This window comes from Planotetraspora sp. A-T 1434 (assembly GCF_025420585.1).
Lineage (GTDB): Bacteria > Actinomycetota > Actinomycetes > Streptosporangiales > Streptosporangiaceae > JAOEGB01.
On sequence record NZ_JAOEGB010000004.1, the window covers coordinates 114,990 to 172,660 of the forward strand.

Consider the following 57,671-nt stretch of genomic DNA (forward strand, 5'->3'; position numbering starts at 1 on the left):
TGGTCGCGGGGTCTGGCAGCCCAGCCGGGGAGGCCGTCGTCCGGCGGTTCACCGAGTTGGGCGACACCGTCGTCGCGGTGAACAGGTCCGGCACGGACGGCGCCCATGCGGTCGATCTCCTCGACCCGGCGGCCGTACGGGACCTGGCCAAGCGGATCGAGGCCGAGCACGGCAAGGTGGACGGGATCGTCCACCTGGTCGGCGGCTACCGGGGGTCCAAGACCTTCGCCGAGACCTCGCTGGAGGACTGGGACCTCCTGCACGGCCTGCTGATCCGGACCCTGCAGAACGTGACACTCGCCTTTGAACCGCTGCTGCGGGCGAGCGGCGACGGCCGCTTCGTGATCGTGTCGGCGAAGGCGGCCCAGCGTCCCACGAAGGGCAACGCGGCCTACGCCGCGGCCAAGGCGGCCGCGGAGGCATGGACGCTGTCGTTCGCCGACGCCCTGAACGGCACGGCGTCCGCGGCCGCGATCCTGGTGGTCACCGCTCTGGTGCACGATGGGATGCGGGCGGCCAACCCGGACAAGGCGTACACGGGCTTCACCGACGTGAACGACCTCGCGGGAGCGATCGCGGGGCTGTGGGACCAGGATGCGGCCGCCGTCAACGGGCGGCGGATCGACCTCACGGCCTGACGCCTTCCTAACGGACGGATGGAGATTTTCGTGACTACGGATGCCGTGCGGCGGCATGATCCCGCGACCAAGACGTTCGCCAGCGACAACTACGCGGGGGTTCACCCGGAGGTCCTGGAGGCGATAGCCCTGGCAAACGGCGGGCACCAGGTCGCGTACGGCGACGACGTCTACACCGAGGCCGTGCGGGGTGTCTTCCGGCGGCATTTCGGCGACCACGCCGAGGTGTGGCCCGTCTTCAACGGCACGGCCGCCAACGTGATCTCGCTACGCTCGATGTGCGCGCCGTGGGAGGCGGTGGTCTGCCCGGAGAGCGCCCACATCAACACCGACGAGGGTGGCGCCCCCGAGGTGACCGGGGGCCTGAAGCTCCTGCCGGTGCCGACCCCGGACGGCAAGCTCACGCCCGACCTGATCGACCGGCGGGCGTGGGGCTTCGGCGACGTGCACCGGGCGCAGCCGCGGGTCGTCTCCATCTCCAACGCGACCGAGCTCGGCACGCTCTACACGCCCGCCGAGATCAGGGCGATCTGTGACCACGCCCACGAGCTCGGCATGTTCGTCCACCTCGACGGCTCGCGGATCACGAACGCCGCCGCCGCCCTGGACGTGCCCCTCCGCGCGCTCACCACGGACGCGGGGGTCGACGTGCTGTCGTTCGGGGGCACCAAGATCGGGCTGCTGCTGGGGGAGGCCGTCGTCGTCCTCAACCCGTCGGCCGCCAAGGGCCTGCCGTACCTGCGGAAGACCGGCATGCAGCTGGCCTCGAAGATGCGTTTCGTGTCGGTGCAGTTCGAGGCGTTGCTCGGTGGCGACCTGTGGCTGCGCAACGCCCGCCAGGCCAACGCCATGGCCAGGCGTCTCGCGGAAGCCGTACGGAACGTCCCCGGTGTCGCGGTGCCGCGCCCGGTGGAGGCCAACGCGGTCTTCGCGATCCTGCCGGCCGACGCCGCCGACCGGCTGCGCAAGCGGTTCCGGTTCTACAACTGGAACGAGCAGATCGCCGACGGGAAGGTCGAGGTGCGCTGGATGTGTGCCTTCGACACCACCGAAGCCGACGTGGACGCCTTCGCCGGCGCCCTGCGGGAGGAGCTCCGCGCCTGACGGGCGCGGTTCACACCTTCTGGCCGGTCTCCTTCTCGTAGGCGCTGAGCTGCTGCTCCAGGGCTTTCATCAGCTCGAACACCTGGGCGGGAGGGAGCCGGATCCGGCTGACGATCCTGGTTGGCACGCTGACGTACCGCTCCCCGGAGCGGGGGTCGTCGGCGAGCGCCGGAGGCCGCGTGATCACGGCGAAATCCAGGACGAACCCATCCTCGGTGTGCCAGACCGAGGCGAAATTGGCATACTGCCCCGCCTCCACCTCGGCGGAGATGCTCACCTCAAGGCGGCTCTCGGGTTCCTCGTTCACTGTCTCTCCCCTCTGGCCACGGCATTTACATCGTGCCCCGGCCGGAGGGCGGGCGTGCGCCTATCCGGTGGGGCTCTTGAGGATGGACGGCATGGGCTGGGCGCCCCGTTCCGCCAGGAGGCCCGTCATCAGCCTGATCTCGGCCGTCTGGCCGTCGACGATGTGCTGGGCCAGCGACCGCACCTCGGGGCGGTCGGACAGCTTCAGCAGGCCGTCGGCCATCTCCACGCCGCCCTCGTGATGACGGATCATGAGCTGGAGGAAGAGGACCTCGGCGTCCTTGCCCTGCGCCGACCGCAGGCGGTTCATCTCCTCATCCGAGGCCATACCCGGCATACGCCCCGGCATGCCGCCCGGAGTCGCCCCGGAGACGGCCCCGCCGCCGTGGCCGTGACCGGACATCCAGGCCATCGGAGGAAGGCTGGACGCCTGGGTCAGGCCCCACTGCTGGAGCCAGCCCATGAACATCCCCCGCTGGGCGGTCTGCGTCGTGATGATGTCGTACGACAGGGTCCGGAGCGGGCCGTCGGAGGTCTTGTCGCGCACGATGAACGACATCTCCACCGCCTGCGAGTGGTGGATCGCCATGTCCCTGGCGAAGCCGGCCTCGGGAGACGCGTCTCCCGGCGTGTCCGACCTCGTCACGAAGAGCATCAGTACGGCTGCCGCGACCACGACGACGACCAGCCCGGCGATCGGGAGGCCCCTCCGGGGCCGCGGCGTGGTGTCGAGCGGGACGCTCGTCTCGGTGGTCATCGCACCACAGGCTACCCGCCCGCCGTGACAGGGCCGAGCCAAACTCCCATCTATACCCACTATTCTCCATACCGCAGTGGGGGTGTCAGTAAATAAGGCGCGGACGAGGCCGTTGGAGGATGGATGACGAAGGAAAAGGCACAGGCGAGGCGTGACAACCTCGCCCGCATGCGGGCCGAGCAGAAGCGCAAGGAACGGCGTGCGGCCCTCCTGATGTGGGGAATCGGCGGCATCGTCATCGTCCTGATCGTCGGCCTGGTCGGTTTCTACGTCATCAACGACAAGGCGCAGAAGTCGCTGAGCGCGGTCAAGACCTACACGTACAAGGGCTCCGACCACACGTGGAACAAGGTCTCCTACAAGGAGAACCCGCCCGTTGGAGGCCAGCACAACTTCTACTGGCAGAACTGCGGCATCTACGACAAGCCCATCCACAACGAGCACGGCGTCCACTCCCTGGAGCACGGCGCGGTCTGGATCACCTACCGTCCCGACCTGCCCAAGGCCGACGTCGACAAGCTGAAGACCCTGGCCTCCGCCGAGTACATGCTGCTCAGCCCCTACCCCGGCCTTCCGGCCAAGGTGATCGCCAGTTCCTGGAACCACCAGATCGTGCTCGACGGCGCCGGCGATCCCCGGCTGCCCGAGTTCATCAAGACGTACAAGCAGAACCCCAGCTTCACCCCCGAGCCGGGCGCCGCATGCGACCAGGGCGTCGGCACGACGGCCGACCAGCCGCTCCCGCCGGAGCCCTCCCCCTCGGCCAGCCCCACCGCCGGGCAGCCCTCCACGATGCCGAGCGCGTCCCCCAAGGCCTCCTGAACCGGGCCGCCAGCCGGTGATGAGCACGCGGAGCCACGCGCTCCGCGTGCTGCCGGGCCGATCGGGGCCGGTCGGGGCCGGTCGGGGGCGATCGCCCTCCACCCCCCGGTGGCATTCCGGCGGTCGCGTACGGCGCACCGGACGCCGCCAGGTGAGCGTCGGTCAGCCGGGTGGGTGTGCCCTGCGGGGGTGCGGGGTCATGCCGCGGTCTGGGGTCATGCCGGAACCCTGTCGAGGAAACCGAGGACGCGCTTGACGCGCCCGTTCTCCAGCACCGCCACATCGAAGCCGACGACCAGCGGCTCCGCGCCCTCCGGGCCCAGGTGCCAGCTGAAGCGGGCGATGTCGTGGTGGGCGTCGACCTCGCCGCCGAGCGTGAAGACCAGCCCGGGGAACTGCTCCTGGACGGCGGCGATGACGGCGTCGATCTGGTCGCGGCCCGCCACGTCGGCCAGCGGGTCGGTGTAGGCGCCGTCCTCGGCCCACACCTCGCCGATCAGCCTGCGGCGCTCGGCGGCGTCGGTGACGTTCCAGGTCTCGATGTACTTTTTGATGAGTTCCATGGCCCGTACGCTACGGACCTGCGGTTACGGTCGAATCCGCACTGCTTAGGTAATCGTTGCCGGTTCTCGGTCAGGTATCGTCCCACCCATGCTGGTGGGCCGTTCCAGGGAACAGGAGCATCTGTCCGCCCTCCTGGACGCCGCCGGCGGGGGCGCGAGCGCCGCGCTCGTCCTGCGGGGCGAGCCCGGCATCGGCAAGACCGCGCTCCTGGATTGGGCCGCCCAGAACGGCGCCGCCCGGCACGGCACCGTCCTGCGCGGCGGCGGCGTCGAGTTCGAGGCCGAGCTTCCCTTCGCGGGTCTGAGCCAGATCCTCCGCCCGGCACTCCATCTCCTCGACCGGCTCCCCGCCCCGCAGCGCGACGCTCTGTCCCGGGCCTTCGGCCTGGTCGTCCACCCACGCGTGGGCCCTCCGTCCGAGCGCCTTCTGGTGGGCATGGCCGTTCTCTCCCTTCTGGCGGAGCTCGCCGACGACTCCGCCCCGGCCGGCGCGCTCTCTGCCGGTGCTCCCGGCGGCGCCTCTGCTGGTGCTCCCTCTGCCGATGCTGCCGCCCCTGGTGCCTCCTCGGCTGGGCCGCTGCTGGTCCTCGTGGACGACGCCCAGTGGCTGGACGGGGTGTCGGCCGAGGCGCTGCTGTTCGCGGCCCGGCGATTGCACGCCGAGGGCGTCGTGATGGTGTTCGCCGCGCGCGCCGACACGTTCCCCGCGCCGGGCATTCCCGAGCTGCGCCTCGCCGGGCTCGGCCCGGCCGACGCGGCCAAGCTGCTGCCGGAGGGCCTTGACCCGGCGGTCCGTTTCCGGGTGCTCGCCGAGTCCCACGGCAACCCGCTCGCCCTGACCGAGCTGCCCTCCGTGCTGACGGGGCCCTCCGTGCTCACCGGCCCGGTCGTCCCGCTCACCGGGAGGCTTCAGGCGGCGTTCCACAGCCAGGTGTCCGCGCTGCCCCGCCGGACGCGGACCCTGCTTCTCGTCGCGGCCGCCGAGGAGACCGGCGACCTGCCCGTCATCCTGCGGGCCGCCGCGACGTTCGGCGCGGGCCCCGCCGACCTTCCGACCGGCGACGCCCTCATCTCCGTCGACGGTCAGCGCCTGCGGTTCCGCCACCCGCTGGTCCGCGCCGCCGTCTACCAGGACGCGCCCCTCGACGTCCGGCTGTCGGTCCACGCCGCCCTCGCCGCCGCCCTCGCCGCCGCACTGGACGCCCCCGAGCTCGCCGACCGCCGCGCGTGGCACCTCGCCGCAGCCACGATCGACCCTTCGGAAGAGGTCGCCGCGGCGCTCGAGGCGTCCGCCTGGCGGGCCCGCGACCGCAACGGCTACGGGGCCGCCTCGGCCGCCTTCGAACGCGCCGCCCAGCTCACGCCCGTCCCCGCCGACCGGGCGATCCGCCTGCTGCGGGCGGCGGAGACCGGCGCGGAGGCGGGCCAGATGGCGCGCGCGGTCGCCCTCGCCGAGGAGTCCTTCTCTCACACCGGCGACCCCTCCGTGCAGGCCCGCATCGCCCACGTCGAGGCGCTCGCCTGGTTCGACCAGGGCGACTACGCGACCGCCCACGACCTCCTGCTCGCCGGTGCGGCGATCGCCGAGCCCGGCCGGGCGGCCCGGATGCTCTGCCAGGCGTTCCACACCGCCTGGTTCCTCGGCGAACCCCGGCTCGGCGACGTCATCGACCAGCTGGCGGCCCTCGGCGCCCCGCTGGCCCGCATCCTCGTCTCGTCCGTCCGCGGCACACCCCCACCCCTCGGGGAGAGCGCCACGGCCGCCCGCGAGGCTGGCGCGTCCACCCGCGAGCTCACCCTGCTGGCTGGGGCGGGCTTCGTCACCGGGCAGGACGCCGAGGTGCACGCCCTGGCGGCCGCTCTCGCCGCCGAGGCCCGCGCCGCGGGTGCGATCGGCTCACTGCCCCTGATCCTCTGTTTCCAAGCCGAGGCCGAGTTGTTCGCCGGCCGCCTCCGCGACGCCGAGATCAGCGTCGCCGAGGCCGTCCGCGTCGGCCACGACACGGGCGCGCTGCTTCCGGTGAGCCACGCCGGCGCCATCGCCGCCTACGCGGCGGCGCTCACCGGAGACGAGTCCCGCTGCCGCGCGCTCGTCGCCGAGTCCCTCGCGGACTCGGCCCCGGGCCAGGCCCCGGCAGGCCGCCACTGGACCCTGTGGGCGCTCGGCCTCCTCGACCTTGGCCAGGGCCGCCCCGAGCCGGCCCTCAGCCGTCTCGCCGAGCTCCACGACTCCGGCATGCCTCACCATGTCAGCGTCACCCGCTCCGCTCCCGACCTGGTCGAGGCGGCCGTCCGGGCCGGCGATCACGACCGCGCCGCGTCCGCCGCCGCCCGCTTCGCCGACTGGGCGGCCCGCGTCGCCCAGCCGTGGGCCCTCTCCCTCCACCACCGCAACCAGGCGCTGTTGTCGGACATCCCGGAGCCCCACTATCTGGAGGCTCTGGCCCTCCCATCCCGCCCCTTCGACCAGGCCAGAACCCGGCTCCTCTACGGCGAATGGCTCCGTCGCGCCCGGCGCAAGTCCGAAGCCCGCGCTCACCTCACCCGCGCACTCGAAACCTTCGCCGCTTCGGCCGCCGCCCCGTGGTCCCTCCGCGCCCGCACCGAACTGGAGGCCACCGGAACACCCGTCCCCGCTTCTGGCGCGCACACCGCAACCCCCCTCACCCCACAGGAGCTCCAGATAGCCCGGCTCGCCGCCCAGGGCCTGTCGAACAAGGAGATCGCAGCCCAGCTCTTCCTCAGCCCCAAAACGGTCGCCTACCACCTCTACAAGGCCTATCCGAAGCTTGGCGTCACCTCACGAGGCGAACTGGCCGCGCGTTCGCTCTAGACGGCCGCGCGTTCGCTCCAGATGGTCCTCCAAGCCGCCCTCAGCGGCCCTCCAGCAGGCGCTCGGCCGGCACCGCCTCCAGCCCGTGCGCCTCGGCCACGGGAACGCTGGTGAGGTGGCCCTGATGGGTGTTGAGTCCGCGGGCCAGCGCCGGGTCCGCGGACAGGGCCGCTCGCCAGCCCATGTCGGCGATCGCCAGAGCGTACGGCACCGTCACGTTGGTCAGCGCGTACGTCGAGGTGTGCGGCACGGCGCCCGGCATGTTGGCGACGCAGTAGAACACCGAGTCGTGCACCCGGTAGACGGGGTCGTCGTGGGTGGTCGGGCGCGAGTCCTCGAAGCAGCCGCCCTGGTCGATCGCGATGTCGACGAGCACCGAGCCCTTCTTCATCCTCGACACGAGCTCGTTGCCGACGAGCGTGGGCGCCTTGGCGCCGGGCACGAGCACCGCCCCGATCACGAGGTCCGCGTCGAGGACCGCCTTCTCGATCTCGTACGCGTTGGACGCCACTGTCTGGCAGTGCCCCTGGTAGACGAGGTCGGCCTGGCGGAGCCTGTCGATGTTCCGGTCGAGCAGCAGCACCTGGGCCTGCATGCCGAAGGCGATGGCCGCCGCGTTCATGCCGGACACGCCCGCGCCGATCACCACCACCTTGGCCGGGTACACGCCGGCGACGCCGCCCATCAGCACTCCGCGGCCCCCGCCCTGCCGCATGAGGTGGTAGGCGCCGACCTGCGGGGCCAGCCGTCCCGCGACCTCCGACATGGGCGCGAGCAGCGGCAGCGCGCCGTCCGCCGTCTGCACGGTTTCATAGGCGATCCCGGTCACCCCCGAGTCGAGCATGGCCCGCGTTCCCGCCTCCGACGCCGCGAGGTGCAGGTAGGTGAAGAGGACCTGGCCCTTGCGCATCCGGTGATACTCGGCGGGCACCGGCTCCTTGACCTTCAGGATCAGCTCGCCCTCGGCCCAGACGTCGTCGGCCGAGTCGAGGATCACGGCTCCGGCGGCGGCGAAGTCGGCATCGAGGATGGCCGAACCGGTCCCGGCGTCCCTCTCGATGAAGACGTCATGGCCGTGCCGTACGAACTCGTGGGCCCCGGCCGGCGTGAGCGCGACACGGTACTCCTGGGTTTTGATCTCGCGGGGAACTCCGACCTTCATTGCTCCACTGTGTGGGCGCCGTGACCAGTACGGCAGACCGCAACGTACAAGCATTTGTCGGGCATTCATGACAAATTGTCAAAGGCCTCCGAAGCTGGACAGCGCATGGTCATCCGATTACCTGCCGTTGGCATACCTCGGTAGGCTCTCGGAGCGATGGCAGGGATCGAGGTGGGGATGCAGAACGCGCCCGTGCCGGGTGATGAGGAACCCGTGGCCCCAGGCGGAGCCGAGCAGACGCCACCGGGTCGGGTCACGCCTGAAGGCCCTCCGGCGCCGGACGGTCCCCAGGCGACCCGGGGGACGACGGTGGCGCTCGTCGTCGCCCTCGTCCTGGTCGTCGTGATGACGGGCGTCCTGGGCGCGGTCGCCATCCTGATGACCCGCAACCCCGACGCGCCGCCGCTGTCGCAGACGCCGGTTCGCCACCTTCAGGTCCCCATGCACTTCGCGCCGGTCACCGGCGTGACAGGCGCGCCGTGCGCGGGCACCGACGCCATCCCCGACAGCGCCGGCGCCAAGTGCTACCAGCTCGATCCCGGGGTCACGGTGAGCACGGTGCAGAAAATCGAGCCGGTCCCGGAGCGCGACGGCACCTACTCGATCCGCCTGGAGCTCTCCCCGTCCAGCCGCGACCAGATCGCCGAGCTCACCCACGAGACCGTCAAGCAGCAGCTCGCCATCGTCGTGGCGGAGAAGGTGGTGGCCGCTCCCCGCGTCGCCCAGGAGATCACCCAGGGCAGCCTGAGCATCGCGGGCTTTACCAAGGCAGAGGCCGACGCCCTCGTCTCGACACTGACGGGCGCCGTGCCGGGGCAGCAGCCTGCCGTCCCGTCGACCACCCCCTCGCCTCCGGCCGGGCAGCAGCCGACCACCGGCACCGGCATCACCGAGCCGGGCCAGACCCAGTCTGTACAGCCCCAGCCGGGTGTGACCCAGCAAGGCACGGGCCAGCCGGGCACAGGTCAGCCGGGCGCCCTTGGGGCCGGTACGGCACAGCCGACGCCGGGCCAGGCCATCAGGCCGGTCGGGCAGCACACAGCGGGCACGATGCGGTTCGCCACCTGCAAGGAGGCCACCGAACACGGCCAGGGGCCGTTCTTCAAGGGTCGGCACCAGGAGTATTACTGGTACACCGACGTCGATCACGACGGCGTCGCCTGCGACCCCGACGACCTCGTCTGAGAGGTGCCCCGGACCGGGGCCGTCACCGATGCATGATCACGTACGGGCTTCTCCCACGTCAGCCCGCGTCGCCGGGAATTTCTGCATGATCACGACTCGCGTTTGCGCAGGTCGCCTCCGCTTGCCGGGAACCTGTGCATGATCACGCGGGGGGTCAGGAGGGGGCGGCGAGGGCGATGTCCTCGGGCCGGATGGGGACGCGGGGCAGCTCCAGGCCCGTCGCGGCCCGTACGGCGGCCGCCACCGCGGGCGTGGAGGACAGCGTCGGAGGCTCACCCGCGCCGCGCAGGCCGTACGGCGCGTGAGGGTCGGGGTTCTCCAGGATCGACAGCCGCATCGGGGGCATGTCGAGGATCGTGGGGATCAGGTAGTCGGTGAACGACGGGTTGAGCACCCTGCCGTCGCGGACCTGGATCTCCTCCATGAGCGCCAGGCCGAGGCCCTGCGCCGTGCCGCCGTGGATCTGCCCCTCCAGGGCCACGGGGTTGAGGATCCTGCCGACGTCCTGCACGGCGGCCAGCTCGACGACCTTGACCAGGCCGAGCTCGACGTCCACGTCGACGACGGCCCGGTGGACGCACAGCGCGAGCTGGGTGTGCGAGTCGCCCTGACCGGTCACCGGGTCCATGGGGAACGTCGGCCGGTGGCGGTACTCTCGCGTCTCCTCCACGGGGCCGAACCGCTCCAGCAGCTCCACCAGGCCCAGCTCCGGGTCGCCCGCGCGGAGGCTGTCGAGACGCTCCCGTACGGCTTCGCAGGCCGCCTTGACCGCGCCGCCTGTGACGTAGGACTGGCGGGACGCCGACGAGGAGCCGGCGGAGCCGACCGAGGTGTCCGCCGGGGCGACCGTCACCTTGTCGATGCCGAGCTCGGTGCGGGCGATCTGGGCCTTGACCGTGATCAGCCCCTGCCCCACTTCGGCGGCGGCCGTGTGCACGAGCACGTGCGGCTCGCCGCCGAGGAGCTCGACGCGCACCCGTGCGGTGGAGTAGTCGTCGAAGCCCTCGGAGAAGCAGATGTTCTTGATGCCCACGCCGTATCCGACGCCGCGCCGCACGCCCTCGCCGTGGGTGGTCTGCGAGACACCGCCGGGAAGCGACCGCAGGTCCGGAACGGGCTCGGCGCTGGAGGGCTTGGCGCTGGAGGGCTCGGTGATGGAGCGCCTGGTGACTGTGGAGCCGGGCAGCGGCATGGCGGCCAGCTCGCGGAGCATGCCGGCGAGCGGCGCGGGGGAGTCGACGACCTGCCCGGTCGCCAGCCGGGAGCCCTGGGAGACGGCGTTGCGGATCCTGATCTCGACCGGGGACAGCCCGCACGCCTCGGCCAGCCTGTCCATCTGCGACTCGTAGGCGTAGCACGCCTGGACGGCCCCGAAGCCGCGCATCGCCCCGCAGGGCGGGTTGTTCGTGTAGACGCCGTAAGCGTCGATCCGGACGTTGTCCACCTCGTACGGCCCGACGCCCAGCGATGCGGCGTTGCCGACCACGGCGCGAGACGTCGAACAGTAAGCGCCGCCGTCGAGGAGGATCTCGGCCCTGACGTAGACCAGGCGCCCGTCGGCCGTGGCGCCGTGCTCGTAGCGCATCCAGGCCGGGTGGCGGTGGACGTGCCCGAAGAACGACTCTTCCCGGCCGTACACGATCTTGACCGGCCTGCCGGTCCGGAGGGCCAGCATCGAGGCGTGGATCTGCATCGACAGGTCCTCGCGGGCGCCGAACGCGCCGCCCACCCCGGCGAGCGACAGCCGCACCTTCTCCTTGGGCAGACCCAGGCAGGGCGCGACCTGGTCCTGGTCGACGTGCAGCCACTGCGTGGCGATGAACAGGTCCACGCCACCGTCCTCGGCGGGCACGGCCAGGCCGGACTCCGGGCCGAGGAAGGCCTGGTCCTGCATCCCGACCTCGTACTCGCCCGTGACGACCACCTCGGCCTGAAAGCGATCACCCACTCGGACCGGCTGGTGCCGTACGAGGTTGCCGTGGGGATGGACCGGCGGGCAGGACGGGTCGAAGGCGGCCCTGCGGGGATCGACGACCGCCTCGCGCGGCTCGTAGGCCACGATGATGGCGGCCGCCGCGCGGCGGGCCGTCTCCGGATGGTCGGCGGCGACCAGCGCCACCGGCTCGCCCTGGTATCGCACCTGGTCCACGGCCAGCACCGGCTGGTCCCGGTGCTCCAGGCCGTAGAACTTCTCGCCCGGCACGTCCTCATGGGTCAGCACCGCGAACACGCCCGGCATGGCCAGCGCGGGCCCGATGTCGATCGAGCGGATCCACGCGGACGGGTGCGGGCTGCGCAGCGTCGCCCCCCACAGCATGCCGTCCAGCCAGAGATCCGAGGAGTACGCGAACTCGCCCGTCACCTTGAGTGTGCCGTCCGGGCGGGGCACGCTCGCGCCGACGCCGGAGCGCGACCCGGAGCGCGGCTCGGTCTGGATGCTGGTCACGTGGGCAGTACATCAACCCCGGCCGTCCGGGCCCAATGGGCGGCGGCATGAAACCCGGCGGTGGGGCGGGGCGCTGATTGTAGATTTCTCCAAATACGCTAAGTCGTGTGCTCTTGAGGGATCTGCTCGCCGTCGCGGAGCTCCGGCTCGCCCTCCTGACGGGCGACGACCGGCTCGACCGGGAGATCTCCGGCGTCCTCATCACCGACCTGCCCGACCCGGGGCGGTACGTCTCGGGCGGTGAGCTGGTCCTCACCGGCCTGATGTGGCGGCAGGAGCCCGCGGACTCGGAGCGGTTCGTGGACGCCCTGGTCAAGGCGGGCGTGGCGGCGCTGGGGGCGGGCGACGCGCGGCTCGGCCTCGTCCCGGACGATCTCGTGGCCGCCTGCCGGGACAGGGGCCTGCCGCTGCTAGAGGTGCCCGTCGAGGTGCCGTTCGGGGCCGTCACGGAGATCGTCGGGAGGCGGCTGCCGGGTCTGGCGGGCACCCAGGTGGGAGAGTTGCGCAGCGCGCTCGGCCGCCACCGCAGGATCGTCGCCGCCGTCGCCGAGGGTGCGGGGCTCGACGAGCTGTTCTCGCTCATGGCGAGCGAGCTGGGCGTCACCGGAGCCGTGATCTCCGCGTCCGGATCGGTCATCGCGGGCGAGCTCCCGGAGGGCCATGCCGTACGGCTGGCACGGGAGTATCTCGCCGCGGTCCGCCTTCCCGTCGTGGCCGGGGTGGACGGCCCGTTCACGGTCTTCGCGGTCGACCGCTCGGACCGGGCGGCCGGGTGGGCGCTGGCCTGCCGGGGCGAGCTGGACGTGGAGATCGGGTTCGAGCTGGCCTCGTGCGTGGCCATGGAGCGGACCCGGATGGAGGAGGGCCGCCGGGTGGAGCGGCGGCTGGCCGAGCAGCTCATCGCGCTGGCCTGCTCGGGGGCCGCCGACCTCTCCGAGCTGTCGGCCCGGCTCCGGACCTGCGGCATCGACGCGGCCGAGCCGTACGTCGTGGTGACCGCGACGGCGGCGAGGCGGAACGCCACGGAGGGTCCGGACCCCGCCGTGCTGGGCGGCCAGGTGGTAGAGGAACTGCTGGGCCGCCAGGTGGTGGCCGCCGCGGGCGCCGACGGATCGGTCGCGCTCATGCCCCTGCGAGAGCATGGCACGGCTGACGCCCTGGCAGCGCGGCTGCGGGAGCGTACGGCCCTGCTGAGCGCCGGGCTGCCGGGGACGCGGGTGTCGATCGGCGTGAGCGGCGCCCTGACCGGCCCTTCGGCGATCCGGGGCGGGGTCGAGGAGGCCGGCCACGCGAGGCGGCTGGCCGACGCGCGCGGCGGGGGAGTGGTGACGAGCGACGAGATCTACACCCACGTCCTGCTGCTGGCCACCGTGCCCGGCGACGTCCGGCGGTCGTTCGCGGAGCGGCTGCTCGGTCCGCTGTTCGACTACGACCGGCGGCATCAGGCGGAGCTGGTGCGGACGCTCGGCTCGTTCCTCGAGTGCGCGGGTTCGTGGAACGCGTGCGCGGAGCGGCTGCACGTGCACGTCAACACGGTCCGCTACCGGATCCGCCGGGTCGAGGAGCTGACCGGCAAGAACTTGTCGTCGATGGCCGACCGAGTCGATCTGTTCCTCGCTCTGCGCGCCGGCTGACCAGGCTTGCCGGCCAGCGCGGCGTTTATGCGCGCCAGGAGAAGGCTGACTGTCGGCCTCGAAGCACGCGAATCAGTAACAGTTCCCCGAGTGGAAGTAGCGTGCGTCCCGAGCCCGCTGACCAGCGCCTACATTCCGCGATCAAGCCTCATGTGCCCACGAACCGCGGAACCGGGTTTAGCATTGCCACGACCCGGTCCGGGTGCGTGGGGCTACATGCAAGTTGAGTATTGGCTTCAGCCGCGCTGCGAAGGCGGTTTGAGTGATTTGGCAAAGGCGGCGTAGATGGCGGACTGCTCCTTGGCCGCGATTTCGCCCCAGCGTTTGTCGTCGACCGTGCGGGCGATCGCGATTGCGTCCTTGACGCAGCTCAGGGCATTGTCGAGCTCATCGAGCAGGCGAAGGGCGCGGGCCAGGTAACAGAGGCACTTCGGTTTGATGGCGTGGTACTTGATCGTACGAGCGCGGTCCAGTGCGTCCTCCAGGTGAATCTTCGCTGGCAACGGCTCGTTCTGATCGAGACAAATCTCGGCGATGGCTACAAGGCATTCAGATGCTTGGTAGTTGTCCCCTGCATCGCGCGCCTGAACTAGCGCATACTTCAGCGCGGCTGTGGCCGCCGTCAGGTCACCAAGACCACGGCTAGCACGACCGGCCATGAAGAGCGCGTGCCGTTCGCCCACATTCGAGCCGATCTCTCTGGAGATCGCTAACTGCTCCTCTGCGCATCTTAGGGCATCCTCGTATCGCTCCAGATGCACGTAGACGACGCTTAGGTTGCCCAGCGCCCGCATTTCAGCGAATCGGTCTCCCAGGCCACGTTGAAGCGCCAATTCCGTTTCCTGATGGGCTGCGGCCTCGGCCGACTGGCCCATTTGGTGCAATGGCCCGGCGATATTGCCATGAGCACGTGCCTGGATGTGGAGATCGTTGAGGCGTTTCCCCGCGTGCAGGGCTTGCTGATGGATCGCCATGTTGTCCCTTCTCCGACCCTCGTGATGGAGATACCACCAGAGCGAAAAACACAGGGCCACCCCCTGACGGGCGGTGGGCTCGCTCACCGACGTCATTGCTTGCGAAGCGGCGGCGAGGAGATTGGGTCGCTCTTTCTCTAGCCATTCGTGTGCCTCGCTGCCGTCTGCTAGAGGGCACGGTTTTGGCTCAACCTCCGGTCCCGGTGGCTGTACGCGATGCGGGTCCAGGAGCCTTACGGCGAGACGGGTGGTAGCGGTGTAGAGACCAAGCGCTCGATTGAGCGCGGCCCACCGCGCGTCCGGGGTCTCGTGCTCTTCGGATAATTCGAACGCGAACCGCCGTACCAGATCGTGAAGCTGAAACCGGCCGTACGTGCCCGACTCGGCCATGTGGGCATCCACCAGACGCTCAAGCGCCCGTCCAGCAAGATCAACTTCGATGTCGAGGAGGGCCGCGACCACGTCGGCGGTCACATCTGGCACGTGGAGAAGGCCGAGGCGACGCAATGCCTTGGCCGCCGCCCGGTCGAGGGGTCGGTCACTTCGCGAGAGAAGATCGTAACTGAGCCGAAAGCTCGCACGTACCGCGATATCGCCTGACTCGAGTTCGTGAAGCACTTGCCGCTCGTCTCTGAGCCGCGCGACCAGATCCGTGACCTTCCAGCCCGGCCGATCGACAAGGCGGGCCGCCGCAAGGCGCAGGGCAAGCGGTAAACCCCCGCAGAGGTGCACCAACTGTGTCGTCGCCGCGGGATTCGCCGCCACGCGTTCGGCGCCCACCAGCTTGGCGAGCATGGTGACCGCTTCGAAGTGCGGCATCGTGCCGAGACGCAATTGGGCACAGTTGTCAGCCACCGCGAACGATTCCCGGCTTGTCAGGAGGATGGCGTTGCCCTGTGGAACGGACAGGACAGGGCGCACCTGATCCAGAGCTGCCGCGTTGTCCATGACGATGAGGACGCGCCGAGCAGCGAGCCGTTCCCGCAACAAGGCCGCCGCCTCGTCGATGTCCGAGGGAACGGCCTCAGCAGGTACGAGCAGGGCACGGAGGAACCTGCTGAGCATCTCGTGAGGCTCCAACGGTTTCACGCCCGGTGTCGCGCCGTGGAGGTTGACGTAAAGCTGCCCGTCCGGGAAATGCTCGCTTACCGCGTGCGCCGCTTCAATCGCCAGGGCGGACTTCCCGGCCCCAGGCGCTCCAATGATCACAACCACAGGCTGGGGTGGGCTGCCGTCCCATGGCGCGAGTAGTGACCGAAGCCGGACCAGTTCCGCCGCCCGTCCGACGAAACTGAGCACCCTACGTGGGAGCTGACGCGGCACCGGAGCCGGCATCGTCTCTCCGGGGCCAGACGCGGCCGTGACCCAGGACGATGGCAGATCGAGAGCGGGATCCGCGCGGAGAATTTGTTCGTGACATCGGCGAAGGCTCTCGCCGGGGTCCACTCCGAGTTCCTCGACGAGCAGGCGCCGGGCCTCGTCGAAGACGCTCAGCGCGTCAGCCCGGCGGCCGCATCGATAGAGCGCGAGCATCAGGAGTTCACGGGGGCGTTCCCGAAGCGGATTGTCGTGGACCAGGTTCCACAGGTCGGTGACCGCTCCCTGATGGCGTCCCAGCAGCAGCAGAATATCGGCGCGTAGTTCCAGAGATGTGAGACGCAGATCGCTCAGGCGCCGCCGCGCTCTTTCCGCGAAGGGACCGGGCACCCCGCTCATAGCCTGCCCCTGCCACAGGCTCAAGGCCTTCGTCAGCGTCAGTAGGGAGGCTTCGTAGGCTCTTTCATCCCTCAGTTCCCCGGCCTGATCGACATAGCGCTCGAACAGAACCGCGTCGACCTGGTTCTGTTCAAGCCGCAACACATATCCGCCGGACATGGAGACCAGAAGCCGCGAGGGGCCACGCTGCGTGCGGGACGGCTCCAGGGCTCGCCTCAATCCCGCCACATACGTGTAGACGCTCTGTTCGGCGGTGACCGGAGCCTTCTCTCCCCAGACGCCATCGATCAGCTGATCCCGTGAGACCGTCCGTCCGGCCTGGATGGCGAGCATACTGAGGACCGCGCGCTGCCGCGGTGGTCCGAAGTCAAGCTTCTCCTCATCGCGCCGGCCCGTTACGGGACCCAGAACACTGATCTGATAGCCCTCAGCATGCATATCCGCCACATCCACCGGGGGCATCCGACCTCCTGACCTTGATTACCGGCGTTCTTGTGACGGCAGTCATAGTGGCATGGCGAGAGCGACATAGATTGCAGCCTGTTCCGCGACGGCGCACTCGCTCCAGCCTTTGTGTCCTGCGAGGCTGCCAATTGCAATGGCCTCCACCCGGCTCGAGGATTCATTTGAGGGATGAATGTGCGTATAGATGCTCTGTTCAGAGGCCTTGGGGCGTGCTCTCCCCACATCCCGTCGATCAGGTGTTCTTTCGCTAACACCTGTCCCCGGTGGGCGGCCAACGTGCACGGGGCCGCCTCCTGCAAGGGCGGCCCGAGGTCGATCCTCGGGAAGCCACGCCAGGCGACCACCGGACCAAGCATGGCAAGACGGCACGTCTCCGATCGACTCTCCGGTGCCCATCTCTACGCCTTCGCCTACCACCCTCTGCCGAGTCGGGACCTTGCCTCCATGGAGGCTAGATGATCCGGGATACCCTCACAAGCGAAAAGCGGATGGCCCATAACGATTGTTTCGGCGACACGTCCTGCCCGCTCAGTTGAAACATGGCATTGGTGCCTCGCTGGCCCAACGCGTTTAGCAGCTCTCTAGGTGGTATCTAGAGACATAGATCATAGTGGCCTTGCAGAACGTATTGAACGGGGTGTCCAGAACTCGTCTGTCGACTGAGGGAATGCAATGTCACATTGCTTTCGGATCTTGGGGCCGGTGGAGGTACACAGTACAGGAGAGGTCATCTCCATCAGTGGCCGCAAGCAGCGAGTATTTCTCTTGTCGCTGCTTCTCAAAATCAACCGGCCGGTAGCCCTCAACGAGATCGCTGACGTCCTGTGGGACGGTGAACCCCCGGCTTCGGCGTCCTCGAACGTTCGCAATCACGTAGTCGCCCTCCGACGTTCCCTTGCCGCGATGCAGGACGTTGGAGTAGTCGCTGGGGATCGCTCGTACAAGCTTGTCGCTTCACCGGAACGACTAGATCTGACTCGCTTCGAACGGCTGGCCACGGATGGTCGGGTCGCGCTGTTCCGACGTGACTATATGACGGCCGTCGAGCATCTCGACCAGGCGATCGCCTTATGGCGGGGACCCGCAGGAGGGGGTATCTCATGCGGCAAACCGTTGGCCGTACGTCTGCGCATGCTGCATGAGCAGTGGGCGGCTGCGATGGAGGAACGTGCGGAAGCGCAACTTGCTATGGAGCGGAACGTGGAGGCGGCCGCCGGGATGCGCGTCCTGCTTACCGAGGAGCCACTACGAGAGCGAGCCTGGGGGCTGCTGATCCGTGCGCTGTATCTCTCTGGTGATGCGTCCGGTGCTCTGCGCGCCTATTCGGAGGCGAGGTTATGGCTGGTGAGCGAACTTGGCCTTGAGCCCGGAGACGAACTCCGTCAACTCCAACAGGCCATCCTTCGCAGGGACCCTGAACTGCCCCGGCTTTCGTGGAGACCTCAGGGTTTGATTCCAGCGGGTTCGCTGGACTGGTGTTGAGCGTAGTAGAGGGCTTCGTCCTCGCCCTTCGAGCGTCACGTCTGGACCGATGCATGAGCGACCCACGCGGGTGCGGCGTGCCCGGAGCCGATCTTGTGGTCCCCGTGTGCGGCAACGGCGTGCAGGGTCGACTCCCGGTCGGTCTCAGGCTCGAAACCAAAGGCATCTTCAGAGGGCCCGCACTAAGCGAGGCGATCGTTTACGCCTCCGACTCCGCGCTCCGCCGCTTGACAGCCGACCCACCCGAACAATGCCGCACTCTCCGGCTGAGCGACGGGCGAAGCTCCTGGACGACGCGGTACCACCGCATCACGCTGCCCAATCCGCCAACTGGCCAGACCGTGGCGTACCGCCTGGAGGACGAGTCCGGCGCCAACCCGACCACGTGGGTCGCACTGACCCGCGATGGTGACTACCTCATCGAGGTCCGCCTCCTCATGCTGCCTCTCTCCGACGATGTGGCCGGTCAGCAGGCCATGCTCGATGATCTCATCCGTCAGGCCCACGCCATGGCGGCATCGACACTTCGTTGGGTGCGGCCATCCGGAACGTCATCCCCGGGTCAAGGGTCCCCAGGCTGACAGACCCGGGGAGGACTATGTGGGCCTGTCAGAGCCTTCTCGTTGTGAACTCGGCGTTGCTGAATAACGAGTCAGCAGCAGTAGTCGTTCACCAGACTTGTTGATGACTTGGCGGCACTCGCGGCCGTAACATTGCTGGCAGTGGCCAGACTGACCGATACAAGGGCGGTCAGGGCGAACAGCGCGAGGCGACGCATGAGGGTCTCTTTCGTGAGGGTTCGATAGCGGCCTACATCTTCTCAAGGGGTGCGTGTGACCAGTCAAGGTATGGTCGGCGAGCGGATCAAGCTGATCCGCAGGCAGCGTGGTCTGTCCCAGGCACAGCTTGCCCATCCTGAGTTGTCCGATAGCTACGTTTCTCTTATCGAAAGCGGCAAGCGTACCCCTACTCCTGCCGTGCTCGAACTGCTCGCCCAGAAACTCGACTGCTCGCTGACCTACCTCGTCAACGGCGTCACCGCCGAGCAGATGGAGGAGCTGGAGCTGGGGCTTCGCTTCGCCCGGCTGGCCCTGGAGAACGGTGATCTCACCGAGGCCAGGCGACTGTACGCGGAGCTTCTCCAGGAGAACAGCCTGGCAGGCCTCGCGTCGCTCTGGCAGGACGCCCAGTATGGTTACGCGCTCGCGACCGAGGCCTGCGGCGACCTGCCCACGGCGATCGCTCTCCTGACGACCCTCCGCCAGGCGGACACGGAGGCGCAGTCCCCGGAGCGCCGCGTTCAGATCGCCATCGCGCTCTGCCGGTGCTACCGCGACCTCGGCGACTTCCAGGCGGCCGTCCACGCCGGTGAGGACATGGTCGGGCTCGCGACGTCCCGCCCGGACTGGAGCGACGGCCTGGTCGAGCTGGGGTCCACGCTGCTGTCGGTCTACATCGAGCGGGGCGACCTGCTCCGCGCCCGGCAGTTCGCCGGCGAGCTTCTGGCGGCGGCCGAGGTGCTCGGCTCTCCCCGCTCCATCGTCGCGGCGTGCTGGAACGCCGCGATGGCCGCCGACGCGCTCGGGTCCGGCGAGGAGGCGATGTCCCTCATCGAGCGGGCGCTGGCCGTCCACTCGGAGAACGGCGAGCCGCGCAACCTCGCCCGGCTTCGCTCCGCCTACGCCAAGCTGCTGCTGCGGGTGCGGGGAGCTGAGGCCCTCGCCGCCAGGGACCTGTCAGCCCGCGCGCTGCGGGAGCTCAAGGAGTCGTCCGCTGGAACGGCGTCCATCGCCCGCTGCGAGCTGAACATCGCGCGTGCGGAGATGGCGCTGGGCAACCCGGACCAGGCCGCGGAGCACGCACTGACGGCACGGGACATGGCCGCCGACGGCACCAGCGCCGCCCTTCTCGCGGAGGCCCGCCTCGTCCTCGGCCAGGCGTACTGGCTCCAGCGCAGGGACGAGGAGTCCCTGACCGAACTGGCCGGCTCCGCCGCGTCGCTGGAGGGCGTCCCGCAGACGCGGAAGACGGCCGAGAGCTGGCTGGCCGTCGCGGAGGTGCGAGAGCGCATGGGCGAGCGCGGCGAGAGCATCGCCGCGTACGAGCGGGCGCTCGCCTGCGTGGGGCTCTAAAAGCTGCGTGGGGCTCTAGGGACACGACCTGAGCGCCCCGCAGGAGCGGGCGCGCGCCGATGTCTTCCGGCGCGGGGTATGGACCGGACCCCCGCGTCGGTAGCCTTGGTATGCCATGAAGAAACCTCCGATCGCCGCCGTCGTCGCGTTCGTCGTGACTCTCCTGCTCGGTACGGCACTCGCCCTGCCGGCACAGGCGCACACGTCGCTCAAGAGCAGCGACCCGCAGAAGAACGCGCAGGTGGAGACGCTGCGCAAGGTGACCCTCGAGTTCACCGAGTCCGTGCGCTTCCCGGTCGTGATCGTGCGCGGTGCGAACGGCGACCGCTACGAGAGCGGCGACCCGGTGGTCAACGGGCCGAAGGTGAGTGAGGCCGTCGCGGACGGCGTGCCCCCGGGCAGGTACACGATCGCCTGGCGGGTCGTTTCCGAGGACGGCCACCCGGTCGAGGGGGAGATCCCCTTCACCGTCGTCGGGGCGAAGACGTCCTCGCCGAGAGCCACGGCCTCCCCGCCGCCGGCGGCTGAGGCTTCCGCTCCGCCCGCTCCGGCCACCACCGCCGCCGGGGCCGCCAAGGACGCCGACGACGCCGGGGACGACAGCCCGAAGATCCCCGGCTGGCTCTGGGCCGTGGTCTTCGGACTCGCCGGCATCGGCATCGGGATGTTCCTGAGTGTGCGGAAGAAGCCGTGATGCCGTGAACAGGACGCTGCGCCTGACTGTGGCCGCGCTCTGCGCGGCGGCGGGAGCCTTAGTGATCGGGATGGTCGCCGGAGGCGCCGCCACTCCGCGGATCATTCCCGGCCTGCCCGACGAGGGCATGCTCACCCGCTGGGCGCTGCCCTTCTCCAAGCTCGCCGTGGACGTCTCGGGCGTGCTGACCGTGGGCCTGCTGGCGTTCGCCGCCGTCTTCCTGCCCAGTGACAAGGGCCTGCTGGGCAAGCCCGCCCTGGGCTACGTCAAGGCCGCCTCGTGGACCGCGCTGGTCTGGGCCGTCGCGGCCGGCTCCTCGCTGATCTTCAGCCTGTCGGAGGCGCTCGGCCTGCCGGTCGGCGAGATCCTGGGCGGCAACTACCTGACGAGCTACGCCAGCCAGATTCCGCAGGGCATCGCGCTCACGCTCGTCGTCCTGTTCGGTGTCGCCATCGCGCTGTTCGCCCGCGGCGCGATCACCGTCGGAGCGGCCGGCGGGCTCCTGGTCTTCGCGCTCGCGACCCTGCTGCCGCCCGCCCTGACCGGGCACACCTCCACGTCACCCAACCATGGCCTCGCCACCACGTCGGTCGCCTTCCACCTGGTCTTCCTGGCGCTGTGGGTGGGTGGCCTCGGAGTGCTCTGCGTCCATGCCCTGCGCGGAGAGCGCCAGCTCGACGTCGCCGCGGCCCGGTTCTCCACGATGGCGCTCTGGTGCTTCGTGGGCGTCGGACTGTCCGGCGTCGCCAGCGTGCTGGCGCGGCTCGCGTCCGTCAGCGCCCTGTTCACCTCGGCCTACGGGCTGATGCTGCTGGCCAAGACCGCCGCCTTCGTCGTGCTCGGCGTGGTCGGGTACCGGCATCGCGGAAGGACGGTGCCGCGGCTGGCCGAGGGCGAGCCGCACGCGTTCCTCCGCCTCGCCCTCGGCGAGATCGCGCTCATGGCGGCCACCGTCGGCCTCGCCGTGGCCCTGGCGCGGACCGCCCCGCCGGCGGTCAAGGTGCCGCCGGACCGTGCTTTCGAGCTGCTCGGCTACCTGGTCCCGCCCCCGGTCTCGCTGGCCAACCTGCTGACCCTGTGGTGGTTCGACCTGTTCTTCGCCGTCATCGCGGCGACGCTGGCCGGGCTGTACGCCGCGGGGGTCGTGCGGCTCAGGCGCCGCGGCGACAAGTGGCCGTGGGGCCGCACCGTCAACTGGTTCCTCGGCGTGGTCATCCTGGTGCTGGCCACCCAGAGCGGCGTGGCCCGCTACGCCCCGGTGCTGTTCAGCGTGCACATGACCGAGCACATGGTCCTTTCCATGCTTGTCCCGATCTTCCTGGTGCTGGGCGCGCCGATCACCCTCGCGCTGCGCGCGCTGAAGCCCGCCGCCCGGCGGGGTGACCGGGGGCCGCGCGAGTGGATCACGGTGATCCTGCACAGCCGGGCCGCGAAGTTCATCGCCCACCCCGCCATCGCCACGGCGATCTTCGTCACCTCGACGTACGCCCTCTACTTCACGCCGCTGTTCGCGTCCGCCATGGAGGAGCATCTCGGGCACATCGCGATGACGCTGCACTTCCTCCTCAGCGGCTGCCTGTTCTTCTATGTGATCATCGGGGTCGATCCGGGGCCGCAGCGGCTGCCCTACGTCGGTCGCCTGCTGCTGCTCCTGGTCACCATGCCGTTCCACGCGTTCTTCGGGCTGGCGCTGATGAGCATGGGCACGGTCCTCGCGTCGAGGTGGTACGACCAGCTCGGCCGTACGTGGGGGGCGTCCTCGGTGTCCGACCAGCAGACCGGTGGTGGGATCGCCTGGGCCTTCGGTGAGATCCCGACGCTGATCGTGCTGCTCGCGCTCGCCATCCAGTGGTGGCGTGACGACGACCGGGCCGCCCGCCGCGCCGACCGCCGCGCGGACGCCGCGGCGGCGAAGACCGGGGGCACCGGTGACGCCGAGCTGGATGCCTACAACGACTACCTCGCCAAGCTGAACAAGCGGGACGCGGCCGCCGAGTAGAGACCCAGGCCCATCTCGTCCACGGTGATTACCACGCCACCCCCGGGGGTAGCGTGGCGAGTCCGAGAACGGGAATCACTCAATGGAGACGCGGCATCCCAAGCGGGCGGGCCCGTGCGGCGGGTCAGGAGGGTGGGGATTGTCCGAGGAAGTTCGCCTTCGCAAAGGCGAGGGCCTCACCCAGGCACTGGAGGACTACCTCGCTGACTGGACCGAGAGGTCCGGCATCGTGGTGGAGACCTGGGCGCTGCCCGCCGAAACCGTGCCCAGGCGCCTCGCCCAGGCCGTGTTCGCGACGGTCGCCGAGGCGCTGACCAACGTCGAACGGCACAGCGGCGCCACGCACGTCTCCATCGCGGTGACGCTCGGCCGGAGCGGCCTGCGGCTCACGGTGAGCGACGACGGCGCGGGGTTCGAGCTGGACAGGCCCAGCAGGATCGCCGGCAAGGGGCTGGCCGCCATGCGCGCCCATTTCGCCGAGGTGGGCGGCACGCTCAGGATCAACAGCGTCCCCGGGGGCGGCACCACGATCACCGGCGTCATCCCGGCCTGACCCGCGGGGACCGTTTCGGCCGTAGCCGGGGGAGACGCACCGGGAATCCAATGCGTGATCGGCAACCGCTGGATGGCAGGTCCAGCCGTATGGCCGGGAACTCGTGCATGATCACGAACTGGCGAGTGGCAGGTCGAGGCGCTCGGCCGGGACTCCGTGCATGATCACGGCGGGGGGTGAGGGTCAGGGGAGTGTGAGGATCTCGTGACCCGAGTCGGTCACCAGCACCGTGTGCTCGAACTGGGCGGTCCGCTTGCGGTCCTTGGTCACCGCGGTCCAGTGGTCCGGCCAGATCTCGTATTCGATCGTCCCGAGCGTGAGCATCGGCTCAATCGTGAACGTCATGCCCGGCACCAGGGTGACCGAAAGCGACGGGTCGTCGTAATGCGGGACGATCAGGCCGGAATGGAACGACGCCCCGATGCCGTGGCCGGTGAAGTCACGGACCACGCCGTAGCCGAAACGCTTGGCGTACGCTTCGATCACCCGGCCGACGATGTTGAGCTGCCGTCCGGGGGCGACCGCCTTGATGGCCCGCATAGTGGCCTCGTGGGTCCGCTCGACCAGCAGGCGGGACTCCTCGTCGACGTCTCCCACGAGGTAGGTCGCGTCCGTGTCCCCGTGCACGCCGCCGATGTAGGCGGTGATGTCCACGTTGACGATGTCGCCGTCGTTCAGAACCGTGTCGTCGGGGATGCCGTGGCAGATCACCTCGTTGATCGAGGTGCACAGCGACTTCGGATAGCCGCGGTAGCCGAGCGTGGACGGGTAGGCGCCGTGGTCGCAGAGGAACTCGTGGCCTATCCGGTCGAGCTCGTCGGTGGTCACGCCGGGGGCGACGTGCCTGCCGACCTCCTCGAGGGCCTGGGCGGCGATCCGGCCCGCGATCCGCATCTTCTCGATGGTCTCCGGGGTCTGGACGTCGCTGCCGCCCTTCTTCGGTTCGGCCTTCCCCACATACTCCGGGCGCTCGATGTTGGCGGGGACCTTGCGGGTGGGCGAGATTCGCCCGGGCCGGAGCAGCGTCGTCATGCCGACAAGTCTAGTTGGGCTTTCACGGGGCAGGATTAGCGGCGTGAGCGATCAATGGTGGTTCTGCCTCAAGCACATGCGCGTCGAGCCCGAGAAGGGCTGCCCCAACAAGGACCGGCTCGGCCCCTACGAGACGGAGGAGGCGGCGGCCAACGCCCTGCAGACCGCGGCCGAGCGGAACAAGGCCTGGCGGGAGCAGGACAAGAAGTGGGACGACGACTGACCGTTGGTCCGGCAGTCCGGCAGTCCGGCAGTCCGGCCAGCGGCCCGCCCCCACCCCTCCCGCGTGATCATGCACAGGTTCCCGGCGACACGGGACGACGTGGGCGACCACAAGACGTGATCATGCACAGGTTCCGGAAACCGAGGACGACCTGCGCGAACGCCAGACGTGATCATGCGCCTGTTGCGGTCCTTGGGTGACCTTTCAGGCCGCTGGCTTCAGCGGTCCCTCGGTTCGGTCGTCCCGTGTGGCCGCTCCGCCCGGGCCCGCTCCAGCGGTGTCCAGGCCCTCCCTTAAGCCGGTCCTCGTCCCGCGCCCGTCATGACAGGTGCGGAGTCCGGTCCGGCGGCGGGTTCGGTGGCGGAGCCGGCGGTGTGTACGGCATCCGGCTTGGCTGTTGGTCCGGCGTCCGGGCCGTTGACGGGTTCGGTCGCCCCGGCGTGCCGCCGGCCGGCCGCCCGCCGCGCTACGAACCGGCCGACGGTCACGACGCCGATGCCGCTCCACACCATGTTGAGGATCGCGGACGGCCACGCCGCGTGGTAGGCGCTGTTGACCATCAGCGTGGCGGCTCCGCCGAAGTTCAGAAGCTGGTACGGCAGCCCGTTTCCGGACATCTTCCCGGCCGATACCATCGCGTAGCCGTACAGCAGGGCCATGGCCCCGAAGGTGCCAATGATGGTGACAAATGTGGACATTTGGGGTCACTCGCTACCGGGAAGGCTGTTCATGCCTCAATGATCCCGCCGGTCCCGACTGAAGCGCAAGTGAAGAAATCTTAAGCGTCGCGTAAGCTGTCCTGTATGGAGATCGACCCCCGGCGGCTGCGGGTTCTGCACGAGGTCTTTCGCAGGGGTGGAGTCATGAAGGCCGCCGAGGCGCTGCACCTTACGCCGTCCGCGGTCTCCCAGCAGCTCGCGCAGCTGGAGCGGGAGGTCGGCCTGGCGCTCGTCGACCGGTCGCAGCGCCGTGTCACGCTGACTCCGGCCGGGCGGGTGCTCGCGGCCTACGCCGAGCGGATCGAGGAGCAGCTCGTCGAGGCCCGGCAAGAGCTCAACCGCTTCACCGAGCGGCTGTCCGGCCCGGTCACGATCGCGGCGTTCCCCACGGTGATCCGCCACCTCCTCGTGCCCGGGCTTCGCGAGCTCGCCGCACGGCATCCGCGGATCACGCCGGTCATCCGCGAGCTGTTCGGACCGTCGGCCGTGCAGGAGCTCCGCCTGGGCGGCGTCGACCTGGTCGTGACCGAGCGGGACATGAGCCAGCCGGCCTCCTCGCTGCCGTCGATGTCGCGGCATCCGCTGTACGACGACGAATATCGCATCGTCGCCCCACCGGCCTGGGCGGACATTCCCTGCACAGTAAACGACCTGGTAGACCTGCCCTGGGTGGCGGGCGTGCCCGACCAGGCGTGCGGCCAGGCGCTGGAGCGGCTGGCCCAGCTCCAGGGATTCGCGCCGCGCCGGGTGCATGTGATCGCCGAGTTCCCGCCCGTGCTCGGGCTCGTGTCGGCCGGTCACGGGGTGGCCATCGTGCCTTCCCTGGCCCTTCTCGACGTGCCGCCGGGCGAGGTGGTGGTGACCGGCATCCGCGGCGTCGGATCCCGCCGGATCGAGGCGCTGACCCGCGTGAGCCGTACGACGTCGGGGGAGCCGGACCCCGTGCAGGCCGTCGTGATCGAGGTGCTCAGGGAGGCCGCGGACGGGGTCGCCAGGAGAGTCGGCGAGCTGAGCCGTTCCCCGGAGGTCTCCGCCTGATCGTCTCCTCCGCGCACCTGCCATGTGATCATGCACATGTTCCCGTACGCGCCGTCCCACCTGGCGCTTTGGGTATCGTGATCATGCATGACGAGGATGCGCCTGACGGACAGACACGCTGCATGATCACAACGAGTGTCGGCGCTGATCAGACGGCGTGCGGCGGAATCACTGCGTGATCACGACGCGGGAAGCTTCACGTCCCCGGGCTTCCCGGGAAACCCCGCATGATCACGACGCGGGAGGCTCCACGTCGCCTGGCTTCCCGGGAAACCCTGCATGATCACGGCGATGGTTGGATGGCCGGCGCTCTAGTCGGGGACACGGGGGCCGGTCACGCGCTCGGCGAGCCGGGCGAGGCGCTCCCGCAGGCGGAGCCGCCGGACCTCCCCGGCCGCCGTGCTCACGAGGTGCTGCGCCACGTCGAAGCTCACCGGCCCATCGTCGGACGGTACGGCTATCGCGTCGTGCGCCAGCGACTCCAGCTCAGGGTCGCCGCCGTCGAGGGCGAGGATCGTGGCGCCGGTACGGCGGGCGTCGTCCACGCGCTCCAGGAGCGGCACGGGCGCCCGCTGCTCCGCCACGACGAAGAGGGTCTCCCCGCGGCGGGTCTCCTTGAGGCGGTCGAGCCCCACGCGCAGATGCGGCGGCGCGTTCTCGGGAGGCGCCCAGCGCAGGAGTGTGGGGGAGAGCTGGGACAGGCCCGACAGCCTCGCCTCGTCGGCCAGGTGGGCGGTGACGTGCCAGGGCTCGTCCTGGGGCGTGCCGACGACGAGCAGCCCGCCCGAGGAGCGGGTGGTCCGGAGGGCCAGGCCGAGCTCGCGGGTGCGCTCGACCCAGCCGGTCGACGCGAGCACCTCGCGGAGCAGGCTCACCGACGCAGCGTCCATGTGGTCATGGTGCCTGACAAGGCACGGTGAGGTCGCGGCAATTGGGTTCTTGACACGAGGTTACCTCCAGGTAACGATCTGCCCACGGCGCCGTTGTTGGAAACTGATCCAATAGCCGGAGGGCGGCTCAATGAACCATCGCGTTCGTGCCACCATGTCCATGATCCTGTCCACGGTCGGGGCTCTCCTACTGCTGCCCGCGCTGGGCGGCACCGCGCGATCCACTTCGGCCGGCGACGTCGTCGAGGCCCGGCCCACCACCGTCTACCTGGCGCCCGGGAAGCTCCTGGAGGTGCCGGTGAAGACCTGGCACATCCTCTACCGGTCCACCTCGGCGACCGGCGCGTCCAACGTCGTCTCGGGCACCCTGCTCGTCCCCAACTCCCCCTATCCGCTCGGCAGGCGCCCGATCGCCGGCTACGCCGTGGGAACCCACGGGATGGGGGACCAGTGCGCCCCCTCGGCCGCCATGGCGAACGGCACCGAGGCCGAGCTGGCGTTCGTGAGCCTGATGCTGCTCAAGGGCTGGGCCGTCGCCGTCACCGACTACGAGGGCCTCGGGACGCCGGGCGACCACACCTACATGGCCGGGATCTCGCAGGGTCATGCCGTACTCGACGCGATCAGGGCGGCGATCAGGCTGCCGGAGGCGAAGCTGTCCGGGGACGCCCCCGTCGTGGTCATGGGCTACTCCCAGGGCGGCTCCTCGGCGGCGTGGGCCGCGCAGCTCCAGCCGTCGTACGCTCCCGAGCTGCGACTGAAGGGAGTCGCGGCGGGCGGGGTGCCGGCCGACCTCCAGGCGGTGGCCGACCATCTCGACGGCACGGACGACTTCGGACTGGCCGCCGCGGCCGGCGTCGGGCTGGACGCGGCCTATCCGGAGCTCAGGCTGAACAGCTACCTCACGCCGGAGGGGGCGGCCCTCTTCGACGACGCGCGTGACGACTGCGTGGCCGAGCTGAGGTCCAAGCTAGCGGGACGGCACCTGAGCGACCTCACGACCACCGACGTCATGCACCGGCCCGACTGGCAGGCGCGGCTCCGGGAGAACCGTCTCGGCGCGGCCTCCCCGAGGGTGCCGCTGTTCCTCTACCACGCCAAGGGCGACGAGATCATCCCGTACGGCGTGGACAGGACGCTGCGCGACGAATACTGCGCTCGCGGGGTGAAGGTGCTGTGGAAGGGCCTCCCGGCGGGGAGCCACGTCCTCGGCGCCGTGGAGGGTGGCCCGCTGGCCGTCGGCTGGCTGGCCAACCGGGTGCTCGGCCTTCCGGCGCTCACCAACTGCTGAGGTACCGCCCCGCCCCGGGGGACCGTCAACCGGGGCGGGCTGGCATCATCTGTCCCATGGCTGAGCACAACGACCTTCCCGACGTCACCACGCTGTCCATCGGCATCCTGGGTGGAACGGGAGACCAGGGCAAAGGACTGGCCCACCGGTTCGCCCAGGCAGGGCACCCGGTGCTGATCGGCTCCCGCAGCGCCGAACGCGCGCGGGAGGCGGCGGACACCATCGGCGTCCGCGGGGCGGAGAACGCCGCCGTCGCCGCCGAGGCGGACATCGTGATCGTCGCGGTGCCGTGGGAGGGGCACAAGGCACTGCTGGAGTCGCTGCGCGAGCAGCTCGACGGGAAGATCGTCGTGGACTGCGTGAACCCGCTCGGCTTCGACAAGCAGGGCGCCTACGCGCTGCCGGTCGAGGAGGGGAGCGCGGCGCAGCAGGCGGCGGCAGTGCTGCCGGGCAGCCGGGTCGTGGCGGCCTTCCACCACGTGTCGGCCGTGCTCCTGCTCGACCGGGCGGTGGAGAAGATCGACCTGGACGTGCTCGTGCTCGGGGACGACCGGGAGGCCACCGACACCGTGCAGGCGCTCGCGGCGCGCATCCCGGGAGCCCGGGGCGTCTACGCGGGGCGGCTCCGCAACGCCCACCAGGTCGAGGCGCTGACCGCCAACCTGATCTCCATCAACCGCCGCTACAAGGCGCACGCCGGGGTCCGGATCACTGACGTGTAGGCCACTCCGGGTTCATCTGATCGTCACCGCGGAGACGTTCGCGTTCACTACTTTCGGGCGCTGTCCATCGTCTGAAAGGTTCCAAGGTGCTACGTCCCGTCTCCGCCGGTCTGGTGCTCGCCGCGGCAGTCGCTCTCTCGGTCCCCGGTACGGCTGCCGCGGCCCCCGCCCAGGGGCCCGCCGTCGTCTCCGACGTGACCCTCCCCGCTCCCGCGCTGAAGCAGGTGCAGCCCGGCATCGCCGACGACCACGGCATCAGGCTGGGCGGCGTCGGCAGCGGCCTGTTCCCCGCCGAAGAGCCGGGCGAGTTCTGGCTGTTCACCGACCGTGGGCCGAACGGCCAGCCCACGGTGAACGGGGAGAAGCGCCGCACCTTCCCGGTGCCGGAGTTCGACCCGGCCATCGTCAAGGTCGCCCTCAAGCACGGCACGGCCAAGATCAAGAAGTACCTGCCGATCGTCGGCACGTCGGGCAAGGGCGTGACCGGCCTGCCCGACCAGGCGGGCCACGACGAGACCCCCTACACGTGGGACGGGCTTACCGCCCTGCCGTACAACCCGGACGGGCTGGACACCGAGGATCTCGTGCGCACCCGCGAGGGCGACTTCTGGCTGGTGGACGAGTACGGCCCGTCGCTGCTGCACGTGTCGCGGAAGGGCCGGGTGCTGGAGCGATACGTGCCGGGCGGCCTCAACCTGACCGGCACGGACTACCCGGTCAAGGACACGCTGCCCGCGATCCTGGCGAGCCGCCAGCAGAACCGGGGCTTCGAGGGTCTGGCCATCTCCGCCGACCAGCGCACGCTCTTCCTGGCCGTCCAGAGCCCGCTGGCCAACCCGGACAAGAAGACCGCCAAGAAGTCGCGCGTCGGGCGCATCCTCACCTTCGACCTGCGCAGCCGCAAGGTCACCGGGGAGTACGCCTACCAGTTCGAGGCCGTCACGACCTTCGACCCGAAGGTGAACGGCGACCAGAGCGAGATGAAGATCTCCGGGCTCGCCTACGCCGGCCGCGGCCGTCTGCTGGTCGACGAGCGCACGGACAACGTCGCCCGGATCTACCAGATCGATCTGTCCAAGGCGACGAACCTGTTGGGCGGCCCCTTCGACTCCCCGGCGACCACGCCGTCCCTTGAGGCGCTGACCGACCTGTCCGCGATCACCCTCCCGGCCAAGTCGCTGGTCCTGGAGCCGAACACGCTGGTCCCCTCGCTTCCGGGCAAGATCGAGGGCATCGCAGTGGTCGACCCGTGGACCGTCGCGCTCGCCAACGACAACGACTTCGGCCTCGGCGACTTCGACGCGAACGGCAAACTGATCGACAGCGGCGTGTCGAGCCGTGTCGTCATCGTCAAGCTCGCCAAGCCCCTCGGCCGGTAAGAGACAATTCATTGTAAAAAGGTAGGTTTTATGGGTTAAATGGCGATGAGGAGGGACCATGACCGATCTGGATCTCATCGCCGATGTGTTCGTGGCGGGCGGCGGCCCGGCGGCGGCCTGGGCGGCGCTCAAGGCGGCCGAGGCCGGGGCCGACGTGATCGTCGCCGACAAGGGGTACCTCGGGACGAGCGGCGCCACGGCGGCGGCGGGAACCGGCGTCTGGTACGTCCAGCCGGACCCCGCCGCCCGCGAGGAGGCCATGGCGAGCCGTGAGGGCCTGGGCGGCTACCTGGCCGACCGGGGCTGGATGGCCCGGGTGCTCGACCAGACCTACGCCAACATGAACGAGCTGGCCACTCTCGCCCGCTACCCATTCCCCGTCGGGGAGGACGGCCGCCAGATCCGGCGCGGTCTCCAGGGCCCCGAGTACATGCGCCGCATGCGCCTGCGGGTCAGGCGGGCAGGGGTGCGCATCCTCGACCACAGCCCCGTGACGGAGCTCCTCGTCGACGGCGACGGCGCGGTGGCGGGCGCCGCCGGCCACCGCCGCCAGCACGACCAGCCCTACCGGGTCCGGGCGGGCGCCGTGGTGCTGGCCACCGGTGGCTGCGCCTTCCTGAGCAAGGCGCTGGGCTGCGACGTAACACCGGAGACGGAGCGCTGTACGCGGCCGAGGCCGGCGCGGAGATGTCGGGCATGGAGTTCTCCAACGCCTACGCCATCGCGCCGGAGTTCACCTCGGTCACCAAGACGGCCTTCTACTCCTTCGCCACCTTCTACCACGAGGACGGGACAGTCCTTCAGGGCGCGGGGTCGCACAGCCGGTCGGTCATCGCGCGGGCCCTGCTGAAGGAGCGGGTCTTCTGCCGTCTCGACCTGGCCGACGCCGGCGCCAGGGCCGCGATGCGGCTGGCCCAGCCGAACTTCTTCCTGACCTTCGACCGGCTCGGCGTCGACCCCTTCACCCAGCTCTTCCCGATCACGCTGCTCGCCGAGGGGACCGTGCGCGGCACGGGCGGCGTCCGCGTCGCCGGCGACGACTGCTCGACCTCAGTGCCCGGCCTGTACGCCGCGGGGGACGCGGCCACACGAGAGCCGATCTGCGGCGGCTTCACCGGGGGCGGCAGCCACAACGCGGCCTGGGCCATGTCGTCCGGTACGTGGGCCGGGGTCGGGGCCGCCCGCCACGCCCGCTCCCTCGGCGGCCGGGCGGCGAGCCGTACGGTCAGGGGCGCGGGCGGCGCGGGACTGCGGCCGACCGGCACGTCCCCGGCGGACACCCACCGTGAGATCGTCGCGGCGGTCCAGGCGGAGGTCCTGCCGTACGACAAGAACTATCTGCGGCACGGCGACCGGCTGCGTCCCGCGCTGGCGGCCCTCGACGGCGTGTGGGCCGAGGCCAGGCGGTCGCTGCGCGCCGACGGGGCCGACGTGATCAGGGCCCGCTCGGCCGCGGCGATGGTGGCGCACGCGCGCTGGATGTACAACGCCGCCCTCGCGAGGACCGAGACGCGCGGCATGCACAAGCGCGAGGACTTCCCCTCCCAGGATCCGGCGCAGCACCACAGGCTCCTCACCGGCGGCCTGGACGAGGTGTGGACCGCGCCGGAGGCCCCGGCGACCGTGGCGGTGGCGTCGTGATGGAGAGGGCGTCATGATCGAGATCGTTTCCCGCGAGCGGTGCGTGGCCTGCGACAAGTGCGTCGAGGTCTGCCCGACGGACGTCTTCCGGCGGGGCGAGGACGGCATCCCGGTCATCGCCCGGCAGTCCGACTGCCAGACGTGCTTCATGTGCGAGGCGTACTGCCCGGTGGACGCCCTGTTCGTCGCGCCCCAGGCCCATCCACTGCCGGAGCGTCCCGACGAGGCGGACGTGCCGCTGGGAAGTTATCGGAGGCAGATCGGCTGGGGACACGGCCGCAAACCGGGAGCGCTGCTCGCCATCGGCCCGGCCCTGCCCGGAAGCAACGGCCCGCTCATCTCCTGACGACCGGGGGTCACGACGTCCTGAGCGCGTGGACCGGGGTCACGGCGCGGGCACGTCCGCGCGTGTCCCGACATCGGACGTGGGCAACTCCATGACGAGGTGGAAGCGGCCGTCGCCGGTGCGTCGCGTCTCCACGGTCCCGCCGAGCTGGGCCGCCCGCTCGGTGAGACCGGTCACCGCGTTGCCGTACGGCCCGGGTGGCGGCGCGTTGTCGTTGACCAGTTCGAGCCGGACGGCGCTCTTCGACCGTGAGACGGTGATCGAGCAGGTCATGGCGCGGCTGTGCCGTACGACATTGGTGATTTCCTCGCGCACCGCCCACGCGAGGGTCTCGTCGGCGGGCCGGGCCAAGACCGGCGACGTCGCCGCCGTCCATGTGGCCCCGAGTGCGGCCGGCGGTAGTGATTCTGGGGCGCCGGCTGATTGGATCTGACAAATCTGGGCGATATCGGTCATTCTGGTCGGCATGAGTGCTCTTCGTCCGGAGACCCGTGCGGTCCATCTGCCCAAGCCGGAGCTGAACGGCAGCACGCCGATCTCGGTGCCGATCTACCAGACGTCCGGTTTCGTCTTCGACGACCCGGCGGTCTTCGCCGACGGGATGGCCCGGCCCGACGGGGCGTACGTCTACGGGCGGCTGTCGAACCCGACCGTCCGCGCCCTGGAGGAGGCCGTGGCGGACCTGGAGGGCGGCGTCGCGGCGATCGCGACCGGCTCGGGGATGGGCGCGATCAACGCCGTGCTGCTCGGGCTGCTCGGGGCGGGAGACCACCTGATCGCCCAGACGGCCCTGTACGGTGGCACGGCCACCATGCTGGCCGGCCTGGCGGAACGCCACGGTGTCGAGATCACGTATGTGCCCGAGGCGGACCCCGCCGCGGTCCGCGCGGCCGTGCGCCCCTCCACGAAGGCGCTGTACCTGGAGACGATCGCCAACCCGATGACACAGGTCGCCGACCTGCCCGGGATGTCCGCCGCCGGGCGGGAGGCCGGGCTGGTCACCGTGGTGGACAACACGTTCGCGTCGCCGATCCTGTGCCGGCCCATCGAGCACGGCGCCGACGTGGTGGTGCACTCCGCCACGAAGTACCTGTCCGGGCACACCGACGTCCTCGGCGGCGTCGCGGTCTTCGCGTCCTCCGAGCTGCACCGCCGGATCTGGTCGTACTCCCTCGAACTCGGCGCGACGGCCGATCCCTTCGCGGCGTGGCTCACGCTGCGCGGCATCCAGACGCTGCCCCTGCGCATGGAGCGCCACTGCGCGAACGCCCGGCTGCTGGCCACCCGGCTCGCCGGGCATCCCGCCGTGAGCGCCGTGCACTGGCCCGGCCTGCCGTCTCACCCGTCGTACGAGCTGGCCGCCAAGCTCCTGCCCGACTTCGGCGGCGTCTTCTCCTTCGACCTCGCCGGTGGCCGGGCCGCGGGGGAGTCCTTCATGCGTGCCGTACGGCTGGCACTGCTCGCGCCGTCGCTCGGCGGCGTCGAGACGCTGATCCTGCACCCGGCGACGACGTCCCACCGGTCCCTCAGCGCGCCGGAGCTCGCCGCCGCGGGGATCGGCGAGGGGACGGTGCGGGTGGCCGTCGGCATCGAGCACCCCGAGGACCTCTGGGCCGACTTCGAGCAGGCACTCGGCCGCCTCGGCGGATCGGCGGAGTGACCATATGACAGCCGTGACGATCGTGACCCGTGAGGACGTCGAGCGGGCCGCCTCCCGGATCGCCGGGCACGTCCGCCGGACGCCGGTCGCCGAGGTCGAGCCGGGGCTCTTCCTGAAGCTGGAGGGCATGCAGCACTCCGGCTCCTTCAAGGTGCGGGGCGGCTTCAACCGGATCCTGGCCGCCGCGGAGGCCAGGCCGCTCCCGGAGGGCGGCGTCATCGCGGCCAGCGGAGGCAACCACGGGATGGCCGTGGCGTACGCCGCCCGCGCCCTCGGCATCCGGGCGGAGATCTTCGTCCCGGAGGTCTGCGCGCCGGTCAAGGTCGAGGGGCTGCGCAGGCTGGGCGCGCACGTCACGCAGACCGGCGCCGTCTACGCGGACGCGTACGAGGCATCCCAGAAGCGGGCGGCCGAGACGGGAGCCCTGGAGATCCACGCCTACGACCAGCTGGAGGTGGCCGCCGGGCAGGGCAGCGTGGCGATCGAGCTGCTGGAGCAGGCCGGTGACCTCGACACCGTGCTGGTGGCCGTGGGCGGCGGCGGGCTGGTCACCGGAGTGGTCGCCGGCCTGGCGGGACGCGCCAAGGTGGTGGCGGTCGAGCCCGAGCGGATTCCCACGCTCCACCGGGCGCTGGAGGCGGGCGAGCCCGTCCGGGTCGAGGTGAGCGGCGTGGGCGCCGACGCTCTCGGGGCCAGCATGGCCGGGCGGCTGGCGTTCGCCACCGTGTCCGGCCAGGAGGCCGGCCGGTTCTCCAGCGTCCTCGTGACGGACGACGCCATCGTCGAGGCCCGCCGGGCTCTCTGGCGGGACCACCGGGTGGCCGCCGAGCACGCCGGGGCGGCGGCGCTCGCCGCCCTCCGGTCGGGGGTGTACGTCCCGGAGAACGGCGAGCGCGTGGCCGTCATCGTGTGCGGCGCCAACACCGACCCGGCGACCCTGGCCTGAGTGAAGCGGGCCTGAGTGAACCGGGCCTGAGTGAACCGGGCCTGAGTGAACCGGGCCCCGGCCTGGTCAGTGGTAGCTGTGGTCGGCGGTGGGGAACGCGCCGGAGACCACCTCGTCGGCGTAGGCGCGCACCGCCCGGTCCATCTCGCCGGCCAGGTCGAAGTACTTCTTCACGAACTTGGCCGGCCGGGGGGTCAGGCCCATGAGGTCCTGCCACACGAGGACCTGGGCGTCGGTGTCCGCGCCCGCGCCGATGCCGATGGTCGGGATGCTGAGCGACGTGGTCACCCGCTGGGCCAGGTCGCTCGGCACGCACTCCAGCACGACGGCGAAGGCGCCCGCGTGCTCCAGGGCCTTGGCGTCGGCCATGAGCTCGTCGCCCGACTGGCCGCGCCCCTGCACCCGGTAGCCGCCGAGGACGTTGACCGACTGCGGGGTCAGGCCGAGGTGGGCCATGACCGGGATCCCGGCCGACACGAGCAGCTCCACCTGGGGGAGCACCCGGTGGCCGCCCTCCAGCTTGATGGCGTGGGCCCCCGCCTCCTTCATGAAGCGCGCGGCGGTCTCCAGGGCCTGCTGCGGCGAGGCCTGGTAGGACCCGAACGGCAGGTCCGCGACGACCATCGCCCGGGACGAGCCCCGGACCACCGCGGCGGTGAGCGGGAGCAGGTCGTCGACCGTGACGGGCAGCGTCGAGTCGTAGCCGTAGACGACCATGGCGGCCGAGTCGCCGACGAGCATCACGGGGATGCCCGCCTCGTCGAACACCCTGGCGGTCATGGCGTCGTACGCCGTCACCATCGGCCACTTCTCGCGCCGCTCCTTGGCGGCCGCGAGGTCGCGGACGGTCACCCTGCGCCCCGCCTGGCCGCCGTAGAGGGCGGTCGGCCGGCTGGGCGCGGGCGTGCTCGATGCGGCGAGCGTGCTGGAAACAACGGAAACAGAGGACATGGCTACCTCCAGGCCTCGTGGCGCCCCTGTGGCGTCCCCGGACAGTCAGATCATCGCATGCCGTCCCGGGCTATAACACCCCGGGCGCGTGCGCTAATCCGGCGCGCGACACCACGCGGGCGCGCGGGACCAGAACCCGGCGGCGAGGACCGCGCCGGGGAAAACCAGTGGCGGAACTGTCGGAGGCGCAGGGCACAATGCCGTGCGGAGGTAAGCAATCACAATGGCCATCGAACCTTACCGGCGGGTGCTGGCGCTGCCGGGCGTCCGGGCGCTGCTGCTCGTCGGCCTGGTCGCCAGGATCCCCCTGACCGGCACGGGCATCACGCTGACGCTGCACGTCGTCAACAGCCTGGGGCTGGGCTTTCTGCAGGCCGGCCTCGTGGGCGCGGCCAGCATGGCCGGGGCGGCCGTCGGCTCGCCGCTGGCGGGAAGGTTCCTGGACAGGCGCGGGCTTCGGCCGGTGCTCGCCGTCACCACCCTCGTACAGCTCGCCTTCTGGTGCTGCGCTCCCGCCCTGCCGTACCAGGCTCTGGTGGCAGGAGCGGTGATAGCGGGCCTGTTCAGCCAGCCCGTGTTCGGGGCGATCCGGCAATGCCTGGCCGCGATGGTGCCCGCCGAGAGCCACCAGACCGGCTTCGCCCTGGACTCGATGGCCGTGGAGCTGTCGTTCATGGTGGGGCCCGCGCTGGCCGTGGCGAGCGTGACGGCGTTCTCCAGCACCGTGACGATGTACGCGGTGGGCGTGGGCCTGGTCGGCTCAGGGGCGGCGCTGTTCGCGCTCAACCCGCCGACGCGGTCGGCCGAGGAGGCCGCCCAGGAGGACTCGCAGGAGAAGGTCCCCCGGCGGCGATGGCTCGGGCCGGGCCTCCTCACCCTCCTCGGGGTCGCGTCCGCGCTGACGTTCGTGCTCACCGCGACCGAGTTGTCACTGGTCGCCACGCTGAAAGCCGCCGGCGCGACCGGCTGGACCGGCCTGGTGATCGCCATGTGGTGCGCCTACTCCGTGATCGGCGGCTTCGTGTACGGCGGGCTGCCCCGGGGATTCTCGCCCCTGCTACTGATCGGCGCGTTGTCCGCGCTCACGGCGCCGCTGGGATTCGTGGGCGGCGGGTGGTGGTGGCTCTGCCTCGCCCTCGTGCCCGCAGGGGTGCTGTGCGCGCCGTCCCTGTCCGCCACGGTCGACGCGGTCAACCGGCGCGTCCCGGCCGCCGTCCGGGGCGAGGCGATGGGGCTGCACGGCATGGCGCTGACCATCGGCGTCGCCTCGGCCGGGCCGATCGCGGGAGGGATCGTCGACTCCTACGGTCCGAGCTGGGCCTTCGCCGCATCCGGCGCGGTCGGAGTGCTCTTCGTCCTGGCCGCCGTGCCGTTCTGGCGCGACGTCCGCCGGCCCGCGGCCGATCCCGTCACCGCCTGACGGCTGCTCCCGTCCCTGCTTGCCGGCCGATCCCGTCACCGCTGACGGCCGCCTGTCTCCGCTTGCCGGCCGATCCCGTCGACGCCTGACAGCGGTCGCGGCCGGCTCGGGGGAGCCGTGCGCCCACATTATGAAACGATACTGTTGCGTATCGAATCTGCTTGCGCTACGCTCGCGTTGCGAAACTTAAGCGTATCGAATTACTGGGGGGTCCGTGGAAACGCATACCGGTCACCCACGCCGCTGGCAGGTCCTCGGTGTGATGGTGTTCAGCCTGCTGGCCGTCGTTCTCGACAACACGATTCTCAACGTCGCGATCAAGACGATCGCCGACCCGGTTCACGGTCTGGGCGCGACCCAGAGCGAGCTGGAGTGGGCGATGAACTCCTACACGCTCGTCTTCGCGGCGCTGCTGTTCACCTTCGGGGTGCTCGGCGACCGTTACGGGCGCAAGAAGATGCTGCTCGTCGGCATGGTGCTGTTCGGCCTGGCGTCCGTGGCCAGCGCCTACTCGCAGGACCCGATGCAACTCATCATCGCCAGGGCGCTGATGGGCTTCGGCGGAGCGGCCATCATGCCCGCCACCTTGGCGATCATCTCCAATGTCTTCCCGGTCCACGAGCGCGGCAAGGCGATCGGCATCTGGGCGGGCGGCGTCGGCATCGCCGTCGCGATCGGCCCGATCACCGGCGGCATCCTCCTTGAGCACTTCTGGTGGGGCTCGGTCTTCCTGGTCAACGTCCCGATCGTGCTGATCAGCCTCGTCCTGATCGGCATGCTCGTCCCCGACTCCAAGGACCCGAACAAGACCAAGCTCGACCCCGTGGGCGTTCTGCTGTCGATCGTGGGCCTGATCAGCCTCGTCTACGGCATCGTGAAGATCAGCGACCTGGGCACGCTCGCCGACGCCTCGGTCATCGTGCCGTCGCTGGTGGGCATCGCGATCCTCGCGGCGTTCGTCTGGTACGAGCGGCGGATCGACCACCCCGCCTTCGACGTGCGCAACTTCCGCAACGCGGGCTTCTCCACCGCCATCGCCAGCGTGGGCCTGGTCTTCTTCGCCGCGCTGGGCGTCATGTTCTTCATGGCCTTCTACTGGCAGATCGTCCGGGGCTACTCGCCGCTGCAGTCCGGCGCGCTCGTGCTGCCGTTCGCGGCCGCGCAGCTCATCTTCGCGCCGCAGAGCGCGCGGATGGTGCAGAAGTACGGTTCCAAGCTCGTGGGCACGGTGGCGATGGTCGTCATCGCGGGGGCGCTCGCGGCCTACACCCTGGTGACCGCCACCACGCCGATCTGGATCCTGCTCACGCTCGCGTTCATCCAGGGAGTCGCGATGGCCAACATCATGCCGCCCGCGACGACCGTCATCATGAACTCCCTCCCCAGGGAGAAGGCGGGCGTCGGCTCGTCGATGAGCAACGTCGTCCGCCAGGTCGCCGGCACGCTCGGCATCGCCATCCTGGGCGCGGCCCTGTCGGCGAGCTACCGCAACGGCATGGAGGGCAAGGTCACCGCCCTGCCGGAGCAACTCCGTCACGTCGTGACCGAGTCGATCTCCGGGGCGGCGGGTGTCGCAGGGCGGCTGGGCCCGCGTGGCGCGAGCCTGATGGAGACCGCGAACGACGCCTTCGTGAGCGGCATTCACTGGGCGGCCCTCGGGTCGGCTCTCGTCGCCCTCGCCGGAGCGCTCATCGTGGCGCTGTGGATGCCGGGCAAGACGGGGGCGCACGCCAAGGCCGGGGCGCACGGCCGTACCGGCGCGACCGTTCCTGGAGCGGAAGCGGCAGAGCCGGAGAAGGAATCAGCGGTAGTGTGAGCTTGCGATGACTACGCAGCAGACCGAAGGGGTGGCCCGCCCGGCGGGCCGCCCCCGCAGCGAGAAGGCCGAGAAGGCCATCATCGACGCCGCCCTCGACCTTCTCGGCGAGGGCATCGGCGTGCCCGAGTTGTCCATCGAGGCGATCGCGGCCAGGGCGGGCGTCGGCAAGACGACGATCTACCGCCGCTGGTCCAACAAGGAGGACCTGGTCGTCGACGCCCTGGCGTCGCTGAAGCCGCCGATCCCGCCGCTCCACGGCGCGTCCGTGCGGGACGACCTGGTCACCTACCTTCGCGTCGTGGGCGAAGAGTCCCGCCACATGCGCACTCGCTGCATCATGAACATCGCGATGAGCGCGTGGGAGCGCCACCCGCGTCTTGCGGAGAGGTTCCAGGCGATCGCGATCGAGCCGCGCAAGGCGGCCCTGCGTGCCGTCCTCCAGCGCGGCACCGAGAACGGCGAGCTGCGTTCCGATCTCGACATCGAGATGGCCATGGCCATCCTGAGCGGCGCCATGCTGTGGCGGACCAAGTGGTCGGGCGAGAACGCCCAGCTCCCCGGCGACCTCCCGGAGCAGATCGTGGACGAGGCCCTCCGGGGTTTCCGCCCCCGCTGAGCTGCCGGCCGCTGAGCTCCCCGGCCGGAGGGCTCAGCGCAGGCCAGGGAGGCCAAGTCAGGGAAGCCGGGCCGGGGGAGTCAGGCCGGGAATCAGGACAGGGTCTCCCGCCAGCGGTTGGTGATCGGGAGGCGGCGGTCGCGGCCGAAGTTCTTCGGCGTGATCTTCGGGCCCGGCGGATACTGGCGGCGCTTGTACTCGGCGAGGTCCACCAGGCGGATCACCCGCGTGACCAGCTCGGGGTCGTGGCCCGCGGCGATCAGTTCGTCGCGGCCCATGTCCTTCTCCACGTAGTCGCCGAGCAGCCGGTCGAGCACGTCGTACGGCGGGAGCGAGTCGGTGTCGCGCTGATCCGGCCGCAGCTCGGCGCTGGGCTCCTTGGTGATCGAGTTCTCCGGGATGGGCGGCGTGCCCGGCTGGGCGTTGCGCCACTGCGACAGCTTCCAGACCTCGCTCTTCAGCACGTCCTTGATCGGGGCGAAGCCGCCGGCCGAGTCGCCGTAGAGCGTCGAGTATCCGGTCGCCAGCTCGCTCTTGTTGCCGGTGGTCAGCACAAGGTGGCCGTGCTCGTTCGACAGGCTCATCAGCAGCATGCCGCGCACCCGGGCCTGCAGGTTCTCCGCCGCGAGGCCGTGCAGCTCGATCTCCTTCTCGAATGCGGTCACGATGTCCGCGATCGGCGCCACCTGGGCGTTGAGCCCCTGGCGGCGGACCAGCTCCTCGGCGTCGGTGATCGAGTGGTCGGAGGAGTAGCGCGACGGCATCAGCACGACGTGGACCCGTTCCGGCCCGATGGCGTCTGCCGCGATGGTCGCGGTCAGCGCCGAGTCGATGCCGCCCGACAGGCCGAGGATGACCGACTGGAAGCCGTTCTTCCTGACGTAGTCACGCACTCCGAGGACCAGGGCGTTGTAGACCTCGGCCAGGTCGTCGAGCCGTTCGGCGATCACCGGCGGTTCCGGCTCGTACGGCTCGACCGGAGTGGCGGACAGCAGCAGGCGTTCGACCGTGATCACCGTGCCGTCGTGGGCGTCGATCCGGAACTCGCCGAGCTCGCCGGTCGCTTCGGGAAGTTCCAGGTCGGTGACCAGCAGCTCCTCCTGGAACTGCGACGCGCGGGCGACCAGCTCTCCCGACGCGTCCACGACGAGCGAGTCGCCGTCGAAGACGAGCTCGTCCTGCCCGCCGACCATGTTCACGTAGGCCAGGGCGCAGCCCGCCTCCCTGGCGCGGCGCGCGCACAGCTCCAGCCGCACATCGTCCTTGTTCGTCTCGTACGGCGAGCCGTTCGGGACGACGAGCAGCCCGGCGCCCGCCTCGGCCACGGCGGAGACCGGGCCGCCCTCCTGCCAGAGGTCCTCGCAGATCGCGATGGCCACGTCGACGCCGTGCAGCCGGAAGACGGGCAGCCGGTCCCCGCGCACGAAGTAGCGGTATTCGTCGAAGACGCCGTAGTTGGGCAGGTGGTGCTTGGCCGACTTGATGACGACCTCGCCCTGGTAGAGCAGGGCGGCGGCGTCGAGCGGCGCGCCCTTGGGCTGGCCCACCCGCGGCGCGAGGTCGGCCCGGTCGAGGTAGCCGACCACGACGGGCAGGTCTCCAAGCCCGTCCTCGGCGAGTCGTGCGGCCACGGACGACAGCGTCGCGATCGACGCCTCGACGAACGAGGAGCGCAGCACCAGGTCCTCGGCCGGGTAGCCGGTCAGGAACAACTCGGTGAAGACGACGAGATGTGCGTCACGCTCGGCGGCCCGGCGGGTCCACTCGACAAGCGTGTCCGCGTTGGCGGCGATGTCGCCGACGACGGGATTGGTCTGGGCGAGGGCGATACGGAGTTGAGCCACGCCCCCCACCTTAGAAGGTCCGATTTGTTGTCGTCAAAGCGACGATAAGGGGGCCGTCCTTCGCGAGCCGGATGCCGTCATCCCGCCCCCCACGGTGACGCGAGCCACGAAATGAGGTCCCGAGGCATCCTCTCGGCGGGTCCGAACGCAAGGGGGCCGGCGTCCGATCCGCCTTGCCGGCGAGCGATTCCGGCTCCGTCCCCTGACCGGGTGGTGAGCCACCCAGGGCATTCCCCAACGTGACAAACATCGCATCATGGGATGAATGGCAATAAACGGGATTTAAGTGCAGTTGTGCTCCCACGTAACACCAAGCACGTCGGCGTCCGGAGCCACTGGACCAGCGTGTGTAACAAGGAGAAGAGTGCAATGCGCAAGATCACACGGCGTCTCGCCACCACCGCAGCGACCCTCGCGGTCGGCGGAGGCATCATCTTCGCCACCAGCGGTGCGGCTTCCGCGTCCACCGCCCAGGTAGAGCGTCACGGCGTTACTGTCGTCACCCGTCACACGGGGTGGGACGACAACAACCGCTACAAGCACCACTGGAACAACCACCAGTGGAACAACCACGGCTGGTACAACCACGACCACCGCTGGAACAAGCACAACCACCGCTGGAACAAGCAGTACGGCTGGTACGGCTCCAGCTGGAACAACGACTGGAACGACGACTACGACTGGAGCGTCAGCGCCTACGGCTACGGGAACGGCTACACGGTCATCTACGGCCGCTGATCTCGAACCGGACCATCGGGAGCGGGATCCGATGATCGTCCGTCGAGACTGACCACCTGTAAGGCCACGGAAGCCGAGCGGGTGAATGGATGAGGCCCACTGTCGGCACATGCCGACAGTGGGCCTCCTCAATTCATCGTCGCCACGAGGGCGTGGAGCAGAGAAGCGTCATTCGCGCGATGGCGGATCACAAGACCTTCAGGCGTGTCACGGCTCCGGGGAGCCGGGGCTGACCAGACCTCTCTCGTACGCCAGGACCACGAGTTGCGCGCGGTCGACCAGCCCGAGCCGCTTGAGTAGCGCGGTCACCTCGTCGGCCACCTCGCGCTCGGGGACGGCCAGCGTCACGGCGATCTGCCGGTTGGTGAAGCCGCGGGCGACGAGCTTGACAAGGTCCACGTCGGAGTCCGACAGGCCGCTCGGCGCGGCGGGGTCACGCCGCCCGGCGAAGGCGGCGATGAGGTGCGTGGTGACGGCGGGGTCGAGCAGGGCGTCGCCCGCGACCGCCGCCCTGACCGCCGCGATGAGCTGCTCGGGGGCCGAGGTCTTCAGCACGAAGCCGCTGACGCCCGCCCGGAGGGCCGAGTAGAGGTTCTCGTCGGTCCCGAACGTCGTCATCATGATCACCTTGGGCGGTGCCTCGGACGTGAGGATCCGGCGGGCCGCGGCGAGGCCGTCGAGGCGGGGCATCTGGATGTCCATCAGCACCACGTCCGGCCGGGTGGCCTGGACGAGGGCGATCGCCTGCTCGCCGTTCTCGGCCTCGCCCACGAACTCGAGCCCGGGCTCACTGTCGAGGATCACTTTCAGACCCGTCCGGACCAGCGCCTGGTCGTCGGCGATCGCGACGCGCAGCGTCCCGGCGGCCGCCCCCGTGGCGGACGCGGCGGCCTGCCGTACGGCCTGCGACGCGTCGGCGGGCGTGTCCAGATGGGCGGCCTGGTTGAGGATGTCCTGCTCCAGGCGCTGGAGCGTGGGGCCGAGATCGAGGCCCAGCTCGTCGCGCAGCGCCTCCCTGGCCCGGCGCAGCGCGCCCAGCGCGTCTCCCTGCCGCCCCGCGCGGTAGAAGGCCAGGGCGAGCAGCCGCCAGGCCTCCTCCCTCAGCGGGTGCGCGGACGCGTGGCTTTCCAGGTCGGGGATCATCGCGCCGGTACGGCCGAGCCGCAGGGCCGCGTCACCGCGGCGTTCGATGGCGAGGAGGCGCAGCTCGTCGAGCCGCAGCGCCTCGGACTGGGCCCACGGCAGCTCCTGGAACTCGGCCAGCGCGGGACCCCGCCACAGCCCGAGCGCCGTCTCCATGAGCTCCAGGCTCCGCGCGGGGTCGTCGCCGTGGTCGTTCTTGACCACGTTCTCGAACCGCCAGGCGTCGACGTCCTCGATGTCGGCGCGCAGCGCGTAGCCGGGGGGCGCCGAGATCAGGATGCCGGCCTCCTCGCGCGGCGCCCGGCCGGGTTCCAGGGCCCGCCTGAGCCGCGAGACGTAGCCCTGGATCGTCGAGAGCGCCTGCGCGGGCGGCTCTCCCGGCCACAGCTCGTCTATCAGTACGCCGACGGGCACGGCTCGACCGCCGGCCACCAGGAGCCGGGCCAGCACGGCCTGCTGCCGCTGCCCGCCGAGGTCGAGCGTCTCACCATCGGCAACCGCCTCGAAAGGCCCGAGAGCACGAAATATCACCATCGCATCGGTAAGCGTAGAGGCACCGGCGGGTTCGGTGGTGGTGGCCTCCTCTCGGTCGCGTCCGTCCACGGCCCGATCAGGGCCGATACTGTTTGTGATCATGTTCTGTGTGTGTCCGGCGGCGCGCCATCGTCATGCATGATCACGCGGAACAGAGCGCCAGGCAGGGCGGTATGTGCGGGAACATGCGCATGATCACGCCGGAGGGTTGGGGGGTGGGGGTCAGGCGGGGAGGGGGAAGCGGGCCTCGACGACCGTGCCGCCTGTGTCCGGGGAGGTGACCACGCAGCTCCCGCCCAGCTCGGCGGCCCGCTCGCGCATGGATGACATGCCGACCCCCGCCCGCATGCGCGCGGGGATGCCGATCCCGTCGTCCGTGACGCGGACGCGCAGCTCGCCGCCCGATCCGTCCGGTACGGCGGGGCCGCCCCTTTCCAGCACCACGTCGACCCGGGTGGCGCGGGCATGCCGTCTGACGTTGTTGAGCGCCTCCTGGACGATGCGGTAGACGGCGACCTCGACGGCGGCCGGAAGCCCCTCCAGATCGCCCTCGACCCGCACCCGCGTGGTCGCCTCGCCCTCCGGCGCCGACACAGCCGGGGAGGCTGAGGGCGCCGGCGGGGCCGGGGGCACGGTCTCCTCCGCGAGGGCCTGTACGGCTCCCGCCAGCCCGAGGTCGTCCAGCGCCGGGGGCCGCAGGCCGTACACGAGCTCGCGGATGTCGCCCGCGACGGCGTCCATGCCGACGCGCAGGTCCTGCAGGAGGCCGTCGGCGGCGGCGGGGGAGCGGGTCAGGCTCATCCTGGCCATGTTGATCGTCATGGCCATGGCCCCGAGGGTCTGGCCGAGCCCGTCGTGCAGATCGCGGCGGAGGCGGCGGCGCTCCTCCTCCCGCGCGGCGAGGATGCGCTCCCTAGACCGCTGGAGGTCGGCGGCCATCCGCACGGCGTGGGCCACGTCGGCCACGTAAGGGAGCAGCGTGGCGATGACCCGCTCGTCGTGGGCCGCCGCGAACCGCCTGGCCCCCGGCTTGCCGATCAGCAGCCGCCCGACCGGCTCCCCGTGCCAGATCAGCGAGATCTCCCGGGGCGTCGTGCCGACCGTGCCGCTCTCGACGTATCGGGGCCGCCCGTCGGTGATCTCGACCGCGACGCCGTCGACCGCCAGGCCGTCCCGGACGACCGTGACGACCGAGGCCAGCGCGTCGGCCGGGTCGGCCCGGCGCACCTCCTGGGTGAGCCGCTCCGCGAGCAGGGCGGGGTCGCCCACGCTGCCGTACAGCGTCCGGTCCACCACGCGCTGGAGGGCGCGCCGGAGCGGCTGGAAGAACGCCCCGGCGAATAGGGCCGCGGCCAGCCCGGCGACCTGGTGATATCCGGAGACGACGAGGCTCGACACCGCGCCCACGCCGAAATAGACCCCGCTGATCACGGCGAGCAGCCCGGCGGCCACGAAGGCCCTGCTGATCACCGTGTCGATGCCGTAGAGCCGGTAGCGCAGCGCCGAGAAGAGGATGGCGAAGGGGATGACCGCCGTCCACACCGACGCGATCATCCACATCGACTCGCCGAGCACGTAGAACACGACGTAGCCGGTGAAGGCGCTGAGCGGCCACGCGATCTGCCGCCGGGTGGCGGGGTCGGCGTGGCGCAGGCGCAGGACGAGCGAGGCGAGCGCCGCGACCACACAAGCCATGATCACGTACTGCATGGCGTTCCAGGCCGGCAGGTAGTACGGCGCGAGCGCCCTGATCTCCAGCGGGTTGTGGATCACCGTCGGCCACGGGTACGTCGCGGGGTCGGGGTCGGGACGGACCAGGGAGAGCCCGGCCTCGGCGACCGTCGTGACGGCCCCCACCACGACCACCGGCCGCCAGCGGGGCGAGGGGAGCCGCCCAGTGGGCGAGTAGAGCGGCAGCAGGATCGCCAGCAGCAAGCCCGCGACCGCCCAGCACAGGATGTTGAGCCAGCGCGCGGAGGCCGCCGTGACCATGTCGCCGTGGGACGCCGAGGAGAACGACACCGCGGTGAACAGGACGTTCCCCGACGCGAGCAACCCGCCGGCGCACATGAGCCACGCCATGCTGAGCCGGGGCCGCTGGGAGACCAGGAACGCGCCCACGGCGGGGAAGGTGATCGCCGCGCCGAGGTCGGGGGTCAGAGGGTTGCCGGGCTGCCACTCGGCCGGGGTCCGGAGCTGGATCAGCACTCCGACCGGCGTCAGGACCAGTGCGATCGCCGCCATCACCCAGGCGGCCGTCCGCCCCTGTGTGTCTTTCATTCTGGAAAGGGATTATGTCGGGAGTGTGCTGATATCACCACCTTGCGCGTCAGCGTGCCGCGCGGCGGCGGATGGCCGGGCCCAGCGCGAGCTGCCCGGCGGCGGCGAGCAGACCGAGCCCGCCCACCAGGAGCCACAGGACCGCGGGCCCCACGGCCAGCAGGCGCGTCCCGGCCAGCGGCGCCAGCAGGCCCCCGGCCGACCAGGACAGGCCGTACAGGCCGGAGTAGCGCCCGCGCAGGTGGGCGGGGGCGAGTGAGGCGACGATCGACCCGGCGAGGCCCGCGGTGAGGACCTCGCCCAGCGTCCAGACCGCGACGGTCATCGCGTAGCCGGCCGTGGACGTCGCGATGGCGGTGAGCGCGAGCCCGGCTCCGACGACGGCGATCCCGGCCGCCAGCGCCCTGCTCGGGTCGCGCCGGGCCAGCCACCCGTTGGTCACCGGCTGGACGACGACGATCAGCAGTCCGTTGACCGCCATCGCGACGCCGTACGCGCCGGGGGGCAGGCCCTGGCCGGTCATGGCGAGCGGCAGCGTGCTGTACGCCTGGAGATAGACGAACGTGAAGGCCAGGTTGATCAGCACGAAGGCGACCATGAGCCGGTCGCTGAGCACGTCGGTGAAGCGTCCCGGCCGATCCTCCTCCCGGACGGGCCGTGTCTCAGGAATGGCCCGCCACACCAGCAGGCCGAAGATCAGGCAGGTGACGGCGTCCACCCAGAAGAGCACGGTGAAACCCGACTGGGCCAGCCAGCCGCCGGTGACCATAGCGATCGAGAACCCGAGGTTGACCGCCCAGAACAGCAGGCCGTACGCCCGGGGCCGCTCTTCGGCGGAGACCAGGTCGGCGACGAGCGCCTGGGACGCCGGCCGGTAGGCGTCCACGACGACGCCGAGCACGAGCATGGCCGCGACGATGCCGGGGACGCTGGTGGTGTACCCCAGCGCGAGCATCGTGGCGGCCGTCGCGACCATGCCGCCGGTCAGCGTCGCCCGCCGGCCGAAATGATCGGCCGCCCACCCCGCGACCGGCTGCGACAGCAGCGACCCCACGCCGAACGTGGTCATCACCAGCCCGGCCGCGGTCAGCGACATGCCCCGTGCCTGCGTCAGGTAGATGCCGATGAACGGCTCCACCATCGTGCCGAGGCGGTTCACGAGCGTGCCGGCGAACAGCACCCAGAACGCCCGGGGCAGCCCGCCGAGCCGGGAGCGGAGAAAGCCCGGCGTGCCGGTCGCGGCCCGGTGGGCCTCGGTCTCGTCGGTCTCTGGCTTGCCGGGTTTCGGCCTGTCGATCGCGGTGCTCACGCGCTCCACCCTTGGACATCCGCCCGGAGCCGTGCCAATCTTTTAGCCCTCGCTAAATCGTCGGAGGGGGTCCGCGTGCCGGTGGAGTGGCGGTTCGCCGCGGACGACGTGGCGCGGCTGCGGTTCGCGTTCTCCCCCATGTGGGAGCTGGTGACCAGCCTCCGCGTGCTCCGCGCCCCGGCGCGCCACTCGCTGCACCTGCCGTGGCTGCGTGCCGTACGGCCCCGCCTGCGCGATCTCGACCTGGCGGAGCTGTTCGCGCTGCTGCCGCTCACCGGCTACATTCCCGACTTCCTGACACCACCGCCGGACACGCCGCTGCCGGATTTCGCGGCGGAGCTGGAACGCGTCCGGCTCACGCCCCCGGACATGGCGTCCGAGGAGGTGGCCTCGGTGCGGACCGCCGACCCGGAGGCCGTCGCGCGGTTCCGGGACGACCCCGCCAAGGGCGTCCAGCGGGTGGCCGACCGGCTCCAGGACTACTGGACGGTCGCGTTCGAGGAGTTCTGGCCGACGATTCACGGCCTGCTCGACGCCGATGTGATGTGGCGGTCGCGCAGGCTCGCCGCGGGGGGAGTGCGCGAGCTGTTCGCCGACCTCCATGCCTCGGTCGCCTGGCACGGCGACCGGCTCGTCACGGTCAAGGAATGCGACTTCTCCGGCGACATCGGGGGCGACGGCCTGGTCCTCGTGCCCAGCGCCTTCGGCTGGCCGGACGTCTCGATCATGTACGAGCCGTACCGGCCGATGCTCAGCTACCCGGCGCGCGGCATCGGCACCCTGTGGTCGGGTGGCGCCCCCTGCACGCCGAATGCCCTGTCCGCCCTCATCGGCCGCACCCGCGCCCAGATCCTCGTCGCGCTGGAGGACCCCGTCTCCACCACCGCGCTCGCCCGGCGGCTCGACCTCACGCCGGGCGCGGTCAGCCAGCACTTCACCGTCCTGTCCGACGGCGGCCTGGTGACCCGGCAGCGGCTCGGCCGGGAGGTCCTCTACCGTCGCACGTCCGTCGGCGACACGCTCGCCTGCGGCGCGTAGCCGGCCGGCAGGCGCGCGGTCACGGTCGTTCCTTCACCGGGCGCCGAGGTCACCGCGCACGTGCCGCCCAACTCGGCGGCGCGTTCGGCCATGGAGAACAGCCCGACTCCGGCCCTCCGGTCGCGTGGCAGGCCCACGCCGTCGTCGGCGACGACGACCAGCAGTTCGTCGTCCAGGCGCAGGGTGACGCGGACGTGCCGGGCGCGGGCGTGCTTGCGGACGTTGGTCAGCGCCTCCTGGACGATGCGGTAGGCCGCGACCTCCACGGCGGCGGGCAGCCCGTCCAGCTCACGGTGTCCTTCCACGGCGCCGTCTCCCGCCGTCGTGCCCGGCCCCTCTGGTAGCACTGCGGGACCGTGCGCCTCGACCACGATTCCGCCGCCCGATCGGTGAACCGTCCCGTCCTCACCCAGGTCGAGATCGGGGCGCACCTCCTCCGCGAGGGCTCGTATCGCCGCCACGAGACCGAGGTCGTCGAGGGCCGGCGGGCGCAGGCCGTACACGAGCTGCCGGACGTCGGCGGAGACCGCGTCCATGCCGCCGCGCAGGTCCTGGAGCAGGCGGTCGGCCGTCCCGGGGGAGCGTTCCAGGTTGAGCCGCGCCAGGTTGAGCGTCATCGCCATGGCCGAGAGCGTCTGGCCCAGCCCGTCGTGCAGGTCACGGCGCAGGCGGCGGCGCTCCTCCTCCCGCGCCGTGAGGATGCGCTGGCGGGAGCGCCGCAGGTCGTTGGTCAGGCGCATGGTGTGCGCGGCGTCCGCGACGTACGGCGTGAGCACCCCGATGACCCGCTCGTCATGGGCCGCCGGGAAGCGCCGCCTGCCCGGCGGGCCGATGAGCATGCGGCCGACGGGCTCCCCGTGCCAGACGAGCGCGATCTCGCGGGTGACGTGGCCCACCTCGCCCGCGGTCGTGGTGGTGCCCTCGGCCTCCACCGCGATGCCGGTCACGGACAGCCCCTCGCGGAGCGCCTCCAGGGCGGCGAGCAGGCCGTGGGCCGGGTCCGTCTGCTGGAGCCGCCGTCTCAGGCCCGCGGCCAGCGCCATGGGGTCGCCGCGGGAGCCGTACAGGGCACGGTCGACGACGCGCTGCAGGCCGCGCCGGATGGGGTGGAAGAACGCCCCGGCGAACAGCGCCGCGGCCAGCCCGGCGAACCGGTCCACGCCCGACAGGATGAGGCTGGAGCCGGCGGTCACGAGGAGATAGACCGCCGCGATGGCGCTGACCAGGCCGACGCCCACGATGGTCCGGCTGATCAGCGTGTCGATGCCGTAGAGCCGGTAGCGCAGCACGGCGACCGCGATCGCGGCGGGGACGAGCGGGATGGTCAGAGACGCCACCCACCAGAGCGGAGGGCCGATCACCCACGGGGTCACCAGGCCCGCGATCGCCACCAGCGGCCACAGGATCTGCCGGCGCTCCACGGGGCCCGCTTTGCGGAACCGCACGACGAGCGAGAAGAACGCCAGCGCCATCGCCGCGGTCACGACCGTGTTCAGGACGCCACGGGTGCTCTGGAAGTAGGGCGCGAAGGCGGTGATCTCCCACGGGTTGTGCCCCGTGCGGACGCTCGACGGGCCGATCAGCACGCAGACCCAGTCGAGCGCGAGGGCGCTCGCGGCGAACGCCCCCGGGACGCACCAGCGCTTCGACAGGATCCGGCCCGTCGGGTAGAGCAGGGGGAGGAGGATGCCGAGGGCGTAGGTCGTGAGGTTCCACACGCCGTCCGCGAACACCCAAAGGGGGTGCACCGCCGGGTGACCGCCGTTCTGGACGAGCAGCCCCGCGAGGTTCACCGCGAGAATGTTGGCCGCCGAGCCGAGCCCGCCGAGGCAGAGCAGCCATCCGAGCAGCAGCCGCGGCCGGGAGATCACCAGCAGCGCCCCGAAGGCGGGGAAGGCCGTGCCCGCCATGTCCTCCGGGGCGAACGGCAGCGGCGTGTAGTCGGCGGGCGGCAGCTGGGCCGTGACCCAGATGTCGCCGAACTCCAGGCAGACCGCCACGACGGCGATCGTCACGGCGACGGCCGGCCCGAACGCCCGAACGCGGTCGAACGGCTGATCTGCCACGACGAGGGGCTCCTTCGGTTCGGCCGCCGTCGTGTTCGCTGTGGCCACCGGCATGGCCGGGACGCTATCCCGGGCCGTTCGACACCGGATCAACGACGGATCAACAGCATTGACGCGCCGCCGGAGGGAAAGGTTCGAGCCCGGCTCACAGGTCTCGGAAGGCGCACCTCGGGGAGAGGGGCGGCTCACAGACCCTCGTAACGCCTGTGAAACACACAAGAGGCAGACTGGTAGACGACCAGACATGTATTTCCGAGAGGTACGCCTTGGACCGCCAGCAGGAATTCGTCCTTCGCACGCTCGAAGAGCGTGACATCCGGTTCATCCGGCTGTGGTTCACGGACGTGCTCGGGTTCCTGAAGTCCGTGGCGATCGCGCCAGCCGAGCTCGAAGGGGCCTTCGCCGAGGGCATCGGGTTCGACGGCTCGGCGATCGAGGGCTTCTCCCGGGTCTACGAGTCCGACATGCTGGCCAAGCCGGACCCGTCCACGTTCCAGATCCTGCCGTGGCGCAGCGAGTCGCCCGGCGCCGCCCGCATGTTCTGTGACATCCTCATGCCGGACGGCTCGCCGTCGCACGCCGACCCGCGCTGGGTGCTCAAGCGCACGCTGGCCAAGGCCGCCGACATGGGCTTCACCTTCTACACCCACCCCGAGGTGGAGTTCTTCCTGCTCCGCAACAGGCCGGAGAAGGGCCAGCGGCCGGAGCCGATCGACGACGGCGGCTACTTCGACCACACGCCCCACAGCGCGGGGCACGACTTCCGCCGCAACGCGATCATGATGCTGGAGTCCATGGGCATCTCGGTGGAGTTCAGCCACCACGAGGGCGCCCCCGGCCAGCAGGAGATCGACCTGCGCTACGCCGACGCGCTGACGACCGCCGACAACATCATGACCTTCCGCCTGGTCATGAAGGAGGTCGCGCTGGAGCAGGGCGTCTGGGCGTCGTTCATGCCCAAGCCCTTCACGGAGTATCCGGGCTCCGGCATGCACACCCACATGTCGCTGTTCGAGGGTGACCGCAACGCCTTCTACGAGCCGGGCGCCGACTACCAGCTCTCCAAGGTCGGCCGGTCGTTCATCGGCGGGCTGCTGAAGCACGCCGCCGAGATCACGGCCGTCTGCAACCAGTGGGTCAACTCCTACAAGCGGCTGTGGGGCGGCGCCGAGGCCATCGCCGGGGCGGGAGGCGAGGCCCCCTCCTACATCTGCTGGGGCCACAACAACCGGTCCGCGCTCGTCCGGGTGCCGATGTACAAGCCGCACAAGAGCGGCTCGACCCGCATCGAGTTCCGCTCGCTCGACTCCTCGTGCAACCCCTATCTGACCTTCGCCGTGATCCTGGCGGCCGGGCTGAAGGGAATCGAGGAGGGCTACGAGATGCCTCCCGGCGCCGAGGACGACGTGTGGGCGCTCACCAGTGGCGAGCGGCGGGCGCTCGGCATCCAGCCGCTGCCGCAGTCGCTCGACGAGGCGATCTCGGTGATGGAGCACAGCGAGCTGGTCGCCGAGACGCTGGGCGAGCACGTCTTCGACTTCTTCCTCCGCAACAAGCGGTCGGAGTGGCGGGAGTACCGCCGCCAGGTCACCGAGTTCGAGCTCGGCCGCTACCTGCCCGTCCTGTAGCGGATCCGCGTTCTGCCGCTACCTGCCCGTCCTGTGGTGGATCCGTGTTCTGCCGATCCCGAACATCCCGTCCAGGCGTCATCGCGCTGTTACAGACCGCTAACGGCCGCGACACCGCGCCTGTTTACTTTTGTCGAAAGCCGGAAGAGTAAAATCGGCTCACTTGTTACGGGTATGCGGACAGACCGTAATGAGGCATGACGTGGTGAGGGGTGTGGCTAGATGACGGCAGTCGCGGGGTTGCAGACCGTTTTGAGCGTTCCCAACCGCTTCCGGGGGCCTGAGGGCACCGCCAACGGCGGATGGATCGCGGGCACGCTGGCGAGCTCGCTGACCTGCGCGGGTCACGAGTCGGCGGTGGAGGTCACCCTGCACAGACCCGTCCCCCTGGAGACGGAGCTCGCGGTGGAGCACGTCGGCAACACCGTCACCCTTTCCGACGGCGAGCGCCACCTCGTGGAGGCGATCCCCGTCGTGATGGGTTCGGGCGAGACGCTGACGCCCCCTCCTTTCGTGCCGTTCACCGACGCCGCCCGGGCGGAGGCCGGTTTCCCCGGACGGCACGGCCGGGCCATCGCGGGCTGCTTCGCCTGCGGCGTGCGGGAGCCGGGCGACGGGCTGCGGATCTTCCCCGGGCCGGTGGAGGGGACCGACCTCGTGGCCGCCGGATGGCGGGTCCCGATCGGCGTCACCGACGAGAACGGCGTCGTCCCCGACTCGATCATCTGGGCCGCTCTCGACTGCGCCACGGGCTGGGCCCACTACAGCTCCGAGGAGGACGCGCCCCAGCCGGTGGAGTCGGCCCTGCTCGGCCGGCTGACGGGCCAGGTGTTCCGCCGGGTGTACCCGCTCGGCCGATACTCGGTCGTGGCCCGTCCCGTCGGGCGTGAGGGCCGCAAGCTGTTCGGGGTGAGCGCGGTCTACGAGGTCGACGGCACCCTGGTCGCCGCCGCCAAGGCCACCTGGATCACGCCGCGCCCCCAGTGAGGCGGGCGGCGACCGTTTCGACGCAGCGCGGGTCGAACAGGATCGTGTAGTGGTTGCAGTCCTCGACCAGTTCGTCGCGCAGGCCCAGCAGGCGGCCGGCCCAGGCGGCGGCGAGCTGCTCGGGGAGCATCCCGGTGTCCTGGTTCAGCAGGCCGCGAGGGGCGCGGAGCAGGATCAGCGGCGACTCGATCGCTTTCAGGGCCGTGCCGATCGCCTCGTCCTCGGTCAGGAGCCAGCGCCCGTCCTGGCGGACCGCGTCCTCCCGTGCCCGTGACCGGATCGCGGCGCCCTCACCGGTTCCGGCGGCGTCGTAGCGGACGTACTCCTCCACGGCCGGGGACCAGTGGCCGGCGAAGGCGGGATGGGCCCGGAAGAAGTCCAGGTAGGCGTCCACACTCGGGTAGGTCTGGCTGAGCCGCGCGATGGCCGGGCCGAGGGTCAGCTCCAGCACCTCGTCCGGGTCGGCGTCCGGCGGGAGCGGCAGCGGCAGGCCGCCGTCCACCAGCACCACCCGGGCGTAGCGGCGGTCCGCCCCGTGCAGCGCCGCGACGTACGCCCCCATCGAGTGCCCGGTCAGCACGCTCGTCTCGTCCGCGCCCACATGCCGCGCGACGAGTTCGAGGTCCTCGGCATGCCGTGCCAGGCCGTACGGGCCGGGGAGGCCCGCGCTGTGCCCGCGCCCGCGCAGGTCGGCGGCGACCAGCGACCAGCCGGGCGGCAGCGCGTCGCCGACCGCGCGCCAGGCCATCAGCGAGGCGGTGATGCCGTGCGCCGCGATGACGAGGCGCGACCCCTCGCCGAACCTGGCGATGCGCAGTTGTCCGCCGGGGACGGCGACGTGGTCGAATTCCATGGCCGGACTGTACGGCACAACCGTCCCGGGGATGCCGATTAGCGTCATATGTCCGTAAGCTCGGCTCATGCGGGAACGTGTCATCGTCATCGAGCACGAGGCCGAGGCGGGCCTGGGGTTCTTCAAGGGATGGCTGGAGGACGCGGGCGCCGGATGCGAGGTGGTCCGGCCGTACAAGGGGGACGCGGTTCCGGACAGTGCCGACGGGGGACTGCTGGTCCTCGGCGGCGAGGCGTCGGCCTGGGACGACGAGGGGTACGGCTGGCTCCCCGCCACGAGGGCGCTCCTCGCGCGAGCGGTGGAGGAGGGCGTGCCGACGCTGGGCATCTGCCTCGGAGCGCAGCTCATGACCATCGCCTGCGGCGGCACGGTCGAGCGCGGCGCCGCGGGGCTGGAGATCGGCGCGTGCGCGGTGGAGCCGCTGCCCGAGGCCGCCGACGATCTCCTGTTCTCCGCCCTGCCCACGTCGTCGCCCTATCGCGCGGTGCAGTACCACTACGACGCCATGACCGAGCTGCCCCCCGGCGCCGTACGGCTGGCCACGGGCGGGCAGTACCCCAACCAGGCCTACCGGCTGGGGGAGCGTGCCTGGGCCGTGCAGTTCCACCCCGAGGCCACCGCCGGCATCTTCATCTCCTGGACGAGCGGCAGCCGCCTCGCCCCCGACCGGATCGACGAGCTGAACACGCAGGTCAAGGACGCGGAGCCCGAGCTCGTGGAGACCTGGCGGCCCCTGGCGGAGGCGTTCGCGGCCGCGGTCCGCGAACGCCACGCCGGAAGTTCACCGGAGCGTGCCCCGAACATGCCGTAAGAAGACACGAGTGCGCGGGCAATCCGCGTGGTGGCGTGATTACGCTGAGAAACCGCTAAGGACGTCGCACAACGTCACGGGTTACCGTGTGCGCGGCGCCCGTCAGGCCGATCTCTGCGAGGAGGCTCTCATCCCATGGGTAATTTGGCTGGGAAAGCCCGTCGCGGAGGAGCCGACGTCCTCGACGCCGGCGTGGAGGAAGGAACGGTGAACGCCGCGCCCCGCATCCAGACCACAGCAGGACGCCTGGCCGCTCTCGGGTTCGCCGACGGCGCCAGAGCCGAGCGGCTGCTCGACGAGCTCGGCCCGGAAGCGGTCGGCGACTTCGAGCTGCTCGACGACCTCGTCGCGGCCGCCGACCCCGATCTCGCGCTGACCTGCCTCAACCGCCTGGTCGAGCGCGATCCGAGCGTGCTCGGGGCGCTCCGCGCGGATCCCGGCGCGCGTCGCGGGCTGCTCGGCGTCTTCGGCCTGAGCGCCGCCCTGGGCGACCACGTCGTCAGGCATCCCGGCAGCCTGTCACTGCTCCAGGCCCGCGAACGGCTCACCGACCGCGAGCTCCGCGAGGAGCTGCTGCTGGCGGTCGGCGCCGGCCCGGAGGCGGGCGAACCGGTCGCCTGCGAAGTCCCGCCACTCGCCGGCCAGCCCGTCGGCGCGGCGCTCGAAGCGCTGCGCGTGGCCTACCGGGGCAGGCTGCTGCACCTGGCGGCCCGCGACGTCAGGGGCGAGACGACGCTGGCCGAGACCGCCGCCGAGCTGGCCGACCTGGCGGGCGCGGCCCTCGACGCGGCCCTCGCCATCGCGCGGGCCGAGACCGAGGACTCCGGCGACGTACGGCTGGCCGTCGTGGGCATGGGCAAGTGCGGCGCGCGGGAGCTCAACTACATCTCCGACGTCGATGTGATCTTCGTCGCTGAGCCGAAGGACGGGGTCGACGAGACCAAGGCCCTGCGGATCGCGACCAGGCTCGCGCAGGCCACGATGCGGGCCTGTTCGACCAGCACCCCCGAGGGCTCCCTGTGGGAGGTGGACGCCAACCTGCGGCCCGAGGGCAAGATGGGCCCGCTGGTGCGGACCCTCGACAGCCACCTCGCCTACTACCGCCGCTGGGCCAAGACGTGGGAGTTCCAGGCCCTGCTGAAGGCCCGGCCGGTCGCCGGTGACCTCGACCTCGGCCAGGAGTACGTCGCGGCGGTCAACGAGCTCGTGTGGCAGGCCGCGGCGAGGCCGAACTTCGTGGAGGACGTCCAGGCGATGCGGCGCCGCGTCGAGGCGCACATCCGGGCGGGGGAGGCCGACCGGCAGATCAAACTCGGGCCGGGAGGGCTGCGGGACATCGAGTTCGCCGTGCAGCTCCTCCAGCTCGTGCACGGCCGTTCGGACCCGCTGCTCCGCCGCCGGGCCACGCTGTCCGCCCTGGCGGCACTGTCCAGAGGGGGATATGTCGGGCGGGACGACGCCAAGGCGTTCGCGGAGGCATACACCTTCCTCCGCCGGGTCGAGCACATGATCCAGCTCTACCGGCTGCGGCGCACTCACGTGGTGCCCTCCGACCCCGCCGACCTGCGCCGGATCGGCCGGGGGCTCGGGATGACGACCGACCCGGTGGGGGAGTTCACCACGACGTGGAAGCGGCACGCCCGGGAAGCGAGGCGGCTGCACGAGAAGCTGTTCTACCGGCCGCTGCTGCAGGCGGTCGCCCGGCTCCCCGAGTCGGAGTCGCGGCTGTCCACCGCCGCGGCGAAGGCCCGCCTCGAAGCCCTCGGTTACGCCGACCCCGAGGGAGCGCTGCGGCACATCGCCGCTCTGACCAGTGGCGTCTCCCGCCGGGCCGCCATCCAGCGCACCCTGCTGCCGGTCATGCTCGGCTGGTTCGCCGACGCCCCAGACCCGGACGCCGGTCTGCTGGGCTTCCGCCAGGTGAGCGACAAGCTGGGGGCGACGCCGTGGTATCTGCGGCTGCTCCGCGACGAGACCGCCGTCGCCGAGCGCCTCGCCCGGTTGCTCGGCACCAGCCGCTACGCGACCGTCCTGCTGCTCCACGCCCCCGACGCCGTCAACATGCTGGGTTCGCAGGCCGAGCTGGCCGTACGGCCCGCCGAGACGCTGACGACGGAGGCCGCAGCGGCGGTCGGCCGCCACAGACAGGACGCCGAGACCGCCGTCGCCGCCGTCCGCGCCCTGCGCCGCAGGGAGCTGCTGCGTACGGCATGCGCGGATCTGTCGGGGCTGATCGACATCGAGACGGTCGGGCAGGCCCTCTCGTCGCTGAACGACGTGAC

General features: G+C 70.8%; 47 protein-coding genes (2 of these 47 cut by a window edge). 30 read left to right on the top strand and 17 right to left on the bottom strand.

Annotated features, from left to right (window positions below; translation table 11 throughout):
- Both N5079_RS07175 and N5079_RS07180 read left to right on the top strand, forming a co-directional pair.
- On the top strand, positions 1 to 638 hold the 3' portion of the coding sequence (locus N5079_RS07175; RefSeq protein ID WP_261582782.1) for an SDR family NAD(P)-dependent oxidoreductase. 16 nt of this gene lie to the left of the window's left edge; only the last 638 of its 654 coding nucleotides appear in the window; its start codon lies beyond the left edge, outside the window; it ends in the stop codon at positions 636 to 638.
- An 18-nt stretch (positions 639 to 656) separates the two neighbouring features.
- Positions 657 to 1,742 carry a threonine aldolase family protein gene (locus N5079_RS07180; RefSeq protein ID WP_410007754.1) on the top strand — a complete coding sequence of 362 codons (1,086 nt, stop codon included), beginning with the start codon at positions 657 to 659 and terminating at the stop codon, positions 1,740 to 1,742.
- Between the two features lie 10 nt (positions 1,743 to 1,752).
- Here the strand turns inward: N5079_RS07180 and N5079_RS07185 are convergent, their stop codons facing one another.
- Complete coding sequence (locus N5079_RS07185; protein ID WP_261582784.1) at positions 1,753 to 2,049, bottom strand: DUF3467 domain-containing protein; 297 nt, start codon at positions 2,047 to 2,049, stop codon at positions 1,753 to 1,755.
- A 60-nt stretch (positions 2,050 to 2,109) separates the two neighbouring features.
- The gene (locus N5079_RS07190) at positions 2,110 to 2,805 is read right to left on the bottom strand and encodes a DUF305 domain-containing protein (RefSeq protein ID WP_261582785.1); all 696 of its coding nucleotides are present in this window, start codon (positions 2,803 to 2,805) and stop codon (positions 2,110 to 2,112) included.
- 123 nt (positions 2,806 to 2,928) lie between these two features.
- On the opposite strand from N5079_RS07190, the gene N5079_RS07195 reads away from it, so the two are divergent.
- A complete protein-coding gene (locus N5079_RS07195; RefSeq protein WP_261582786.1) occupies positions 2,929 to 3,627 on the top strand; it encodes a DUF3105 domain-containing protein in 699 nt (232 codons plus the stop codon).
- A gap of 215 nt (positions 3,628 to 3,842) precedes the next feature.
- Here N5079_RS07195 and N5079_RS07200 read toward each other — a convergent pair whose 3' ends face one another.
- Positions 3,843 to 4,190, bottom strand: coding sequence for a nuclear transport factor 2 family protein (locus N5079_RS07200; RefSeq protein ID WP_261582787.1), 348 nt, complete (start codon positions 4,188 to 4,190; stop codon positions 3,843 to 3,845).
- Positions 4,191 to 4,278: 88 nt separating this feature from the next.
- Between N5079_RS07200 and N5079_RS07205 the strand changes: the two genes are divergently transcribed.
- A complete protein-coding gene (locus tag N5079_RS07205; protein WP_261582788.1) occupies positions 4,279 to 7,023 on the top strand; it encodes a LuxR family transcriptional regulator in 2,745 nt (914 codons plus the stop codon).
- A 40-nt stretch (positions 7,024 to 7,063) separates the two neighbouring features.
- On the opposite strand, the gene ald is transcribed toward N5079_RS07205, so the two are convergent.
- Positions 7,064 to 8,185, bottom strand: a complete 1,122-nt coding sequence (gene ald / locus N5079_RS07210) for an alanine dehydrogenase (protein ID WP_261582789.1) — start codon at positions 8,183 to 8,185, stop codon at positions 7,064 to 7,066.
- Between the two features lie 156 nt (positions 8,186 to 8,341).
- On the opposite strand from ald, the gene N5079_RS07215 reads away from it, so the two are divergent.
- The gene (locus N5079_RS07215) at positions 8,342 to 9,370 is read left to right on the top strand and encodes a SecDF P1 head subdomain-containing protein (protein ID WP_261582790.1); all 1,029 of its coding nucleotides are present in this window, start codon (positions 8,342 to 8,344) and stop codon (positions 9,368 to 9,370) included.
- 154 nt (positions 9,371 to 9,524) lie between these two features.
- Here N5079_RS07215 and N5079_RS07220 read toward each other — a convergent pair whose 3' ends face one another.
- Positions 9,525 to 11,816, bottom strand: a complete 2,292-nt coding sequence (locus N5079_RS07220; RefSeq protein ID WP_410007755.1) for a molybdopterin cofactor-binding domain-containing protein — start codon at positions 11,814 to 11,816, stop codon at positions 9,525 to 9,527.
- Between the two features lie 107 nt (positions 11,817 to 11,923).
- Between N5079_RS07220 and N5079_RS07225 the strand changes: the two genes are divergently transcribed.
- A complete protein-coding gene (locus tag N5079_RS07225; protein WP_261582791.1) occupies positions 11,924 to 13,450 on the top strand; it encodes a PucR family transcriptional regulator in 1,527 nt (508 codons plus the stop codon).
- A gap of 236 nt (positions 13,451 to 13,686) precedes the next feature.
- On the opposite strand, the gene N5079_RS07230 is transcribed toward N5079_RS07225, so the two are convergent.
- Positions 13,687 to 16,602: a BTAD domain-containing putative transcriptional regulator gene (locus N5079_RS07230; RefSeq protein WP_261582792.1), complete on the bottom strand. Its 2,916-nt coding sequence runs from the start codon at positions 16,600 to 16,602 to the stop codon at positions 13,687 to 13,689.
- A 705-nt stretch (positions 16,603 to 17,307) separates the two neighbouring features.
- Here N5079_RS07230 and N5079_RS07235 point away from each other — a divergent pair.
- The 5 genes from N5079_RS07235 to N5079_RS07255 all read left to right on the top strand — a co-directional run bounded on the left by N5079_RS07235 (position 17,308) and on the right by N5079_RS07255 (position 23,465).
- A complete protein-coding gene (locus N5079_RS07235; RefSeq protein ID WP_261582793.1) occupies positions 17,308 to 18,087 on the top strand; it encodes a BTAD domain-containing putative transcriptional regulator in 780 nt (259 codons plus the stop codon).
- Between the two features lie 833 nt (positions 18,088 to 18,920).
- The gene (locus N5079_RS07240) at positions 18,921 to 20,219 is read left to right on the top strand and encodes a helix-turn-helix domain-containing protein (RefSeq protein WP_261582794.1); all 1,299 of its coding nucleotides are present in this window, start codon (positions 18,921 to 18,923) and stop codon (positions 20,217 to 20,219) included.
- Between the two features lie 115 nt (positions 20,220 to 20,334).
- Positions 20,335 to 20,913: a copper resistance protein CopC gene (locus tag N5079_RS07245; protein WP_261582795.1), complete on the top strand. Its 579-nt coding sequence runs from the start codon at positions 20,335 to 20,337 to the stop codon at positions 20,911 to 20,913.
- Positions 20,914 to 20,917: 4 nt separating this feature from the next.
- Positions 20,918 to 22,912, top strand: coding sequence for a bifunctional copper resistance protein CopD/cytochrome c oxidase assembly protein (locus N5079_RS07250; RefSeq protein WP_261582796.1), 1,995 nt, complete (start codon positions 20,918 to 20,920; stop codon positions 22,910 to 22,912).
- A 139-nt stretch (positions 22,913 to 23,051) separates the two neighbouring features.
- The gene (locus N5079_RS07255) at positions 23,052 to 23,465 is read left to right on the top strand and encodes a sensor histidine kinase (protein ID WP_261582797.1); all 414 of its coding nucleotides are present in this window, start codon (positions 23,052 to 23,054) and stop codon (positions 23,463 to 23,465) included.
- A 183-nt stretch (positions 23,466 to 23,648) separates the two neighbouring features.
- Here N5079_RS07255 and map read toward each other — a convergent pair whose 3' ends face one another.
- Positions 23,649 to 24,497 carry a type I methionyl aminopeptidase gene (gene map, locus N5079_RS07260; RefSeq protein WP_261582798.1) on the bottom strand — a complete coding sequence of 283 codons (849 nt, stop codon included), beginning with the start codon at positions 24,495 to 24,497 and terminating at the stop codon, positions 23,649 to 23,651.
- A 43-nt stretch (positions 24,498 to 24,540) separates the two neighbouring features.
- Here map and N5079_RS07265 point away from each other — a divergent pair, with 43 nt between their 5' ends.
- Complete coding sequence (locus N5079_RS07265; RefSeq protein WP_261582799.1) at positions 24,541 to 24,720, top strand: hypothetical protein; 180 nt, start codon at positions 24,541 to 24,543, stop codon at positions 24,718 to 24,720.
- 293 nt (positions 24,721 to 25,013) lie between these two features.
- On the opposite strand, the gene N5079_RS07270 is transcribed toward N5079_RS07265, so the two are convergent.
- On the bottom strand, positions 25,014 to 25,418 hold the full coding sequence (locus N5079_RS07270; RefSeq protein ID WP_261582800.1) for a CBU_0592 family membrane protein: 405 nt from the start codon (positions 25,416 to 25,418) through the stop codon (positions 25,014 to 25,016).
- A gap of 105 nt (positions 25,419 to 25,523) precedes the next feature.
- Here N5079_RS07270 and N5079_RS07275 point away from each other — a divergent pair, with 105 nt between their 5' ends.
- Positions 25,524 to 26,477 carry a LysR family transcriptional regulator gene (locus N5079_RS07275; protein WP_261582801.1) on the top strand — a complete coding sequence of 318 codons (954 nt, stop codon included), beginning with the start codon at positions 25,524 to 25,526 and terminating at the stop codon, positions 26,475 to 26,477.
- A 311-nt stretch (positions 26,478 to 26,788) separates the two neighbouring features.
- Here the strand turns inward: N5079_RS07275 and N5079_RS07280 are convergent, their stop codons facing one another.
- Entirely contained in the window at positions 26,789 to 27,367 is a 579-nt protein-coding gene (locus N5079_RS07280; protein WP_261582802.1) for a hypothetical protein, read from the bottom strand.
- A 130-nt stretch (positions 27,368 to 27,497) separates the two neighbouring features.
- Here N5079_RS07280 and N5079_RS07285 point away from each other — a divergent pair, with 130 nt between their 5' ends.
- The 6 genes from N5079_RS07285 (at position 27,498) to N5079_RS07310 (ending at position 32,746) form a co-directional block, all read left to right on the top strand.
- Positions 27,498 to 28,658 (top strand): lipase family protein, encoded by a 1,161-nt coding sequence (locus tag N5079_RS07285; RefSeq protein ID WP_261582803.1) that lies wholly within the window; start codon positions 27,498 to 27,500, stop codon positions 28,656 to 28,658.
- 56 nt (positions 28,659 to 28,714) lie between these two features.
- A complete protein-coding gene (gene npdG, locus N5079_RS07290) occupies positions 28,715 to 29,380 on the top strand; it encodes an NADPH-dependent F420 reductase (protein ID WP_261582804.1) in 666 nt (221 codons plus the stop codon).
- Positions 29,381 to 29,466: 86 nt separating this feature from the next.
- On the top strand, positions 29,467 to 30,759 hold the full coding sequence (locus tag N5079_RS07295) for an esterase-like activity of phytase family protein (protein ID WP_261582805.1): 1,293 nt from the start codon (positions 29,467 to 29,469) through the stop codon (positions 30,757 to 30,759).
- 58 nt (positions 30,760 to 30,817) lie between these two features.
- The gene (locus N5079_RS07300) at positions 30,818 to 31,609 is read left to right on the top strand and encodes an FAD-binding protein (RefSeq protein WP_261582806.1); all 792 of its coding nucleotides are present in this window, start codon (positions 30,818 to 30,820) and stop codon (positions 31,607 to 31,609) included.
- 296 nt (positions 31,610 to 31,905) lie between these two features.
- A complete protein-coding gene (locus tag N5079_RS07305) occupies positions 31,906 to 32,400 on the top strand; it encodes a hypothetical protein (protein WP_261582963.1) in 495 nt (164 codons plus the stop codon).
- A gap of 13 nt (positions 32,401 to 32,413) precedes the next feature.
- The gene (locus N5079_RS07310; RefSeq protein ID WP_261582807.1) at positions 32,414 to 32,746 is read left to right on the top strand and encodes a ferredoxin family protein; all 333 of its coding nucleotides are present in this window, start codon (positions 32,414 to 32,416) and stop codon (positions 32,744 to 32,746) included.
- A 39-nt stretch (positions 32,747 to 32,785) separates the two neighbouring features.
- Here N5079_RS07310 and N5079_RS07315 read toward each other — a convergent pair whose 3' ends face one another.
- Positions 32,786 to 33,097, bottom strand: coding sequence for a hypothetical protein (locus N5079_RS07315; RefSeq protein WP_261582808.1), 312 nt, complete (start codon positions 33,095 to 33,097; stop codon positions 32,786 to 32,788).
- 115 nt (positions 33,098 to 33,212) lie between these two features.
- Here N5079_RS07315 and N5079_RS07320 point away from each other — a divergent pair, with 115 nt between their 5' ends.
- Positions 33,213 to 34,406: a trans-sulfuration enzyme family protein gene (locus tag N5079_RS07320; protein WP_261582809.1), complete on the top strand. Its 1,194-nt coding sequence runs from the start codon at positions 33,213 to 33,215 to the stop codon at positions 34,404 to 34,406.
- Between the two features lie 4 nt (positions 34,407 to 34,410).
- A complete protein-coding gene (locus N5079_RS07325; protein ID WP_261582810.1) occupies positions 34,411 to 35,352 on the top strand; it encodes a threonine/serine dehydratase in 942 nt (313 codons plus the stop codon).
- 66 nt (positions 35,353 to 35,418) lie between these two features.
- Here N5079_RS07325 and panB read toward each other — a convergent pair whose 3' ends face one another.
- The gene (gene panB / locus N5079_RS07330; RefSeq protein WP_261582811.1) at positions 35,419 to 36,303 is read right to left on the bottom strand and encodes a 3-methyl-2-oxobutanoate hydroxymethyltransferase; all 885 of its coding nucleotides are present in this window, start codon (positions 36,301 to 36,303) and stop codon (positions 35,419 to 35,421) included.
- A gap of 223 nt (positions 36,304 to 36,526) precedes the next feature.
- Here panB and N5079_RS07335 point away from each other — a divergent pair, with 223 nt between their 5' ends.
- The 3 genes from N5079_RS07335 to N5079_RS07345 all read left to right on the top strand — a co-directional run bounded on the left by N5079_RS07335 (position 36,527) and on the right by N5079_RS07345 (position 40,158).
- The gene (locus tag N5079_RS07335) at positions 36,527 to 37,723 is read left to right on the top strand and encodes an MFS transporter (protein WP_261582812.1); all 1,197 of its coding nucleotides are present in this window, start codon (positions 36,527 to 36,529) and stop codon (positions 37,721 to 37,723) included.
- Between the two features lie 214 nt (positions 37,724 to 37,937).
- Positions 37,938 to 39,539, top strand: coding sequence for an MFS transporter (locus tag N5079_RS07340; protein ID WP_261582813.1), 1,602 nt, complete (start codon positions 37,938 to 37,940; stop codon positions 39,537 to 39,539).
- 7 nt (positions 39,540 to 39,546) lie between these two features.
- Positions 39,547 to 40,158: a TetR/AcrR family transcriptional regulator gene (locus N5079_RS07345; RefSeq protein WP_261582814.1), complete on the top strand. Its 612-nt coding sequence runs from the start codon at positions 39,547 to 39,549 to the stop codon at positions 40,156 to 40,158.
- Positions 40,159 to 40,250: 92 nt separating this feature from the next.
- Here the strand turns inward: N5079_RS07345 and N5079_RS07350 are convergent, their stop codons facing one another.
- Entirely contained in the window at positions 40,251 to 42,002 is a 1,752-nt protein-coding gene (locus N5079_RS07350; protein WP_261582815.1) for an NAD+ synthase, read from the bottom strand.
- 369 nt (positions 42,003 to 42,371) lie between these two features.
- Here N5079_RS07350 and N5079_RS07355 point away from each other — a divergent pair, with 369 nt between their 5' ends.
- Positions 42,372 to 42,740 carry a hypothetical protein gene (locus N5079_RS07355; RefSeq protein ID WP_261582816.1) on the top strand — a complete coding sequence of 123 codons (369 nt, stop codon included), beginning with the start codon at positions 42,372 to 42,374 and terminating at the stop codon, positions 42,738 to 42,740.
- A 207-nt stretch (positions 42,741 to 42,947) separates the two neighbouring features.
- Here N5079_RS07355 and N5079_RS07360 read toward each other — a convergent pair whose 3' ends face one another.
- From N5079_RS07360 to N5079_RS07370, 3 genes are all read right to left on the bottom strand, one after another.
- Positions 42,948 to 44,519, bottom strand: coding sequence for a BTAD domain-containing putative transcriptional regulator (locus N5079_RS07360; protein ID WP_261582817.1), 1,572 nt, complete (start codon positions 44,517 to 44,519; stop codon positions 42,948 to 42,950).
- 120 nt (positions 44,520 to 44,639) lie between these two features.
- Positions 44,640 to 46,697: a sensor histidine kinase gene (locus N5079_RS07365; protein WP_261582818.1), complete on the bottom strand. Its 2,058-nt coding sequence runs from the start codon at positions 46,695 to 46,697 to the stop codon at positions 44,640 to 44,642.
- A 49-nt stretch (positions 46,698 to 46,746) separates the two neighbouring features.
- On the bottom strand, positions 46,747 to 48,006 hold the full coding sequence (locus N5079_RS07370) for an MFS transporter (RefSeq protein WP_315967793.1): 1,260 nt from the start codon (positions 48,004 to 48,006) through the stop codon (positions 46,747 to 46,749).
- Positions 48,007 to 48,081: 75 nt separating this feature from the next.
- On the opposite strand from N5079_RS07370, the gene N5079_RS07375 reads away from it, so the two are divergent.
- On the top strand, positions 48,082 to 49,044 hold the full coding sequence (locus N5079_RS07375; protein WP_261582819.1) for an ArsR/SmtB family transcription factor: 963 nt from the start codon (positions 48,082 to 48,084) through the stop codon (positions 49,042 to 49,044).
- On the opposite strand, the gene N5079_RS07380 is transcribed toward N5079_RS07375, so the two are convergent.
- Positions 48,999 to 51,164: a sensor histidine kinase gene (locus tag N5079_RS07380; RefSeq protein WP_261582820.1), complete on the bottom strand. Its 2,166-nt coding sequence runs from the start codon at positions 51,162 to 51,164 to the stop codon at positions 48,999 to 49,001. The two genes, N5079_RS07375 and N5079_RS07380, sit on opposite strands and share 46 nt — an antisense overlap.
- A 212-nt stretch (positions 51,165 to 51,376) precedes the next feature.
- Between N5079_RS07380 and N5079_RS07385 the strand changes: the two genes are divergently transcribed.
- Positions 51,377 to 52,738, top strand: coding sequence for a glutamine synthetase family protein (locus N5079_RS07385; RefSeq protein ID WP_261582821.1), 1,362 nt, complete (start codon positions 51,377 to 51,379; stop codon positions 52,736 to 52,738).
- A gap of 222 nt (positions 52,739 to 52,960) precedes the next feature.
- A complete protein-coding gene (locus tag N5079_RS07390; protein ID WP_261582822.1) occupies positions 52,961 to 53,725 on the top strand; it encodes a hypothetical protein in 765 nt (254 codons plus the stop codon).
- Here the strand turns inward: N5079_RS07390 and N5079_RS07395 are convergent.
- Entirely contained in the window at positions 53,706 to 54,578 is an 873-nt protein-coding gene (locus tag N5079_RS07395; RefSeq protein WP_261582823.1) for an alpha/beta fold hydrolase, read from the bottom strand. The genes N5079_RS07390 and N5079_RS07395 overlap by 20 nt on opposite strands.
- Before the next feature lie 67 nt (positions 54,579 to 54,645).
- On the opposite strand from N5079_RS07395, the gene N5079_RS07400 reads away from it, so the two are divergent.
- Entirely contained in the window at positions 54,646 to 55,389 is a 744-nt protein-coding gene (locus N5079_RS07400; protein WP_261582824.1) for a type 1 glutamine amidotransferase, read from the top strand.
- Between the two features lie 135 nt (positions 55,390 to 55,524).
- On the top strand, positions 55,525 to 57,671 hold the 5' portion of the coding sequence (locus N5079_RS07405; RefSeq protein WP_261582825.1) for a bifunctional [glutamine synthetase] adenylyltransferase/[glutamine synthetase]-adenylyl-L-tyrosine phosphorylase. 925 nt of this gene lie beyond the right edge of the window; only the first 2,147 of its 3,072 coding nucleotides appear in the window; the start codon lies at positions 55,525 to 55,527; the stop codon falls past the right edge of the window.

Bases quoted from the DNA above. Each gene is read 5' to 3' on its own strand.
- ald (WP_261582789.1), bottom strand. From the start codon at position 8,185: ATGAAGGTCGGAGTTCCCCGCGAGATCAAAACCCAGGAGTACCGTGTC.
- N5079_RS07305 (WP_261582963.1), top strand. From the start codon at position 31,906: ATGTCGTCCGGTACGTGGGCCGGGGTCGGGGCCGCCCGCCACGCCCGC.
- N5079_RS07300 (WP_261582806.1), top strand. From the start codon at position 30,818: ATGACCGATCTGGATCTCATCGCCGATGTGTTCGTGGCGGGCGGCGGC.
- N5079_RS07400 (WP_261582824.1), top strand. From the start codon at position 54,646: ATGCGGGAACGTGTCATCGTCATCGAGCACGAGGCCGAGGCGGGCCTG.
- N5079_RS07285 (WP_261582803.1), top strand. From the start codon at position 27,498: ATGAACCATCGCGTTCGTGCCACCATGTCCATGATCCTGTCCACGGTC.
- N5079_RS07345 (WP_261582814.1), top strand. From the start codon at position 39,547: ATGACTACGCAGCAGACCGAAGGGGTGGCCCGCCCGGCGGGCCGCCCC.
- N5079_RS07205 (WP_261582788.1), top strand. From the start codon at position 4,279: ATGCTGGTGGGCCGTTCCAGGGAACAGGAGCATCTGTCCGCCCTCCTG.
- N5079_RS07245 (WP_261582795.1), top strand. From the start codon at position 20,335: ATGAAGAAACCTCCGATCGCCGCCGTCGTCGCGTTCGTCGTGACTCTC.
- N5079_RS07180 (WP_410007754.1), top strand. From the start codon at position 657: ATGGAGATTTTCGTGACTACGGATGCCGTGCGGCGGCATGATCCCGCG.
- N5079_RS07390 (WP_261582822.1), top strand. From the start codon at position 52,961: ATGACGGCAGTCGCGGGGTTGCAGACCGTTTTGAGCGTTCCCAACCGC.
- N5079_RS07355 (WP_261582816.1), top strand. From the start codon at position 42,372: ATGCGCAAGATCACACGGCGTCTCGCCACCACCGCAGCGACCCTCGCG.
- N5079_RS07270 (WP_261582800.1), bottom strand. From the start codon at position 25,418: ATGTCCACATTTGTCACCATCATTGGCACCTTCGGGGCCATGGCCCTG.
- map (WP_261582798.1), bottom strand. From the start codon at position 24,497: ATGACGACGCTGCTCCGGCCCGGGCGAATCTCGCCCACCCGCAAGGTC.
- N5079_RS07365 (WP_261582818.1), bottom strand. From the start codon at position 46,697: ATGAAAGACACACAGGGGCGGACGGCCGCCTGGGTGATGGCGGCGATC.
- N5079_RS07275 (WP_261582801.1), top strand. From the start codon at position 25,524: ATGGAGATCGACCCCCGGCGGCTGCGGGTTCTGCACGAGGTCTTTCGC.
- npdG (WP_261582804.1), top strand. From the start codon at position 28,715: ATGGCTGAGCACAACGACCTTCCCGACGTCACCACGCTGTCCATCGGC.
- N5079_RS07325 (WP_261582810.1), top strand. From the start codon at position 34,411: ATGACAGCCGTGACGATCGTGACCCGTGAGGACGTCGAGCGGGCCGCC.
- N5079_RS07280 (WP_261582802.1), bottom strand. From the start codon at position 27,367: ATGGACGCTGCGTCGGTGAGCCTGCTCCGCGAGGTGCTCGCGTCGACC.
- N5079_RS07200 (WP_261582787.1), bottom strand. From the start codon at position 4,190: ATGGAACTCATCAAAAAGTACATCGAGACCTGGAACGTCACCGACGCC.
- panB (WP_261582811.1), bottom strand. From the start codon at position 36,303: ATGTCCTCTGTTTCCGTTGTTTCCAGCACGCTCGCCGCATCGAGCACG.
- N5079_RS07380 (WP_261582820.1), bottom strand. From the start codon at position 51,164: ATGCCGGTGGCCACAGCGAACACGACGGCGGCCGAACCGAAGGAGCCC.
- N5079_RS07360 (WP_261582817.1), bottom strand. From the start codon at position 44,519: ATGATCACAAACAGTATCGGCCCTGATCGGGCCGTGGACGGACGCGAC.
- N5079_RS07395 (WP_261582823.1), bottom strand. From the start codon at position 54,578: ATGGAATTCGACCACGTCGCCGTCCCCGGCGGACAACTGCGCATCGCC.
- N5079_RS07320 (WP_261582809.1), top strand. From the start codon at position 33,213: ATGAGTGCTCTTCGTCCGGAGACCCGTGCGGTCCATCTGCCCAAGCCG.
- N5079_RS07215 (WP_261582790.1), top strand. From the start codon at position 8,342: ATGGCAGGGATCGAGGTGGGGATGCAGAACGCGCCCGTGCCGGGTGAT.
- N5079_RS07230 (WP_261582792.1), bottom strand. From the start codon at position 16,602: ATGCCCCCGGTGGATGTGGCGGATATGCATGCTGAGGGCTATCAGATC.
- N5079_RS07335 (WP_261582812.1), top strand. From the start codon at position 36,527: ATGGCCATCGAACCTTACCGGCGGGTGCTGGCGCTGCCGGGCGTCCGG.
- N5079_RS07190 (WP_261582785.1), bottom strand. From the start codon at position 2,805: ATGACCACCGAGACGAGCGTCCCGCTCGACACCACGCCGCGGCCCCGG.
- N5079_RS07195 (WP_261582786.1), top strand. From the start codon at position 2,929: ATGACGAAGGAAAAGGCACAGGCGAGGCGTGACAACCTCGCCCGCATG.
- N5079_RS07310 (WP_261582807.1), top strand. From the start codon at position 32,414: ATGATCGAGATCGTTTCCCGCGAGCGGTGCGTGGCCTGCGACAAGTGC.